Raw genomic sequence first — 56,224 nt, forward strand, 5'->3', positions numbered from 1 at the left:
AAAGTGGGCCGGAACGCCGCGCCTGGTTATCGGCGACGCCGCGAGCGAGTAAGAGGCCACCTTCGAAAGATAACCATGACTTCAGTAGTTGCTGTTGTCGTGGCGTACAACCGCCGCGACCTGCTTGCCCAGACTCTTGACGGGTTAGCGGCACAAGTTCGGCCCGTCGACGGCGTGGTGGTTATAGATAACGCCTCAACCGACGGCTCTGGCGATCTGGCGCGAGCGCACGACGTCGTGACTGAGGTCGTGGCGATGAATGAGAACCTCGGGGGAGCCGGCGGCTTTGCTGCCGGTATCGCGCGGGCCGTAGCTACGCATCAGGCAGATCTGGTGTGGGTGATGGACGATGACACCATCCCCACACCGGGAGCGCTCGAAGCACTCCTAGCAGCACGGAAGTCCTACCCCGGAACTCCGGCAATCCTCGCCTCTCGTGCCGTGTGGTCTGACGGGCGCGAACACCCCATGAACACGCCCCGCAGTCGGCCCGGCGCGAGCCGTGACCTCGTCGCGGCAGCGCAAGCGATCGGAACTCGCCAGATCCGGTCGGCATCCTTTGTCTCCATCCTGCTCGACGCGCGCGCCGTGTGGGAAGACGGGCTACCCGAAGCCGACTTCTTCTTGTGGAACGACGACTTTGAGTACACCGCCCGACTTTTGCGTCACCGAGTCGGACTGTTCGTTCCCGCATCTGAGGTCCTCCACCTCACACGCACGTTCGGAGCGTCGGAGACCGATCCGGGCGCTCGCTTCTATAACGAGGTCCGCAACAAGATCTGGCTGTTCACGCGATCCAGCGCCCTCGACCCTGTCGAAAAGGCACTCTATGGCGGCAGGTCCGTGCTGCGCTGGATTCAGACGCTTTACGCATCAGGCCAGAAGAGAACTCTCCTCAAGCACGCCTACCGAGGGCTGCACGACGCGACCGAAGCTCCCACACCGGTCGAGGTTGTCCTCGCCAACACTCCGGTAGCCGAAGACGTGAAGCAGGTCCAACGATCGGCTGGATTACTTGGGCGCGACGAGGCCGCCAATGGCTAATAATCCGCAGTTTTCCGTCCTCATGGCGGTCTACCGTGGAGACGATGCCGGCTTTCTGCGCCGCGCCCTGCAGTCCGTCACCGTCGACCAAGAACTCAAACCAGATCAGATTGTCATCGTTCGTGACGGGCCCGTTCCTCAGGACCTCGCTCGGATCTTGAGCCAGGCCGATGACATCACGGACGGGATACCGGTCGATGTCATCCCGCTGCGGAAAAACGGCGGGCTTGCGCGAGCTTTGCAGGAGGGCCTCAAACACTGCCGCCACGACATCGTCGCACGCGCAGATGCCGACGATATCTGCCTGCCTCATCGGTTCGCCATTCAGATCCCACTGATGAAGGATCTCGATCTGCTGGGGGCCGGGATCGCGGAGTTCCACACCGATGAAGCCGACGAGGGGCTTATTCGGCGACTTCCCACCACCGCGGCGGACATCCGTCATGTTCTTCCGCTGCGTGATCCCTTCAACCACCCGTCAGTCGTATTTCGAGCCTCGGCGGTTGAGGCAGCGGGGGGCTATGACGACCTGACAAGAATGGAAGATTACTGGCTGTTCGCGCGCATGGTTCACGGTGGTGCGCGTGTGGCGAATGTGCCTGACATTCTCGTGCGGTACCGGGTCGGTTCCGGCGCATATTCCCGTCGCGGGGGACTCGAGATGGTGCGTGCCGAATTGCAACTCCAAGGCGCGATGTTCAAGACCGGTATCACGACGCCAGTGCAATACGTCCGGAACCTCGCAATACGCGGGGGGTATCGGCTAGTTCCGGCTGGAGTGAAGAAGCTTCTATATCGCACCGCGATGAAGACAGGATGGAAGCGCTAGCAATGACGATCGTAACCAACTGGCTGGCGGCCATTCCCTCGATGTTGCTCGTGCTGTTCTGGCTTTTTTGTCCTGGCTTGCTAGCACTGTTGATCGGCCGTGTGCGCGGCTTAGCAGCCCTCGCCTTTGCCCCGCTAGTGTCCCTTGCGCCCATCGTATGGATTCCCGTCGTCTTCGCGATTGCCGGAATCCCCTTCACAAAACTGACCGTCGGTCTAGCTTTTGGTGTGGTTCTTACGACCCTCGGTGGCGCGGTTTGGTGGTTACGCGGTCGCTGGCCAACTATTCGTCCGCTCTCTGCGCCGATTTGGCCCGTGGCGCTTGGCACGGCGCTCGCCGCGCCGTTTGGGATATTGCCCGCAATGAAGGCGATCGTCGACCCGACGTTGCCGCCTCAAACGTGGGATGGGGTTTTCCATATCAACGCGGTCCGATACATTCTCGACACGCTCAATGGGTCGTCAACCGCGATTGGAGCGATTGCGAACGTTGACTTAAACCCGCAGTTCTATCCTGGGGGCTGGCACGATATCGTCGCACTGAGCTACACCTCCGACGTGGTCGTGGCAACAAACTCGGCGGCCGTGATATTCGGCAGTGTGGTGTTCCCCTTCAGCGTTGCAGTTTTGCTGTCCGTGTTGGCGCCTTCATCCCGCATCGCGCCAATTGTCGGTGCATTCGCTGCAATGAGCTTCTCCTCGCTTCCCGAGCGGCCTGCATCTTACGGTACGTTGTGGCCGATTATGGCAGCGTACGTTCTTTTACCGTTGGTTCTGGCAGCCCTCGTCCGATTCACTCAGCGAGGCGACAACGGCGGCCTCGCCGCCCTCATTGCTGCGATCGTTGGGCTTGCGGGATTGGGCCTCCTGCACCCGTCGTCAATCTTCGCTGCCACGGCAGCGGGATGGTGGGTACTTCTTCTCTTTCTCATCCGATCGCGCGGCACGGCAACCAGCGCACGGTGGCAACGTATCGTCGCGTGGCTGGGCCTCATTGGCACCCCGGCAATGCTCTTCGTGATCTGGAAGTCCCCGCTATTTGAGGTCGTCAAGTCTTGGGAGAGATTCCCTGTGGGTACCCTTGGACGAGAGATTCTTGGAGTTCTGACCGATTCTCAGCTCAGCGAACAGGGTTACGGCGATCCAGTACCCGAATGGGGACTTCTTATTGGCCTCATCCTTGGACTCATTGCCGCAGCCCGTGTCAAGGAAAACCGATGGCTACTGCCTGCCTATGCGACGGTGGCTTACCTCTTCGTACTCTCGGCAGTTGTGCATTTGCCCGGCTATCGGTTACTCGCGCCATGGTATTTCGACCCGGTACGCCTCGGTGCAATTGTGCCAGTAGTAGCGGCCCCACTCGTCGGTCTCGGTATCGCATGGGTTGTGGAGGCCCTCACCGTAACGCGTGCCGCATGGATGAGGATGGCAGTTCCCGTGGGTGCTATCGCTGCGCTGGGGCTCACGACCCACGCGTTCAACTACAACCAGGGTTACTGGATGTTGCGGCTCAACTACGAGTTCAAGAACGAAGATGGCTACAACGCGCTGATCTCGCCCGAAGAAGTCGCGATGCAGCATCGTTTGAAGGGCGAATTGCCCGCAAACGCTCGCGTCATCGGTGACCCTCGGACGGGCGCCGCCCTGCTATACGGCATAGCGGACATCAACGTGTTATACCACCATCTCGATGGCGCCTGGGGGCAGAAGGGCTTCGAAGTCGGCGCGTATTTCGATCAACTCAACATGTCCCACCACATCTGTACGACGCTGCAGTCGCTAGGGATCGACTACTTCTATACGGACGAACGCACCTACTGGCCCGAGAACGACGCGAAAAACAAATACGAGGGGCTGCGTATTGGTCGCAGACACATCGACCGATTTGAGCTCATCGATTCCGGTGGCGGGGCCGCGCTCTACCGCCTCGCGATCTGCGACCAGCACAAGAACTAGCGGCGGGCGCGGCGCGCGGCGCTAGATCCCGAGCACGGCCTTGGCGATGACGAAGTACATCACGAGTCCAGTGGCGTCACAGAACGTGGAGATAAACGGGTTGGAAAACACGGCAGGATCCGCGCCGACAGCTTTCGCGATGATCGGCATGACGCCACCGATCGAGGCAGCCATCGTGCACACGCTCAGCAGCGTCAATCCGATGACCGTCCCGATCGCAACGCCATAGACGAGGGTAGCGACACCGAATCCGAGAGCTCCTAGAACCGCCCCAAGCGTGAAGCCGATGCGTGCCTCGCGCCACAGCACAGCCAGGACGTCCTTGCTCCACACATCGCCAAGCGCGAGCGCTCGCGTCACCGTCGTCGCGGCTTGATTGCCGGTGTTTCCGCCCGTGCCGGTCAGCAGCGGAATGAACAGCGCAAGGACGACAACCTCGGCCAGGGTGGACTCGAAGATCTCAAGCACCTGAACCGTCAGCACGGCCGAGACTGCGAGGACGAGCAGCCACACGATCCGCGACTTGACGACGTTCAAGACCGGCGTTGAAAGGTAGGGGCGGCGCAGGGGCTCATGGCCGCCGTGACGAGCCACGTCTTCGGTATCGGCCGCTTCAACGATCTCGAGAGCGTCATCGACGGTGAGGACTCCGACAATCCGATTCTCCCCATCGACGATTGGCATAGCGATCTTGCCGATGGCAAGGAGCTGGCGGGCGGTGTCCTCGGCATCGTCGGTCGCCTGGGCGCTGATGGGGGAGGTCATGATGTCCGCGATGATCGCGTCCGGGGCAGCGGTGAACATGTCGCGCAGGGAAACCACACCCACGAGCCGACGGGTGTCGTCCATGACCGGGATCATGTAGAGCGTCTCGTACTCCTCGGAGCGGGTACGCAGCAGCTCGAGTGCATAACCGATGGTCCGAGTCTCGCGCACCGGCACCACCTCGGGCGACATCCGCCGGCCGATGCTGCCCTTCGGGTAACCGAGCAGGGCCGCGGTCATACCCCGCTCATGGCGGGAAAGACCCCGCAGAAGCTTATCCGCGACGGATGCCGGAACCTCATCGAGCAGCGCGGCGCGATCGTCGGGGTCGAGATCCGTGAAGATGGAAGCAATCTGCTCATCGCGCAGCGCATCGAGCAGGTCGGCTTGGTGGCCGGCATCGAGGGCTTCGAAGACCTCCAGCGCGCGGTCCTTGGCGAGAAGACGGAACATCACGGCGCCGCGTTTTGCGGGCACGTGTTCGACGACGCTGATGAGGTCAGGAATCGAGGCCTCGGCCGCGAGTGTGGACAGCTCTGCGATATCGCCCGAGGAGATATCGTCGATCAGCCGCTCTTCCAATTGGGTCAGCATGATTGCCCCCTTCCTCGCACGACGTGGTGCCTCGATCATTGAAACTAGAGCATAAAAAATGGCGCCCAACACATGTGGCAGGCCCCTCCAGGGAGTCTACCGCGAATGCCCGAAGTGGGCCGCTAGACTGATGGAACTGCCAAAGCGAAAGCGAGTCTGGAAGTGGATATTGATCTTCTGGTTGTGGGGTCCGGATTCTATGGGCTCACCATGGCCGAGAGATGTGCCGAGGAATTGGGCCTGAAGGTCGCGATCATCGAATCGCGCCACCATATCGGGGGCAATGCCTACTCCGAGATCGAACCCGAAACCGGGATCGAGGTCCACCGCTACGGCGCCCACCTGTTCCATACCTCCAACGAGCGGGTATGGGACTACGTCACCCGGTTCACCCAGTTCACGAGCTACATCCACCACGTGTTAACGACCGTGGGCGGTGAGGTTTACCAGATGCCGATCAACCTCGGCACGATCAACCAGTTCTTCCGCGCGGCCTATGGCCCCGAGGAAGCCAAGGCGCTCATCATTGAGCAGGCTCAGGAGCTGGGCGATAAGAGCCCGGAGAATCTGGAAGAAAAGGCGATCTCGCTGATCGGCCGGCCACTGTATGAGGCCTTCGTCAAGGGATACACCGCCAAGCAGTGGCAGACGGACCCCACCGAGCTTCCGGCCGGGATCATCTCGCGCCTGCCGGTGCGCTATACCTATAACGCCCGCTACTTCTCCGACACGTATGAGGGCCTGCCCGTCGACGGCTACACGCCATGGCTGGAAAAAATGGCTGACCACAAGAACATCGACGTCCACCTCAATACGGACTTCTTCGACACCTCGCAGCCTTTCAACAAGGATTCCGCCGTCGGTCAGATTCCGATCGTCTACACCGGGCCCGTCGACCGCTACTTCGATTACGCCGAGGGCGACCTGTCCTGGCGCACGCTCGACTTCGAAGAGGAAGTCTTGAACGTCGGGGACTTCCAGGGAACCTCCGTCATGAACTATGGCGACGAGGACGTCCCCTTCACCCGGATCCACGAGTTCCGGCACTTCCATCCCGAGCGTGATTACCCGAAGGATAAGACGGTCATCATGCGGGAGTTCTCGCGCTTTGCCGATCGCCATGACGAGCCTTACTACCCGGTGAATACCGCGAAGGACCGCGAACGGCTCGCGGCATACCGCGAGGCGATGGCCGGCGAGAAGAACGTCCTGTTCGGTGGCCGCCTGGGCACCTACCAGTACCTGGACATGCACATGGCTATTGCATCCGCACTGTCGGCATACGACAACCGCATCAGCCCGCACATCAAGACGGGTGAACCGATCGTCGCGAAGAACGCATGAGCACTGAGACCCAGCCAATCGACCTGCCCTGGCGAGAACCCGGGCGAGGCAAGGGGCTAGCGGAGGTTTTCTACCGCTTCTACCTGCTCAAACTCATCGTGCACAAGGATCTGCGGGTGCGCTACCGCGGCTCGATCCTTGGCATGCTGTGGAGCTATGTGAAGCCGGCCGTTCAGTTCATCGTCTTCTACTTCGCCGTCGGCGAGTTTCTGCGCATGAACGACCGGGTCGAAAACTACGCAATCTACCTGTTTTCCGGCATCGTCATCGTCAACTTCTTTACCGAATCCTTCGGTAACGCGACGCGCTCGATCGCGGGCAACTATGCGCTGGTCAAAAAGATCTACCTGCCGCGCGAGCTCTTCCCGGTCTCGGCGCTGTGGGTCGCGGCGATCCACTTCTTCCCGCAGCTCGTCGTACTCATCGTGGGCGCGCTGCTGTTTGGCTGGTCGCCGACGGTCCTGCAGTTGCTCGCAGCGATCGGAGCGCTCATCGTGCTCGCGATCTTCTGCCTTGGGCTCGGGCTGCTCTTTGGCGCGATCAACGTCCTGTTCCGTGACGCGGAAAACCTCGTCGACCTGCTTGTCATGGTCGCGACCTGGGCCTCGCCGGTGCTGTACACGTGGCAGCAGGTCTTTGCCGTGTCGGAGAAAAACGGCGGCTGGCTCTTTCCGATCTACATGCTGAATCCCATCACCCCCGTCGTTGAGGTCTTCCACTGGGCATTTTGGGAACCGACGCAAGGCGCAGGCGGGGGATCACTGCCGCCCAACATGGCGATGTGGATGGCGATTGCGACGGTCATCTCGCTGCTGACGCTGTGGCTCGGCGAATATGTCTTCCGCCGCCTCGACGGCCGGTTCGCGCAGGAGCTGTGATGAACGAAACCGACGTCATCCGCGTCAGCCACGCGGTCAAGAAATTCACGCTCAAGCACACGCATTCGCTCAAGGAATGGGTCGTGTGGAATGTCAAGGGGCGACGGGGTGAGCTTACCGAGTCCTTCACTGCGCTGCGAGATGTCTCCTTCAACCTGCGCCAGGGCGAGACGGTCGCGCTGCTGGGATTCAATGGCTCCGGCAAATCGACGATGCTCAAGCTCATCTCCGGCGTCATGCGCGCCGACGGCGGGGAGATCCGCGTGCGCGGCAAGATTGCGGGACTTATCGAGGTTGGCGCGGGCTTTCACCCGGACCTGACCGGCCGCGAGAATATCTACCTCAATGGCGCGATCCTCGGCATGAGCGAAGATGAAATCAATGCTGCCTTTGACGACATCGTGGCGTTTTCCGAAATCGAGCAGTTCATCGACACCGAGGTGAAGTTCTACTCCTCGGGCATGTTCTTGCGGCTCGCCTTTTCCGTCGCGGTCCATACCAATCCCGACATCTTCCTGATCGACGAGATCCTGGCCGTCGGGGACGAACCATTCCAGAAAAAATGCCTGAAGCGCATCGATGAGCTGAAGGCCGAAGGCAAATCGCTCGTCATCGTCTCCCACGACCTCGACCTCGTGGCGAGCATGTGTGAGCGCGGCATCCTGCTTCGCCAGGGCGAACTTGTCTTCGACGGCGACGTGCACGAGGCGGTCGCGATGATGCGAGAAAACCGAGAGGAAAACTAGTGGATATTGCTCGCGCATACGAGCTGTTGACCGCGGCATTTGCCGACCACGACGTCCGGATATCGCTGAGCGAGGAGGCTCGCGAGGTCCTGTCCCAACTGGATGAGCGCTGGCTGGTGAGCGCGATCTCGCCGCTGACGCTGACGTACCCGGACCGAACGATCATGCTGCGGGTGTTTCTGTGTGACACCCAGCCGCTGGAGGACCGCAACACGCTGCGCGATATCCGCCCGAGCGACGTGGCACTGCCCGTGGCGCACGGCGTCATTATCGTGACGCCGGCCGGGGGCGGGGTGGGCGAACCTCATCACCGTTACCTGCTGGTGCCCTCGGCGCGCGTGATGGCGGGCGAGGCCCGCTACATCTTCGTCAAACCCGATTCGCTCAAGGGCAAGGCGATGAGCCAGGTCTACCGCCGGCTGTATGGCAAGGCGCCGATCATGCTCGACCGCTACCGCCAGTCCCGCAATTCCGCCTACCAGCAGACCTGGCAGGCCACCGCTCCCGAGCTTGCGACCGCCGCCCCGCTCATTCGGCGCGAGGGCGATGCGCCGTGGATGTGGGTGGCGATGCACTGGTTGGAAAACGGCGGCGCCGAATCCTGGGCTTTCCGGCAGGCCGAGCTCGCCCGCGATGCCGGCTACAAGATCCTCATCACCGTCGACCGTGGAGCGCCGCAGCGGCTGCTTGGACGCGCCTACGAGATCGCCGACGAGGTGTTCTTGTGTGCGCAGACCTTCGGGGTGAAAGAGCGCGCGCCCTTCGTCGAAGCGCTGCTGCGCACCTACCGCCCCGTCGCGATCCACATCCACCACTCGGTGCTCGCCTACGAGCACCTGGGACTCGTGCGCACGCTGCTGCCCGATACGCGCGTGGAGGATTCGGTGCACATTGTCGAGCATCGCGGCGGCGGTTACGTCGCTGATTCCGTCCGCGCCTCGCACCTGATCGACCTGCACCACGTCATCAGCCCGCAGCTGCGCGAAATCTACCTGCGCGAGGCGGGCATCGCGCCGGAGAAGGTCGCCTACTATCCGCTGACGGGGCTCACGGCGCGCGCGAGCGCCGAGGCGAGCGGCGAGATTCCCGCGCGGCCCCGCGCCGCGCTGCGGGTCGGCTTCCTAGGCCGCATGAGTCTGCAAAAGCGCCCGTTCCTCTTCGTCGACGTGGCGCGACGGCTGCACGCGAGCGCTCCGCAGGACTTCGAGTTCGTCATGCAGGGCAGCGGCGAGCTCGAGCATTACACTCGCGACCACCTGGCCAAAGCGGGCCTCGCCGACGTTGTGACGACCCGCGCCTGGGGACCGGTCACCGATTTCCTAGCCGAGATCGATGTCCTGCTCATCCCGAGCGATAACGAGGGCCTGACGCTCACCTCGCTGGAGGCCACCAGCGCCGGCGTGCTCGTCGTGAGCGCGGACGTCGGCTCCCAGATCACCGTCGTCGCGCCTGGCGCGCTGCTGCCGCGAGAGCCCAACGCCTTCGTGGCGGGCGCCGTCGAGCTGTTGCGGCGCCTGGCTGCCGATGACGGGGAGCGTCGCAGCCTCATTGCCCGCCAGCGCGGCCTCGTTGCCGATCTGGCCTCGCGCACCAGCGCCGAAGAGTTCTATACCGATCATTACGCCACAACCGCCGTGGCGAAGACCAAGGAGTAAGCATGCGCGTTGCCGCCGTCGTCGTCACCTATAACCGAGCCGACCTGCTGGAAAAAACCCTCGCCGGGCTGGAGGCGCAGGACCGGCCCGTGGACCGCATCATCGTCGTCGACAATGCCTCCACCGACCGCACGCCGCAGATGCTCGCCGAGCGCGAAGCCGCCGTTCCCACGACGGTGACGCGGCTGAAGAAGAACACCGGGGGAGCGGGCGGCTTCGCCCACGGCATCCAGGCCGCCTTCGGGGCGGGCTATGACGCCTACTGGATCATGGACGACGACACGGTGCCGCGGCCCGGTGCGCTCGCGGAGCTGCTGACCGGCGTCGACTCCTTCGCCGAACGCCACGGACACGTCCCCTCCTTCGCCTGCTCGATGGTGCTGTGGACCGACGGGGAGCTGTGTGAGATGAATACGCCCGACACGACGTGGGACTGGCCGCGTGATATGGCGCACGGCAAGGGCTACCAGCTCGTGAAGTCCTGCTCGTTCGTCTCCTGCCTCATCACCGCCGACGCCGTGCGCGAATGCGGGCTGCCCTACCGCGAGTACTTCATCTGGTACGACGACGCCGAATACACGATGCGCCTGAGCAAGTTCCGCCCGGGCATCTTCGTCGCCGACTCCAAGGTCGATCACCTGCTCGGGGAAAACCGCGGCGTGAATTTCGGCGACGTCACCGACGCCAATGTCTGGAAGTTCGAATACGGTGTGCGCAACCAGATTTCGGCGGCGTTTTCGCTGCGCTCGCCGACGATCGCGGTCCAGCTTGCCGAAAACATGCTCAAGCAGCTGCACGGCTCCGGCGTGAGCCCTAAGCTCCGCCTCCGGCTCTTAAAGGCCGGCCTGAAGGGCCTCGTGTTCCACCCCAAGAAGCGCTTCGCGCGCACCGTCCGCTAGTCCGCACACTCCCGCACATCGCCATAATCAACCCGGCAGGCTCGCGCCGCGTGCGGGCCCGTTCGAGCCTGCCCAGGGCGTCCCAACTCGCTCTTGCCGATCGCTACGTTCAAGGTGAATCACCACCGAAAGGACAGCGATCATGCGAAAACCAACCACATTGCTAGCCGGGGTCCTCGCCCTCGCGCTACTCGCCGGGGCAGGGGGCTGCGCCGGCGCGAAACACGCTGGTGGCAACACCACCTGCAAGGACTACCTCACGCTGGACAAGGGCGATAAGCGCGATGCCATCAAGGCGTTTCTCTCCGATAGTGGCAAGTCAGATCCGTCCAACGCTGAAATCTCGCTGAGCGTCATGTCCGCGACGCTGTACTGCAAGACGGCCGGCTCGGATTCGGACCCCATCAGCAACATCGGCGGGAACTGACATGCCTCAATGGTTACTCGCAGTGCTCGTTTTCGGCACTATATTCGGCCTTCCCATCGGATGGGGCATGCTCCAAGACAAGTATCGGGATCGAGACGATGGCGTCGGCAAGTTCTTTCGCGGCACCGAGAAGGCCGGGGACGTGGCAGGCAACATCCTGCACTCGATCTTCCAGCGGATTGTGGGGCTCGTCGCCCTTGCCATAGGCGCTCTCATCCTCTGGCTGACACCGACCATGGGGTTCGGTTGGGAAACCCTCGTCGCCATTGCCCTGGTCGGATACGGCATTTACCTGCTGTGGCCAGGCCGGCGGAGCTTCTGGATCGTCTTCTAACGAGGCCCTACCGGCACGGATCACGCAGCGGCAGCGCCTGTTCCTGCGTCGCGACGGCGGCGCAGTCACCCGCAAAGTCGCGATCGATCGCGACGATGGAACCGCCGGCCAGCAGCTGGGAGGCGAGCTGGCGCACGAGCTCATGGTTCGTGGCGGGGCGGATCATCAGGCGCTGCGCGCTGCCACCGTCGAGCAGTTCATCGAGGTCCGCGTAACGCAAGTTCGGGCCGGCCAGCGCGATAGCCGTCGGGTCAAGCGGCGGCATCGCACCGAGCTGATCGGCCGCGCTCATCACCTCCGCGTTCGCATCGCTCACCATGGGCGGCAGCTCACCGTCGTAGCTCATGGCGAGCGCGGGCAGCGCGAGGGCGAGCACATCGCCCGACGTCTCAGCCCAGGCTTCGGGCCGATCGGTGAGGATCACATCCGGGTCATCGATTTCACGGAAGGTGACGGCACCGCCCGCGAGCCACGTGGCGTGCGCCCACACGAATGCGCGCCACGTCGGAGGCAAATCGACAAACAGCGTGTCACCCGGGGCGAAACCGGCGTCGAAAACCAGGAAATTTGCTGTCTTTGCGACCCAGCGGGCCAGGACCGCGCCGGAGAGTTCCGTGCGTTCGTCGGCGGAATACCACGTCACGGCGGGGGTGGATCGGGAAGCGAAAGCGGCCAGGAGATGGCCCGGATCATGGCGCAGGGGCATAGCTGCCATCATACGTCCGGACAGATATACCACCGATCCACTTGACGAAGGTGAGTGACACGCGTGTAATTTAGAGACAGACAGCTAATGCAACGAACGGAGTGCGACCGTGTGGAACATCCTGGGTGACGGCCCAATCTCCGCTCGCGGCGGCGGGAACGCCCCCGCGTCCGCCGACCCCTATGACGGCATCGAGTACGGGTCCCCCGCCTGGTATGAACTCGCGCTATGCGCACAGACCGATCCGGAGGCCTTCTTCCCCGAAAAGGGCGGCTCCACGCGCGAGGCCAAGCGCGTGTGTGCCTCGTGCCCCGTCGCCAAGAAGTGCCTGGAATACGCGCTAGAAAACGATGAGCGCTTCGGCATCTGGGGCGGTAAGTCCGAGCGCGAACGTCGACTCTTGAAGCGGCGCATCAGCTGATTTTTCCTCGATGACCTCACCTGTTCATCACGCTCAGGACGTCACCGCCGTCGTCGTGACGTGCGGCGATACTCCCTATCTCTCCCGGACGCTCAGCGGGCTTTCGGCGCAGCGGCGCCTGCCCGCCCGCCTGCTGGTGATCGATGTGGCGGCACCCGGCCGCGACGTCGGCTCGGGGCGGCCGTTGCTCGACGTCATCGCCGAGACGATCGATGAGGTACGGCTCCCTACCCGCATCGTCGGTGCGCCCGCCGCGCGCAATTTCGGCGACGCCGTGCGGCTCGGGCTCGCCGAACACGCCGAGCTCGTCGCAAAGGCCGAGCGGCGCCACGAGGCGCGCACCGGCGAAATCCCGGTCGTCACGCCCGGTGCCGTGGCGTGGCTGTGGCTGTTGCACGACGACAGCGCCCCCGATGCGGCGGCGCTCGCGGAACTGCTGAGAGAAGTTGAACTCGCCACCTCCCTTGGGCTCGCGGGCTGTAAACAGCGCGACTGGGCGCGGCCCGATCGGTTGATCTCCGCGGGTATCCATGCGACGCGCGCGACGCGGCGCTACCTGGAGACCGACGTCGACGAAATCGACCAGGGCCAGCTCGATCACCGCTCCGATGTCCTGGCGGTGTCCACTGCGGGGGCGCTGATTCGGCGCGATATCTGGGCGGCGCTCGACGGCACCGATCCTCACCTTGGCCCGTTCAACGACGGGCTCGAACTCTCGCGCCGGGTGCGACTTGCCGGCTATCGCGTCGCCGTCGTGCCCGAAGCCATCGTCTACCACGCGCAGGCCTCCTATCACGACCTGCGTGGCGACAATGAGGGCGCGGCGCCCGATGTTCGCCGTTCCTTTGGCGCGCGCCGGGCAGCGCAGCTGCACACCTGGATCTCCGGGGTGGCGCCCTGGCAGGTCCCGCTTGTCTACCTCGCTATCGCGCTGCTGACGCCCTTGCGGGCGCTGTGGCGGGCCGCGCGCAAAGACTTCGATCTGCTGGGCGCCGAGCTGAAGGCGGGCTGGCACGTTCTTTCCCACCCGAAGCATTGGCGACTCACGCGCACCCGCACGGAGGCCGTACGCACGGTGCCGCGCGCGACGCTCGACCGGATCTATACGCCACGCTCAGCCATCGGGGCGCGCAAGCGCGAACTGCGGCGCAGCGCGCGCGATGCCCGAGCGGCCGCCGAGGCACCGAGCGAGCTCGAGCTCGCGGAACTCTCGCGGCTGGCCAAGCGTCGCCGGGCCGCGCTAGGCGCCCTCATCCTCGCGCTCGTGGCGATCGGCATCTGGGTGGTGCGCCCGCCGATGTCCGCCGGAATCTACGAGGGCGGCGGGCTGCTGCGAGCCAGTGGGTCCTTCCTGGAGACGCTACGCGCCGCAAGTTCCGGGTGGGTCGACGTGGGCCTTGGTCATGAGGGTCCACCCGATACGCTGCTGTGGGCACTCCTGCCGGGGCTCCTCGTCACCGGCGATCTCGCCACGCTCATCCCGCTGGCATATTGGCTCGCCGTGCCGGTGGCGGGAATCGGCGCATGGTTCGCCGCCGGCGCCGGAACGCGGTCCGTCGCGATCCGCGCCTGGGCGGCGATTGCCTGGGCGCTCGCTCCCAGTTTTATTCCCGCGCTGCACACCGGGCAGCTCGGGCCCGCGTTGGCGCACGTCGCGCTGCCGTGGCTCGTGCTCGCGCTCGTGCGAGCCGTCGGTGCCGAACGCCGCGACCACGTCGATTCCGGCATGGTTGGCGCTAAGCGCGTGGACCGCGAAGCGCTGCACGCGAGCCGCGAGTCCGAATGCGTCAGTGAAAGCCACGATGGCAGTCCGTCGGGCGACGACGCGCTGCCACAGACGGACAACGTGCAGGCGCAGTCTTCCGACGACGTGCTGGCTCAGGCAGACAATGCTCCGGCGAACGTCGAGGCATCTGCGGCAGGGGAGACCCGCGAGGAACCATTGCCTGCCACCGTCACGACGCAGGAAGTGCCGGCCCCGGCCGCGCCCGTCGTGACAAAGACCAACGTCGCCGCCGCGGCGGGTGCCGCGATTGCCTTCGCGCTCGCCACCGCCGGAGCGCCCGTCCTGCTGCTGCCCGGCATCATCTTCCTGTGGCTCGCGCAGCTCACCATCGCCCACCATCGCCTCGCCTTCCTCCTCATCCCGCTGCCAGCCCTCGTCTTGCACACCCCGCGGCTGATCGCGATGGCCTCGGAGGGACTATGGCAGCTCGCCGTCTCAACGTCGGGGCTGCCGCAACCCGGCGCGAACGGGGACCCGCGTGCCGCACTCATCGGTTTTGCTACGGCACTGCCCACGGGCGAGCTGGGCGTGCTTCCCCTGGCGATCGCCGCCTGGGTTGGCGGCGGCATCGTGCTGGTCTTCGCGTTCGTGGCGCTCGCCCGCCGCGGCAGCACCTCACTCGCCGTGCGCCTAGGCTGGTTCGCCGTCGTCCTTGCCCTCGCGAGCATCCTTGCCGTGCGCAACATCGTCGTCGCCTACGTTGGTGGCGAGGCCATCACCGCCGCGACGGCGCCGCTCGTCTCCCTCCTGCTTGCGGGCCTCTTCGTCGCCGCTATCGCGGGCGCGAGCGGCCTCAACACGCAGCTCGCCGCCCACGACTTCGGTTGGCGGCACGGCCTCGCGGCGCTCGCGGGCATCCTCGCGCTGCTCGTGCCGCTGTCCTGGGCCTTGATCTTTGGCCCCTCTGCCGCCTCACGCATGCAGGTCGCCGTTGCAACTGAGCCGCTCACTCCGGCGCTCGCCCAGCAGCTCGCCTCCGGCGCGGGCCAGGAGCGGACCTTGCTGCTCGCGCCCGCCCCCGACGACTCACTCCGCGCTGACGTCGTGCGCACCGACGGTCGCACCATGCTCGCCTCCGCCTCGGTCATCGCGGTGCGCGCCCTGCACGAAGAAAGCGACCCGGCCGCCGATGCGTTGCGCGGCGCGGTCGCGGATCTCGCGGCCGGGGGATCAGAAGGTGCGGCACGCGATCTGGGGCGCGCGGGCATCGGCGTCATCGTCGTGCCACCCGCAGACAAACTCGACGCCAGCGTCAACCAATCCGCGCATGCCACGCTGCTCACGGCGCTGGATGCCACGCCCGGCATCTCGCGCGTGACCGTCAACCGATCGGGCACGGTCTACCGCATTGATACCGACGCTGTGACGGCGCGCGCCCGCATCCTCGACGACGGGCAGGAACGACCACTTGCCTCCAGCGGCACCGGCCTTGCCACGGACGTGCCCGCCGGCGGCGCGGGCCGCCAGCTCATCCTCGCCGAGCGCGCGGATGCCGGCTGGCAGGCACGCTACGACGGCGTGAGCCTTGGCGCGGCCGGCGACGATTGGCGCCAAGCCTTCGATCTGCCCGCCCACGCCGGCGAATTACACGTGCGCTACCGGCCTGACTATCAGCCCTACTGGGCCATCGGGGGGATCCTCACGGCCGCGCTTACCGCGCTGCTCGCGATCCCGCGGCCCCGCCGAGAGGTACGCCCATGAGAGTCCGGACGATCCTCGCAGCCCTCACCGCGATCGTGCTGGTGGGAGCCGTCACCGCGCTCACGCTCATCAATCCCGACGTGCGCCCGCCCAATCCCGCGGCCGCCCCGCACGTCACGAGCGTCGAGCTCGCCCCGCAAGACGTCACCCAGGTGTGCCTCACCGGAACCCACGTTGAAGGACAAGCTCAGGGCGACGAAGAGTTCGGCGATAAATCGGCCGCCACCCGTACCCTGACGTCGGCTAGCGTCATCGCACGCTCCGGCGAGGGCGCGCCGTCGGCAACCTACCAACGCACCGGCGATGCCCAGACCTTCGCCCTGTCAGGCCCCGCGGCCGCCGTGCTGTCGATCGACAACGAGCGCGCCCCCGGCATCATCACCGCACCCCCGGCCGGCGGCGCCCGCGCGGCCCTCGTCGGCGGCACCGTCACGCTTAATTCCGGCGGTGACGTGCGCGGCCTCGGCGCGGCCACCTGCCAACCACCGACGACGGACGCCTGGCTCCTCGGCGGTGCCACGACCCTCGGCGCCAGCGCGGAACTCGTCCTCGTCAACCCGACGAAGACCGTGGCAACGGTGACGACGTCGCTGTATTCCGAGCGCGGCCCCGTTGACGCCCGCACCGCCGCGACCACCTCCATCGCCCCCGGCGCCACGGAACGCGTCCTGCTCGAGTCGTCCGCGAGCGACATCGAACGCCTTGCCGTGCACGTCTCGGTCACGGGAGGCGCGATCGTGCCCGCGATCGTCTACGGCGGCCTCGACGGCATCACCCCGCTCGGCACCGGAATCATCTCGGCAGGCCAAGGCCCCGCCCGTAGCCAACTCATCGCCGGCGCCGCACTGGCCGGCGGCAAGGCCGACGCCCTGCGACTCGTCAACCCCGGTGAGGGCCCCGCGCGCGTCTCGGTGCGCCTCATTGGCGCCGACGGGAGCGCCGAGCTCCCGGGCGCCACGGACTTGACGATCGACCCGGGCGCGGTCCAAGACGTCGTCCTCGACGCCGTAGCCGAGGGCGATTACGCCATTGCCGTTACCGCCAGCGAGCCCGTCCTTGCCTCCGCCCGCACGACGATCGATAGCGAGGGCGGGGCCCGCTCCACGACGTGGGTACCCTCGGCGCAAACCTCCACTGAGCTCCTCGTACCCGTCATCACCGCCGACGGCCTAGCCGCGCGCGTTTCCCTCGCCGCCGGGGAAGCCGCCGCCACCGTCACCTACCGGCCGGTCCTTGCCGACGGCTCGCTCGGAGAGGAAGCAAACCTGGAGGTCCCCGCGACGACGGAGCGCACCCTCTCTCTGCCCGAGGGCACGCGAGCCGTGCGCCTGACCGCCAGCTCACCAATCAGCGCCGCGACGATCTTGGCGATGAGCGACGCTGGCCTCGGCGCCGTCCTACCCGCGATCGAGGACTCCGACGTTCGACGCACCGTCGCGGTGCGCCTCGGCGATTTCGACTAGCGCATCCCAGCGCGAATCAGCGCCGCCAGCCAACGACAAACCCCCTGCCACCAAATTCGGTGGCAGGGGGCTCGTCGTTGCTGCGCGGGTGTGCGTTAGAAGGGTGGTGGTCCGTTGAGGGCTTCGTCGAAGCGCCAGTCGTTGGCCAGGGTGAAGCCGCGCGGCTGCGCTGCCGCTGGTGCCATGACCGAATCGGCCGCCGTGGTGGTGGGGGGTTCATCTCCAGGCCCGGGTGGCGCGCCTGGTTTGGGGATGGCAACCACGGGCGGCGTCAGGCGGGGGTGGTAGATCGGTTGTTGGTCGGGATCGATCCTTCTGGGTGGCCTGGCTGCGGGGATCCCGTTTTGGTCGATGATGATGGTCCAGCTGTTGGGGTCGCCGGGTGGTTTCTCGACTCGGGGATGATGCCGTGAACACACGAGTGCCAGGTTGGTGAGGTCGGTGGGTCCGCCGCTTTCCCAGGAGATGAACCGTCCTGGGTTTCGTTCCTAGATGGTTGTCAAAGACGGTTCACGGTGGGTGAGGGATTCAGCGTATCGGGCTTCGACTTCTGCTGGTGTCTGATAGCCCAGCACTTCGTGTAACCGGGTCGTGTTCCACCAGTGGACCCAATTCATCGTCGCGAACTCCACGTCGGTCAGGCTGCTGCATGCCGGCTGGGAATAGATCAGCTCTGCCTTGTACAAGCCATTGACGGTCTCAGCAAGTGCGTTGTCGTAGCTGTCGCCGACAGTCCCGACTGATGGGCTGATTCCTGCAGCTGCAAGGCGTTCGGTGTAGGCAATGGCAACGTATTGCGAGCCCCGATCGCAGTGATGGACCAGGTCAGCAATACCTGTCGTCGCGGTGTTGAGCGCATGCTCCAGCGCTTCGAGTGACAGCGCGTGAGTCGTCATTGATGATCTGGTGGCCCAACCGGTGATGCGGCGGGAGTACGCATCGATGACGAACGCGGTGTATACGAAGCCATACGAGGTGCGCACATACGTGATGTCTGCGACCCACAGCCGATTCGGGGCTGGTGCTTTGAAGTCGCGCATCACCAGATCCGGGCGTCCATCCGGTGCGCGCCCAGGTACCGTGGTGCGCGGTTTACGGCCGCGGACCACACCGCTGATTCCGGCCTGACGCATCAGCCGTGCGACCTGGTCACGGCCGATCCTCCAGCCGCTACGGCGCATCGCATGCCACATTTTGCGAACGCCGTAGACCCCGTAATTGCGGGCATGCAGATCCTTCATCACCGCAATCAGTTCCCGATCCCGGATCTGGCGTTCGCAGTCCGGTCTGGCTTTCGCGGCTCGATAACCGCGTGAGGTGATGAACCTGCCCTCGCGTGCGGCAAGCGTGCGGCAGATGAGCTCGACTCCGAACTGATCGCGGTACATATCGATGTAGGTGATCATTTCGGCGAGGGGCGGTCGAGCTCCGCTGCAAAAAACGCTGAAGCAGTCTTGAGGATCTCGTTTGCCCGCCGCAGCTCACGATTCTCCCGCCGTAGCCGTTTCAGCTCTTCAAGCTCAACTGTAGTCGCGCCCGGCTCAGTACCGGCATCACGTCGGGCCTGTTTCAGCCATCCCCGCATCGTATGCGGTGAGACTCCAAGCTTCGTACCAACCGACTGGGCAGCCGACCACTGCGAGCACTGCGTGTCCTGAAGATGATCCTCCATCAAACGCAACGCCCGCTGCTTGAACTCCTGGGTATACACAATTGGCATGATCCAATTCTCCTTCAATCAGTAGAACGGAACGAAACCCAGGACGGTTCAAACCCTGGTCCCACGAAACCCGGGATGCGAGAGGCGTCGGGAGGCGGAGTGTGGAAGACGACGGCCAGGCGAACAAGCCCACACCACCGAGCCATGAGGTCAACAGGCCGCAACAATTGCGTCCTCGCGCGCGTACGCGCAGGCGCGCGCAAGTGGGTACGCGCGCAGGTGCGGGCGGGGATGCTCCAGCGAGGAATGCTCGTGCGGAGGTGCGCGACCGGCCGGGAGGCTCGGGCGAGGAATGCTCGGCGGGGATCGTTGGACCTGGAGGCGCGGCTAGCGGGTTGCGGCGATCGCCTGCTTGAGCGCGCCGAGCACGAGCGCCACCGAGCGCGGCTGCGCGTTGTGGCCCATCAGCCCGATTCGCCACACCGAGTCCGCGAACTCGCCGATGCCCGCCCCGATTTCGATCGAGAACGTCTGAAGCAGGTAGGCGCGCACCTTGGCCGAGTCGACCCCATCGGGCACCCGCACCGTCGTCAGCTGCGGCAACCGGTAGCCTTCGGCGGCAAAGAGCTCGAGACCCATCTCCTGCAGGCCCTCCTGCAGCGCCGCTCCGGCCGCCTCGTGGCGCGCGGTCACGGCGTCGAGGCCCTCGCTGAGGATCCGCGTGAGCGCGGCGTGCAAGGAGACGACCATCGCCGTCGGCGCGGTGTGGTGGTAGGTGCGTTTGCCGCCGGCGTCGCCGCCAACATAGCCGCCGAGCAGGCCGAGGTCGAAGTACCACGAGGTGGGGCGCTCGACGCGGCGCTCGAAGGCGCGGTCGTTGATCGTAAAGGGCGCGAGGCCGGGCGCGACCGAGAGGCACTTTTGGGTGCCCGCGTAGGCGACGTCGATTCCCCAGTCGTCGACGGCCAGTGGCATGCCGCCGATCGAGGTGACGTGGTCGGTCAGCAGCAGCGCATCGCCCTTGCCGGCGCCGAGCGCGGCCACATCGTTGCGGACGCCCGTGGATGTTTCAGCGTGCACGGCGCAGATGATCGCGGGGCTGGGGTGGGCGCGCAGCACGTCGTCGGGATCAAGGGGGCGGCCCCACTCGGATTCGACGGGCACGACGCGGGCGCCGAGCCGGGAGGCGAGCTCGGCCATGCGCTGGCCGAAGAGCCCGTTGATCGCGACGACCACGACGTCGCCGCGGTGCACGGTGTTGACGAATGCGGCTTCCATGCCGCCCGAACCCGTCGCGGATAGCGGCAGGGTGCGCGCATTCGTCGTGCCCCACAGCGTGCGCAGCATCTCGCAGGTCTCGTCCATGAGCTGGATGAAGACCGGATCGAGGTGGCCAAGCAGCGGCCGCACGAGGGCAGCGTCGGCCTCCGGGTAGGTGTTCGTCGGGCCGGGGCCGAACAGCGAGCGATCAATGAGGGGCGCGTCAGGTGTCATATCACCGACGGTAGCACCGGGCGCGCGTTACAGCGGGAAATCGGGATCCAGGTCCGTCACCGCGACGCCCAGGATCTCGGCGCACTGCTCGATCAGGACGTAGTGGGTGAGCTCGTCGATCTCGGCGACGGAAGCGCAGCGCGTGGCGATGGGCAGCCGGTAGAGCACGACGCGGTATTTCAGGCCGTGGCTGCGGTCGGCGGCGAAGGTGCGGGCAAGGGTGATCCCGCGCGCCTCAAAACGCGAGGGGTTGGACGGTGGCACTTCCTCGACGGCGAATTCGACGGCGGCAAGGCGCGGATGCTCGGTGATGAGGGCGCGCACGTGGTCGGTGACGATATCGTCGAAGATTTCGCGCTTGGTGCGCCAGCCCGGTAGCGCCGGGGGCAGCAGGGGGCCGCGAATGCCGCGGCCGTGGCGATCGCGTCGCCGACCGGCGCGGCGCGGGGGAACCATCGGCAGGAAGGGCACGGTCTTAGCCTAGGCCAGATCCAGGTACCATCGAAGGGTGAAACCCGTCCGCCCGTGCGTTCGACCCGGCTGCACCCGCTCCGCCGTCGCGACGTTGACCTACGTCTACGGCGATGCCCAGATGATCGTCGGGCCGCTGTCCGTCAAGGCCGAGCCGCACGCCTACGATCTGTGCGAGGAGCACGCCCGCACGCTGACCGCGCCGCGGGGTTGGGATGTCATCCGGCTGCAGGTCGACTATCAGGCCGCCGCGCCCTCCACCGATGACCTGACGGCGCTGGCCGATGCGGTGCGCGAGGCCTCCAAGCGCCCCAAACCCTATGTGCCGCCCACCCGCCGCGTCGCCGCGCGCGATATCACCGAGCCGAGCGCCGGTGCGGCGCGGCCCAACCTTCGCATCGTGCACAGCCAAGGAGATGACGATGACTGATCTGCCCGCGTGGGTGAGCGCTGCGCTGCGCTGCCCCGTCACCGGAGCCGAGCTGCGCTACAGCGATGAGGAGGGCGGCTGCTTTCGCACCGTCGGCGTGAGCCCGACGCGCTCCTATCCCGTGCGCGAGGGGATCCCGCTGCTGCTCGCCGAGCGCGCCATCGTCGGCGACTAAAGCCCGTTGCGCTCCTCTGCGCGCACATAGGAGAGGTACTCCTCATTGCGGCGCCGCACGAGAACGGCCGCGAGAAAGCGCTCCGGGTGGGTGCCGGCGGGCGCCGCGGGGGAGACGTAGGCCTCCACCTCGCTTGCTAGCGCTTCGGCGTGCGTGCGGCGTGCCTCGGGGTTCAGCGTCGCGGCGCGCGTGAGGAAGATGCGGGCGCGCGTCGTCAGGGCCGAGGGGATCGGTCCGATGTCGACGGTGCGCACCCAGTCGCTGAGTTCGGGCGGCATGAGCAGCGGATAGGCGGTGGCCTCCACGTCGCGCAGCCGCACGACGTAGGTGCCCGCGAGCATGTCGCCGAGGCGCCGGCCGCGCGCGTTGGACAGCGAGACCACCGTCGCGAGTGCGCCGAACGTCAGCCAGTTCTCCACGACGCCGACGAGCGAGCGGACAAAGACGTGCCGCACGCGCACCGGGCCGCCGTCCTCGCGCAGCACACGAATTCCGACGACGGTCTTGCCAAGCGAGCGCCCGCCCGTCGCCCACTCCAGGACGAACGGGATGCCGAAGGTCAAGATGGCGATGCCGACGACGACAAGCGTCTGGCCCTGGGCGGCGTTGTCCGGCGGCAGGTAGCGCAGAATCATGGTGATCGAAAACAGCGCGGTGGCGCCCCACAGGGCGGCATCGATCGCGCCGGCGAGGGCCCGCAGCGGCACCGAGGCTGGCCGGACCTCCAGCTCGATCGCCTCGCCGGTGATGATGGATTCTTTTCCGCCCGGCGACGTGACTGACATTGCGGTGCTCATATATGGCACATTACAGGTGTGGATACCGATGCATATAGCGCCTACCGCGGGGCGAAGTGGAATCGGCTCGATGAGCTGGCCGGGCGGCGCTCGCTCACGGGCGAGGAGATCGATGAGCTTGCGCAGCTGTATCACGCGACCTCGCGCGACCTCTCGCTCATTCGCACCGCGGCGCCGGATCCGAGCGTCATCTCGCGACTGTCGATCTCGGTGGCGCGGGCGCGCGCCCGGCTGACGGGCTCGGAGAATTTCTCGCTGGCGGGCATCGCCAAGTTTTTTATCGTGACGCTGCCGCTCGCGTTTTACCGGGTGCGCTATCAAACGCTCGCGGCGGGGCTACTGTTCGTGCTCGTCGCGGTAGCCTACGGGTACGCGTTCTATCATTCGCCCGCGATGCAGGCCCAGGTGGGCACGCCCTCGCAGCTGCGGCAGTACGCCGAGGAGGCCTTCGTCGCGTACTACACGAACTATCCCGCGCCAGATTTCGCCGCCCAGGTGTGGACGAATAATGCGTGGATCGCGGCGCTCGTCGTCGGATCGGGCATTACCGGGGCGCTGCCGGCCTACGTCATGTACGCCAACGCGACGGGGGTGGGGCAGGCGGGCGCCGTCATGGCGATGCACGATCACCTCGACGTGTTTTTCTATTCCATCCTGCCGCACGGGCTGCTGGAGCTGACGGCGATTTTCATTGCGGCCGGGGCGGCGTTCAAACTGTTTTGGGCGTGGGTCTCGCCCGGTAATCGCACGCGCGCGACGGCGCTGGCCGAGGACGGCAGGACGCTCGCGATCGTCGCGGCGGGCCTCGTCATCGTCCTCGGTGTCTCCGGCCTCGTCGAGGGGTTTGTCACGGGTTCGGAGCTGCCGACGCCGGTGAAGATCGCCATCGGCGCGCTCGCGCTCGCGGCGTATTGGGCCTACACGCTCTACTTTGGTGCGCGTGCCCGTCGGCTGGGCTTCGATGGCGACCTCGCCGACGATGACGCCGGCTACCGCCAGCTGGAGGGCGCGCTGCGCTAGAGCTTGCCGGTGGCCTTGAGCTGCAGGTACATATCGGCCAGGTCCGGCGGGAGGGCGTCGGCCGAGGATTGCACGACGAAGGCACCGGTGCGGGCGAGGGCCGCTACCGCGTCGCGCGCGGAGAGCAGGGAGTGCTCGGCGGCCGCGGCGGTGTAGATCTCGGCGAGGTCCTCGCGGCGCTGGGTCAGGTCATTGAGCTCGGTGTCGTAGGCGCCGGCGACGACGACGGTGTGCTGGGCGGCGAGCGCCGCGACGGCGGTGCGCATGGAGCCGGAGATGACGCTGGAATCGAGCGCCGTCGCGATGACGACGAGGCTGCGCTGGGAGACGGTGCGGCGCACGAGGGAGGCCGCGAGGTGCCAGTCCGTCTCCCCGAGGTTGGGTTCGACGTCGGCGAGGCCCACCGCGAGCTCATGCATGAGCGTCGTCACCGAACTGGAGCGCACGTGGGCGCGCACGGCGGTATCGACGGCTAGGACATCGATGCGGTCCCCGGCGTGGCCGGCGAGGGCCGCGAGCAGCAGCGTCGCCTCAATGGAGGCATCGAGCCGGATTTCGTTGCCGAGGCGCACGGCGGACAGGCGCCCGGTGTCGATGATGACGACGACGCGGCGGTCGCGCTCGGGGCGCCAGGTGCGGACCATGACGTCCTGGGCGCGGGCGGTGGCGCGCCAGTCGATCGCGCGCACATCATCGCCGATGACGTATTCGCGCAGCGAGTCGAATTCCGTGCCTTGGCCGCGGATGTTGACCGAGGATTGGCCGTCCATTTCGCGCAGCCGCGCCAGGCGCGAGGGCAGGTGCTGGCGGGCGTGAAACGGCGGCAGGACAAGCAGCGAGCCCTCGACGGTGCGCGTGCCGGTGCGGTAGGCCAGCCCCAGCGGGCCGGCGACGCGGATCGCGACCTGCTGGCTGCGGCGTTTGCCGCGCCGAACCGGCATGAGCTCGGCTGTGAAGCGTCGCCGCTCCTGCGGCGGGATCGTCAGGCGCCCGGACTCGGGCTGGATACGGGCGGTGGGCTGCCACACGTCGCGCAGCTGGATGCGGGCCGTGCGGCTGCCGCCGTTATAGACGGCGAGCGAGGTTACGGCGCTCGCACCCAGGCGCACCGTCGTCGGGTTGGTGGAGCGCACGAAGGAGAGCGTCGCGGGTTTGGGCGCGAGCAGAACGTCGAGCGCGATCAGGATCGCGAGGATCACCGCCCACAGCGCCACCGTCGAGGCGACGGGGCGCACCGCCACGAGGATGATCCCCAGGGCGGCAAGGATGACGGAGCGGTGGGTGAGCGCCATGGCTAGCGCGGCACCGGGACGTTGGAGAGCACGGATCCGATGACCTGCTGCGTGCTGATGCCCTCGAGTTCGGCTTCGGGGCGCAGCGAGACGCGGTGGCGCAGGGTGGGCAGGGCGAGGGCCTTGACGTCATCGGGCGTGACGAAAGTGCGGCCGCAGAGCCAGGCCCAGGCGCGCGAGGCGGCCAGCAGCGCCGTGGCGCCACGCGGCGAAACACCGAGCTTGAGCGAGGGCGAGACGCGGGTCGCGCGCACGATGTCGACGGCATAGGCGAGCACGGCCTCATCGACGTCTACCTCGGCGACCTCGGCGCGTGCCGCCGCGAGGTCCGCGGGCGAGGCGACCGGGCGCAGGCCAGCGCCGTGCAGGTCACGCGGGTTGAACCGGTGGGCGTGGCGGCGCATGATCTCGATCTCGTCCTCGCGCGGGGGCACGGGCAGGACGAGCTTGAGCAGGAAGCGGTCGAGCTGGGCCTCGGGCAGCGGGTAGGTGCCCTCGTACTCGACGGGGTTTTGCGTCGCGACGACCATGAATGGATCGGGCAGCGCACGCGGTGTGCCGTCGACGGAGACCTGGCGTTCTTCCATCGCCTCCAGCAGCGAGGCCTGGGTTTTGGGCGGCGTGCGGTTGATCTCGTCGGCGAGCAGGAGGTTCGTAAAGACGGGGCCTTCGCGGAACTCGAACGCGGAGGTCGCGGCGTCGTAGATCATCGAGCCCGTGACGTCGCCCGGCATGAGGTCGGGCGTGAACTGCACGCGCGTCGTCTTGACGTCCAGGGTTGCCGCGAGCGAGCGCACGAGCAGCGTCTTGGCGACGCCCGGCACGCCCTCGAGCAGGACGTGGCCCTGCGCGAGCAGTGCGATGACGAGCCCGGTGATGGCGCTGTCCTGACCGACGACGGCCTTGCCGATCTCGCTGCGCAGCGCGGCAAGGCGCGAGCGCGCCGGCGATTCGCTCGGCGGGGCAGGGCGGGCCGGCTCAGCCGGGGCTGTCGAGGCGGGCGCTTCGAACTCCGGCGCCGCCGGGGAGTCCTGGTGAGATTGCGCCTCGGGCGTTCGCCCGTCGTCGGCGGGGTGCTGGGCGAATCGGGACTGGTCACTCATGACAAGTGGACCTCACTTTCCAAGCGGGTGAGTTCGGATGCGAGTTCTTGCAGGTCCGCGCCGCGCTGCGGGGCCGGGCCGTACAGCAGGTGGCGCAGGTTGGCGGCCGGCCGGGAGGATGCGGCCGCGATGGCGGTGATCGTGGCGTCGGCGCCGGCTTCCCGGCTCAAGCCGAGCTGACGTTGCAGGCGCGCGATCGTGCCGGAGCGCAGGGCGCCCGCAGCATGCTCGGTGGCGCGCCGCGAGGCGTAGAGCCTGCCAACGCCGCGCACGATCTCGCCGCCGCGCACGACGACGGGCAGCGATTCGGTGGCGACGGGCCCGAAGCGCGGCGCCCAGTAGGCGATTGCGACGACGGTGAGCAGGAGCGCGAACCACATGAAGGAGCGGAACCAGGCCGGGGCGTAGACGAAGAACTGCGAGGAGTCTTCGTAGACGGGCAGGTACCACACGAGGGTCGGGTTCTGACCGAGTGAACGCATCGCGAGCGCGGCATTGCCGTCGTCGGCGAGACGCTCGTTTGACAGCAGCGTGCCGTCGGCAATCGCACGCCAGGACGCGCCGTTGTGCTCCCAGACGGCGTAGGCGCCGCTGCCCTCGAAGGTGAAGCACAGCTCCACGCCGTCGCGCAGCGCGGTCATGGATCCGCGCGGCGGCGAAATCCGTGAGGCGGCGACGGCATCGGGCTGTGAGCACTGGGCCGTGACGGCCACACTCGAGCCTTCGGCGGCCGTGTCGACGGCATCGGTGAGCGCACCGAAGGGCAGGTAGGGCGTGCCAACCAGGACGACGTCGGAGGGAAGGTCCGCGAGCTGCTCGCGTTGGAAGTCAGAGAGCAGGTCGGTGGCGGCGATGAAGACCGTCACGCCCTCGCGCGCCTGCGCGCGCACGTCCGCGAGGGAGGTGGCTGTCACGATGTCGACGCCCTCACGCTTGAGGAGTTCGGCGAGCGCCCGGCCGCCGCTCGGGCGCGTAGAGTCCGGGCTGAGGTTGCCGGAGGTGCCCGATTGCCGCATCGCGGAAAAAATGATGAGGATCAGTGCGCCAATAATGCACAGCGCGATGATCGGCCAGCTCCACTTGGAGGTGGCGCGCCGGGATTTCATGTTCAGCCCGAGCGCCTCGGGGCTATACAGATCGCTCATCGCTGCCCCCGTGCGCCCTCATCGGATACCTCGACCTGCGGCGCGAGCGTGGCAAGGCGCGGTTTGATGAGATCGATGAGGCGGATGAGCGCCTGATAGGCCTGTTCGCCGAGCAGCACATCGCCGTAACTTGCGGCGTCAAACAGGTCAGCCTGCGCGTGCAAGGAGCGGCCGTATTCGGAGTCGAGCGCGCCGAGGTCGCGGGCCGCTTCCTGCGCGGTCATGCCGGGACGGTCGGCGATCAGGGCGCGCTCATCGGCGTAGCGAATGAGGGCACGGAATTGCTCGCGGAAGGCCTCGGTGTAGTTGCCGCTGGCCGCATAGTTGCGGGCCCTGCTCACGAGGGTCGAGCTATCGGCGTCGTCCTCAAAGAGTCGGGCCGAGCCGCGCCGATCCGAGCGCGCCGCGGCCTGGCCGCGAATGCGCCGGAAAAAGACGATGGACAGCACAAGCGCGACGAGCACGATCGCGAGGATCGCGACGGAGAACATCGGCGAGGAGGACGTGGGCGAGACGTCGAAGACTTGGCCGAGTTTTTCGCTTATCCAGCGCAGAGCACGCATGAACAGGCCAGGCTCGTGGTGGTAGATCGCCTTGTCGAGCTCTTCGCGCGCAGCACGACGCGCCTCTTCGGCATCCGGCGTCACCGGGATCTCTAACCACCTCACGAACAACGACCTAGGTAGCCGGATTCTCCGCCGCGGCGCGCTGCAGGAGCAGGTCGAGACCTTCCTTGCGCATCCGCGTATCGGTGTAGACCAGCGTGACGACGGCCGCGAGGAATGGCGTGAAGACCAGCTGAACGAGGGAGCCAATAATGGAGGAGGCGATCGTGCTCATCGAGGTCAGGGACATGAGGTCGGTAGCGGCCCCGGAGCCCCCGATGACCGCGGTGATCAGCGTCGTGATAAGCCCGGTGACGATCGCGGACATCGCCGCGAGCAGGAAGACCGTCAAGAACAGCACGCCCGCGATCCGCCAGAAGAGGCCCTTGGTGAGGCTAAAGGAGCGCTTGACCGATTGGAAGACGCCGACCCGCTCGGCCATGAGTGCTGGCGTGGCGAGGGAGGTCTTGACGAGAAACGCGAGCCACCCGACGGCAAGGGCGGTGACCAGCAGGAAGCCCACAATGACGAACGCGAATGCCGAGGACGTCTCGGTGCTCAAGGAGGAAAAGACGAAGAAGGAGGCGAGGGCCAGGAGGGCGAAAACCGCGATGAAATAGATGACGCCCGCGAGCGTGATGAGGATCGTGAGCCCAATCAGCGGCAGGATCCGGCCCTTGGCCTGCTCCCACACCTGCGCGAGGGTCACGCGCTTGCCGAGGATCGATTGAGTGACGCACTGGATGAGCAGGCCGGTCAGCACCGTCGAGGCAATGAACGAGAGCACTGCGGGGCCGGCAGTAGAGGCCAGGAGCGTGACGACGTCGCGGTCGGTCACGACGAAACCGTCGGGATTTGCCGGATTGAAGGCCTCGATCCGGGTGAGAACCGGATTGACGACGAGGAGCTCCAGGATGAGCGAGCCAAAAATGACAATGGCCGCGACACCGAGCATGACCCCGGGGTTGAACCGGATAGCTCGAAAACCGCCGTCGAAAAACTCGCCAAGCTTCAGCGGGCGCAGCGGGATGATGCCGGGCTGGGCCTCCAGGTAGGTGGGGCGCAACTGGATTGGTTCGTAGCCGGTCGGCGATGCACCCTCCCCGAATCGCTTGTGCCCGTAGGGGCCCTGTTCTCCTGCGGGAGGCTCGGCCGCCGGGGGGCCAGCGACCGGAGGGGGGCCAGAGACCTGGGGAACGTTGTCCCAAGACCATTGAGTCTCGTCGTTGGGATGCCGATTATCGTGCGGCGGTTGTGTCACGGCCCCTCCTTAGTCGTTCACTATCGTGCCACAGCGCCGCGCCCAGGCGCATCACTCGGGCGCCCGCGCGCCAAATTTGCGACAATAACACCATGACGTGGCGAATTTTGGTCGTAGACGACGATACGGCGCTTGCCGAGATGATTGGCATTGTGCTCTCGGCCGAGGGCTTCGAACCGGTCTTTTGCGCCGACGGCGCCAAGGCGGTGGAGATGTTCCGCAGCTCCGAGCCTGATCTCGTCTTGCTCGACCTCATGCTGCCTGGGATGGGCGGCATCGAGATCTGCCGCATTATTCGGGAAGAATCGGGCGTTCCGATCGTCATGCTCACCGCGAAGTCGGACACGACGGACGTCGTCGCGGGCCTGGAGGCGGGCGCCGATGACTATATCCCCAAGCCCTTTAAACCCAAGGAGCTCGTCGCGCGCGTGCGGGCGCGGCTGCGGCGCAAGGACGATGATGCCTCCGAGCGCCTCATGATCGGGGACCTCGCGATCGATGTCTCCGCGCACGAGGTGCGCCGCAACGGCGAGCTCATCAGCCTCACCCCGCTCGAGTTCGACCTGCTTGTGGCGCTCGCCCGTAAACCCTGGCAGGTCTTCTCCCGCGAAGCCCTGCTGCAAGACGTCTGGGGCTACCGCCACCAGGCCGATACCCGACTTGTCAACGTCCACGTCCAGCGGCTGCGCTCCAAGGTCGAACGCGATCCGGAAAACCCCGAGATCATCATTACTGTGCGCGGCGTGGGCTACCGGGCAGGCAACCCGGCACAGTGATGGCGGCGCCCTCCAGCTGGCGCGGCCGGGTGCGGCGCCGCATTTCGGGCCTCGGGCGGCGCTGGCGCTCCTCGCTCGCGGTTCGCGTCGCCACGATGATCGTCATGGCGGGGGCGCTCGCGCTCGCGATCGTCGGCGCGTTCGTCTCCACCTCGATCCGCGACGGCGTATTCGAGGATCGGCTCGATCAGGTGCTGTCCGACGCGCTGTGGCGAGCGAATCACGCCCAGGCCTCGGTCGATAACGCGAGCATCCAATCGACCGCGCAACTGCAGCGGGTCATCTACGACGTCATTTACGAACAGCGCCTGTCCTCCTCCGGCACCGTCGGCGTCATGCTGCTGCCGCAGGCCGGGCAGAACCCGACGGCCGGCTACTACGTGACCGACCGCGCGCTCGTGGACCTCGTCAGTAGCGAGCTGCGCGAGAAGATCGATGCGAGCGATGCCCAGCTGTGGCAGTCGGTGCGGGTGCCAACGCCCGCGGGCAGTGCGCCCGGCGTCGTCGTCGGGCAAAAACTCAACCTGCCGCTGGCCGGGCCGTACGAGTTTTATGCCGTCTATTCCCTCGCCGTCGAGCAGCAGTCGGTCAACCTCGTGATGAACATTTTGTACGTCGGGGCGTTTTCCCTCATCCTCGTTCTTGCGGTGCTGACCTGGGGCGTGACCTTCCAGATCCTGAAGCCCGTGCGCCAGGCGGCGCTGTCGGCCGAACGCATCGCGGCGGGCGTGCTCGATGAGCGAATGGATGTCAAGGGCAGCGACGAGCTCGCCACCCTGGGTGCGTCGTTCAACATGATGGCGACCTCGCTGCAGGAGCAGATCGTCGCGCTGGAGGAGCTCTCGCGCGTGCAGCGCCGCTTCGTCTCCGACGTCTCCCACGAGCTGCGCACGCCGCTCACCACCATCCGGATGGCCGCCGAGGTGCTGCACGATGCGCGCGCGAACTTCGATCCGGTCACCTCCCGCAGCGCCGAGCTGCTGTACGCCCAGCTCGATCGCTTCGAATCGATGCTCGCCGATCTGCTGGAGATCTCGCGCTTCGATGCGGGCGCCGCCGTCCTGGACGTCGAGGACACGGACCTGCGTCAGGTCATCACGAACGTCACCGAGATGGCGAGCCCGCTGGCCGCCACCCGCGGGGTCCAGCTGCGCCTCGCCTTGCCGGAGCGGCCCGTCGCGGCCGATATCGATCCGCGGCGCATTGAGCGCATCATCCGCAATCTCGTCATCAACGCCGTCGAGCACTCCGAAAACGCCGATGTTGATATCACGCTCGCGGCCGATGAAACGACCGCCGCGATCCGCGTGCTCGACCGCGGCATCGGGATGGACAGCGAAACCGCCGCCCACGTCTTTGACCGCTTCTGGCGGGCCGATACCTCCCGGGCGCGCGTCATCGGCGGCTCCGGGCTGGGCCTTGCGATCTCGCTGGAAGACGCCCGGCTGCACGGCGGCGATCTCGCCGCCTGGGGCGAACTCGGGGTAGGGGCCGCCTTCCTCCTGACACTGCCGCGCCGCGTCGGAACGCCGATGGGTCCGAGCCCGCTGGCGCTGAACCCCGCCGTGGAGGTCGCCTCGTGAAACTCCTCATCCGCCTGATCGCCCTGCTTGCTGCCCTCGCCTTGGCGGCGTGCACCGCGCTGCCCGATTCCGGCCCGGTCAACTCCTCCCAGCCACGGCTGCCCGATCGCAGCGAGGTCGACGTCCTTTATTCCGGCCCGACGGCAAACGCTCCCGCCGTCGACATCGTCGAGGGTTTCCTCGCCGCCTCCGCCGCCGGTTACTCCGATGATTTCGCCGCGGCGCGCCTGTACCTGACGGAGTCGGCCGCGCAGTCCTGGAACCCGCACGCCAGCGTCGACATTATTGCCTCCGATGAGCCGCAACCGCCGGAGGAGATCGAATCCGGGGCCGTGCGCGTCACGCACATGAGCCTGGCCGAACTCGACTCGCGCGGGCGCTATACCGCCAAACGCCAGCCCGTCGAATCCGTGCGCACGTTCTCGCTGATGAAAAACGCCGACGGCCAGTGGCGCATTGCCGCCCTGCCCGACGGGCTCGCCATCCCGGATGTGCGCTTCGACCAGATTTTTGACCGCGTCCCGATCTACTTCTATTCGCCCGACGCCGAGGTCCTCGTGCCCGAACCGCGCTGGTTCGCCCGCCCCCAGATGGTCTCCGGGGCACTCGCGGCGCTGCTGTCCGGCCCGAGCTCCTGGCTGCAGCCCGCCGTGCGCACCGCTGTGCCCGACGGCACGCGCATCCAGGGCGGCGTCACCGTTACCGATGACACGGTCAGCGTCGACCTCGACGTGCCCGAACGGCCCGATCCGGAAGATCTGCAGCGCCTGTACGTCCAGGTCCAACGCACCCTCGCGGGCGCGGCGGGCATTCAGTCCGTCACGCTGCGGCTGGACGGCAGCCAGGTCATTCCGGCCGCCACCACCCCGCTGATTGATGCGCCCGGAGCGCCCGCGCAACCCGTCGCGATCTCCGAGGGGAGCCTCGTGCGCTTTAACGGGCGCGACCTCGTGCCCGTGCCCGGCGCGGACCAGCTGCCGGGGCCGTTGCGCGCGCCGTCGGCGCCCTACGAGGGCAGCTCCGGCTCGATCGTCGTCCTCGACGGCGCCGGCGAGGTGCGTACCGTCGCCTCCGGCCAATCGCCCTCCGAGGTCCTCCTTACCGGCTCGAACCTCATCCCGCCGAGCATCGACCGCCTCGGCTGGGTCCTGACCGGCGAGCAGCACAACACCGGCAGCCTCATCGCGGTGCAGCACGCGGGCGAACAGATCACCGTTGCCGCGCCCTGGCTCGCGGGCCAGCGCGTGACGCGGGTGCGGATTTCGGCCGACGGCTCCCGCGCGATCGTCCTCGTCAGCGTCGGCGACGCACTTATCTTGCGGGTCGCGGCCGTCACGCGCGATGATGCGGGCCGTCCGATCGAACTCGCCTCGCCCGTCGACGTCGTGCTGTCCGCCGGGCAGGTGCTCGACGCCGACTGGGTCGGCGCCTCCGACCTGGCCGTCCTTGTGCGCAATCAGCTCGAGGACCAACCCGATGTTGTCCTCTCCTCGCTCGGCGGTCCGCGCGTCTCCCTGTCGACGGTCGCCGGGGGAGTGCAGATCGCCGCGGGCACCTCGGACCGCTCCATCATCGTGACGACGAGCGAGGGCGAGCTCTTCGTGCGCGCCGGCGGTGGCTGGCGCGCCGCAGCGAGCGGCGTGAGCGACCCGAACTACGCCGGCTAGCTGGCCGTGCCCGTCCCCATCGCGCAGATCGCCCCAGCTACCACCCGAGCGCGGGGCGCGCTCCCGCGCGACCGGCGGCCGCCGCGCCACGATAGCGCCATGTCCTTTCCCCTTGCGCGCCTCGGGCGCGACCTCGCCGATCTCATCACGCCCGTCGCGTGCGCGGGCTGCGGCCGCAGCGATATCGCGCTGTGCGACAGCTGCGCGGCCGAGCTGTTTTCGCCGCTGCGCCGCGTGGATGCCGACGCCCGCTATCTCGCCGGCCTGCTGCCGACGTGGGCCGCCTGTTCCTACCCGCGCGTGCGCTCGATCGTCCTCGCCTACAAGAACCACACCCGCCGCGATATCGCCACGACGATCCGAGCCGCCGCCCGCAGCGCGGGCGACCAGTTCATGGGCGCCGCGAGCGCCGAATCCCACGTCGCCTACCACCTGGCGGACCACCTGCACCGCGGCGGCGCCCTCGTTCTCGTCCCCGCGCCCTCGGGCCGGGCGAGGCGCTGGCGCCGCCGCCTCGTCGCCGCCGAACTCGCCGACGCCCTCGCCCACGGCATCGCCGAGGCCGCAGCCATCCGCATCGGGCGCCCTGCACGCATTGCGACGGCCGACATCCTGCGAAAGCCGCTTGCCGCCGAGGTCTCCGGCCACCTCGCCGGGCTCAACTCCATGGATCGGGCGGCCGCGCGCCGCCACGCCGTCACGGTGGTGGCCCCGCTGCGCCCCGACGATGTCGTCCTGCTCGTCGACGATGTTGTCACGACGGGCGCGACTCTCGCCGCAAGTTATCGCGCCCTGAAGGCAGCCCGGATCCGCGTCGCTGGCGCGATCGCGCTGGCCGCAACCCCGGCCTCTTCCAATGGCCTCGCGGGTGAGCGGTCATCGAAGCGCAAAGCCGACTACACTTGAAGTACGCAACGCAGCGGAGGTGAGAGACCACAGCCCGTCGGTCGCCAGATGCGAAGTGCATCACCGGCGGTGATCGAATGTCGCGGAGGGCGCTGATGCTCTCCCATTCACCCATGGAGGTTCACAATGGAAATCGTCGTCGTCGGACGTAACACCGAGATTTCCGACAGGTTCCGGGACCACGTCGAAGAAAAGCTGGAAAAAGTCGAGCAACTTGCACCGCTCGCACAGCGACTCGATGTGGAACTCAACCACGAGAAAAATCCCCGCCTGGCCGATCGCGCCGAGCGGATCGAACTGACGCTACGGGGCAAGGGTCCCGTCGTCCGCGCCGAGGCCTCCGCCTCCGATCGCTACGGCGCCCTCGATCTCGCCTATGCCAAACTGATGGAGCGCTTACGTCGCGCCCGCGATCGCCGCAAGAACCATCACCGCTATCCGGTACCCAACCCCGAGGATTTCCCGGTCGGCCTCGACGAGACGCCGCTGACGCCGAGCGAACCCGAGCAGGACAAGGTCGAAGCGCCCACCGAACCTGGTGTGGCCGTCGAATCCCAGCTCGGTGACAGCCCGGTCATCGTGCGCCAAAAGCTGCACGAAGCCACCCCGATGACAATCGATCAGGCCCTGTACGAGATGGAGCTCGTCGGCCACCCGTTCTTCTTGTTCATCGACGAGGAGACCAAGCAGCCTTGCGTGGTCTACCACCGCCACGGCTGGACCTATGGCGTGCTGCGTTTGGATACGACCGTCACGAGCTAAGCCCGTGTGTACCTAGGGGCGGCCAGGACATCCTGGCCGCCCCTAGGGCGTGTTGCTAAAGGATTGGGGGACGGTGAATGCGCGAGTCTGGAGTCATGTCGCGCGATGCCATCAGACCCGTGGACATGGTGGACGCGGTGCTAGTCACGGCGGCTAACCTACCCGGCCCCCTTCCCACCCACCTTCGGGAGTGCATGGCCATAGACCCGACCGAATCCTCCCCTGGGGTGCGCCAGGCACCCGGCCCACGCCCGGGCGCGACTGAGGCAGAGTCGGTTGTTTCTGGAAGGCCGAAGCCGCACCACAACCCTCGCCGGCGAGCCGGGACGTGCCTCCACCCATACCCCCCTGGACACCCACGTCGAGGCCCCCATGGGATGATAAATTCGGTCACACGCCGACGGAGGGGATCCGATGACAACGCACACCACCACGGCCGGCCGCCAGCCGTCCGAGACTCCCACGGCAGTCCGCGGGATTAGCGCGCTGCGCCACCCCGTGGTCTCCGGCGGGCTCATCGGAGTCATCGGCGGGACAGCCTTCCTCTTCGCCGGCCTCTCTGGGGTGTCCTCACCGACACAGGGCCCACTGCGCGGGCTGGCTGCCGCCTTGGCCACCTTCACCCTTGCAGTGATCCTGTTCCGCCGCAGGGTCCTCCCCGAGCTGCGCCCGCCTGCACCGGGGGCGGCACGTGTTTACGGGGTCGCCGTCGTCGTAATGCTCCTGCTGATGCCGGTCACGCGCCTGGTCGCTCAGGCCTTACATGCCCCGACGGCGCAGAGCGCTTTGGTGGCCGCCGTCGTCGGCGCGCACTTCCTCCCCTTCGCTCGGGTCTTCCATGCCCCGGTGTTCTGGTGGATCGGCGGGTCCATGGTCGCCCTCGGCCTCTGCGGGGCACTCCTGGCGGTCCTGGGCATGCACGTGGCCGGGCCGGCCGGCGCCGCGGCGGCCGGTGCGGCGATGCTCGTGAGCGTGGCAGCGCAGGCGTTCCGACAACACGCCCCGGGCACCACAGCAGCCACTGAACAGTCTGCCGCGTGGCCCAATCCGGGCTCACGCCCTTAGGGCGTGTTGCTAAAAGGTTTCAAGGGGTGGATGCGTCAGTCTTGAGGGGTGTCGCGTGATGTCATCTCGGACGAGGTCTGGGCCGTGATCGGCCCGCTGTTCCCCGAAGCCAAGACCACCGGGCGTCCGCCCGTGGATCGGCGCATCGTGGTCGGGGCCACCGCGTGGCGCTTCCGCACCGGCGCGCCGTGGCGGGATCTGCCCGAGCGGTTCGGGAACTGGAACACGATCTACAAGAACTTCAACCGGTGGGCCGCTCAGGGCGTGTGGGAGCGGGTGCTGGAGAAGACCCAGTCCTTGGCGCAGCAGGGTGGCGAGCTGGACTGGGTGGCCTCGATCGATTCCACGATCGTGCGCGTCCACCAGCACGGGGCGACCCTGCCCCGCCCCACAGGGGGCCGTGATGAACTACAAGAAATCCGGGACGGAGCCGGCTGATCATGCCATCGGACGCTCCCGCGGCGGTCTGACGACGAAGTCGCATCTGGTCTGTGATGGCAAGGGCAGGGTGCTGGCGTTCGTGGTGACCGGCGGGCAGGTGGCCGACACCTCGATGTTGGCCACCACGCTGGAGCAGATCAGCGTGGCCGGCGCCCGTGGGCGGCCCCGGACACGGCCTGACCGCCTGATTGCGGACAAGGGCTACCCCTCGAAGGCGAACCGTGCCTGGCTGCGCCGGCATGGCATCGCGGCCACGATCCCGGAGCGAGCGGATCAGATCGCGCACCGGCGCCGCCGCCCAGGAAGACCGATCGACTTCGGTGAAGACCAGCGCCAGCGCTACCGGGGACGCAATGTCGTGGAGCGGTGCTTCAACCGGCGCAAGCAGTGGCGAGGAATCGCGATGCGCTCGGACAAGTACGCCCGGAACTATCACGCCGGGCTCTGCCTCGCCGCGACACTGCATTGGCTGACTACTACCCTTTAGCAACACGCCCTAGTCTTATCCCATGACACCAACACGCCGCCTCAGCCGCAGGGCGGCCCGCCGCGCCGCCCTGTGCGGGCCCAGGGCCTTGACCGGCCCCTCGAAGCGGAGCGGCACCGGACCCTAAATCGCGCCGATATCGCTCGCACCGTCGCGCGCATGGGCGTGCTGCAGATCGACTCCGTCAACGTGCTGGCACGCGCCCACTATGTGCCCCTGTTTTCCCGCCTCGGCAGCTACGACACCGGCTTGCTGCACGCGGCGACGGCCGCGCCGCCGCGCCTCCTGCTCGAGCAGTGGGGTCACGAGGCGTGCTTCGTTCCGCCAGCAACCCACCGCCTACTGGCCGGTTTTACTCGCCGCTGGTCCTCCGGGCATCGGATCGACGCGCATCCCGGCGCAGCTAGGCTCCGCGAGCGAATCCTGAGCGAACTTCACTCCCGCGGTCCTGCCACTGCCCTCGAGATGGCTAGCCGTCTTACCGCCCATGACCTCAGCGCACCCGAACAGGAACTCGCCGAGGCAACGACGGGTCACGATTGGAACCGCGGAGCGATCAAAGTCCTGCTCGAAAACCTCTTCGATGAGGATCTCGTGACCACCGCTGGGCGAACCGAGTACTTCCACCGGATCTACGCGCTCAGCCGGGCCGCCCTGCCGCCGAGTGTGCGCGATGTTCCACCGGCCCCGCGCAGCGAAGCGATCGCGCGCCTGACTGAGCTGTCCATCGCCGCGATCGGGATTGGCGACCTCGCCGCGATCGCGGATGTGTTCCGATTGCCGCCGCGCGAGGTCGCGCCTGAACTCGACCGCTTGCGCACCAGTGGCGAGGTCGAGGCCGTGCACATCGAGGGAATCGAGCGTCCCTACTACCTGGACGCAGCGCTCACGGTCCCGCGCGCTGTCGCCGGTGCCCGCTTCCTCTCGCCGTTCGACCCGCTCATCTTCTTCCGTCCGCGGGCGCTGCAGTTCTTTAGCCTGGACTACCGCATCGGCATTTACACGCCCGCAGCCAAGCGCACTCGCGGCTATTACAGCCTGCCGCTGCTCGTCGACGGCGAGATCGTGGCCCGCGCGGACCTCGCCCTCGATCGGAAAACCGCGACCCTGCAGGTGCGCGGAGCCTGGGACGAGGACGAGGTCAGCATCGATGAGGTGCGCCGCGATGAGGCCGCTCGCGCCGAGCTCGAGCGCCTCGCGACCTGGCTCGGCGCCACGAGCATTCGGGTTCCGAGCGATGCCCCGGGCGCCGCCGCCGCGCGCTGGCGGCGCTGGTGAGTCTTCCGCCGAGATCGAACGGAGCGCAGGGGAGTAGGGCCGATCCGCGCAAAGTCGCTACCATGTAACAGGTACCAACGGAAACGGAGAAATCGTGGCTTCCATTCTTGACAGAATCCTTCGATTCGGCGAAGGACGAGTCCTGCGCAACCTGGCGTCCATCGCCGCGCAGGTCAACAAACTCGAACCGACGGTCGAGGATCTGTCCGACGAGGAGCTGCGCGCCGAAACCGATGAGTTCCGCAAGCGCCTGTCCGAGGGCGAGACCCTCGATGACATCCTGCCCGAGGCCTTCGCCGTCGTGCGTGAGGCTGCCAAGCGCACCCTGGGCCAGCGCCCGTATGACGTCCAGATCCAGGGCGGCGCCGCCCTGCACATGGGCAACATCGCCGAGATGCAGACCGGTGAAGGTAAGACGCTCGTCGCCACGATGCCCGCCTACCTCAACGCCCTGGAGGGCAAGGGCGTGCACGTCGTCACCGTCAACGACTACCTCGCCTCCTACCAGTCCGAACTCATGGGACGCGTCTTCCGCTTCCTGGGCCTGACCACCGGCTGCATTATCGACGGCCAAACCCCGGCCGAGCGCCGCGTCGAGTACGCCGCGGACATCACCTACGGCACGAACAACCAGTTCGGTTTTGACTACCTGCGCGACAACATGGCGTGGAGCCCGGAGGAAATGGTCCAGCGCGGCCACAATTTCGCGATCGTCGACGAAGTTGACTCGATCCTCATCGACGAAGCCCGCACCCCGCTCATCATTTCCGGGCCCGCATCCGGCGACGTCAACTCCTGGTACACCGAGTTCGCTACGATCGTCGCCCGTCTGAAGCCCGGCACCGACTACGAGGTCGATGAAAAAAAGCGCACGATCGGTATCCTCGAGCCCGGCATCGCCAAGGTCGAAGACCACCTCGGCATCGATAACCTCTACGAGTCCTCCAACACCCCGCTCATCGGCTTTTTGAACAACGCCATCAAAGCCAAGGAACTGTTCAAGCGGGACAAGGACTACATCGTCGCCGGCGGCGAGGTTCTCATCGTCGACGAACACACCGGCCGTACGCTGCACGGTCGGCGCTACAACGAAGGCATGCACCAGGCCATCGAAGCCAAGGAAGGCGTCGAGATTAAGGCCGAGAACCAGACGCTTGCCACGATCACGCTGCAGAACTACTTCCGCCTGTACGACAAACTCGCGGGCATGACCGGTACCGCCGAGACCGAAGCGGCCGAGTTCATGAACACCTACGAGATCGGCGTCATCCCGATCGCGACGAACAAGCCCAACCAGCGCACCGACCAGGCCGATCTCGTCTACAAGAACCAGGCCGGCAAGTGGAACGCCGTCGTGGAAGACATCGTCGAGCGCCACGCGACGGGCCAGCCGGTCCTCGTCGGCACAACGAACGTCGAGAAGTCCGAAATGCTGTCGAAGATGCTGAAGAAGCGTCGCGTCCCGCACACCGTGCTGAACGCCAAGCAGCATGAGCGCGAAGGCCACGTCATCGCCATGGCGGGCCGCAAGGGCGCCGTCACCGTCGCCACCAACATGGCCGGCCGCGGTACGGACATCATGCTCGGCGGCAATGCGGAGCACATCGCGATCGAGAACCTCAAGGCCGCGGGCCTGGACCCGACGGAGACGCCGGAGGAATACGAGGCCGCGTGGCCCAAGGCGCTGGAAGATGCCAAGGACGCGGTGGCGGCCGAACACGATGAGGTCACCGAGCTCGGCGGCCTGTACGTGCTTGGCACCGAACGCCACGACGCACGCCGCATCGATAACCAGCTGCGCGGCCGCTCCGGCCGTCAGGGCGACCCGGGCGAATCCCGGTTCTACCTCGCCATGGACGATGACATCATGCGCCGCTTCGCCTCCGGCGCCGCCCAGCGCATCATGTCCTCCGACGCCTACCCCGAGGACATGCCGCTGGAGTCCAAGATCGTCACGCGCGCGATCGCCTCGGCACAGCGCCAGGTCGAATCGCAAAACGCGGAGACCCGCAAGAACGTCCTGAAGTACGACGACATCATGAACCAGCAGCGCACGATCGTTTACGACCGGCGCCACAAGCTCATCATGGGCGAAGACGTCTCCGAGCTCGTCGATCAGTTCCGCCACGACGTCATTTCCGGCATCGTGCGCGCCTACACGCTGCACGGCACGGGCGAGAGCTGGGACCTCGACGAGATGTTCGAAACGCTCAACCGCGTCTACCACGTGACGATCACCAAGGATGATCTGATCGAGGATGCGGGCGATGTCAACCGCCTGACGCAAGAGGGCCTCATCCGGGAGCTGACTTCCGATATCGACGTGGCCTACGCCGAACGCGAAGAGGAGATCGGCGAGGAGATGATGCGCGACCTGGAGCGCCGCGTCGTCATGACGGTGCTGGACCAGAAGTGGCGCGAGCACCTCTACGAGATGGACTACCTCAAGGAGGGCATCGGCCTGCGGGCGATGGCCCAGCGCGATCCGCTCGTGGAATACCGCAAGGAAGGCTACGACCTCTTCCAGTCGATGGAGGAAGCCATCAAGGAAGACGTCGTGCGCTACCTGTTCTTCCTGCAGGTCCAGCAGCCGGGCGAGGCGGAGGCTGCCGGGCAGCAGAGCCCCGAACCGCAGCCCGCCCCCGAAGCCGCGCCGGCCAAGGCGAAGAAGGCTTCCCCGCTTGCGCTCAAGACGCCCGAGCGGCCGTCAGCGCTGACGTATTCGGCCTCGGCGAGGGATGGCTCCGGCCAGAGCGAGGCATCGGCGCCTTCCGGCCAGGGTGCCGCCTTCGGGCTGGACGAGGGAACGGCCGCGCCGCAGGGCGGTAACCGCGCCGAGCGCCGCGCCGCGAAGAAGGCCCGCCGAAAGCGCGGCCGCTAGAACGTTCAGCCGATCTGGATGGCGGTCACCATCCAGCGTGCCCGGCGCACGACCATCTCGAAGGCGACGGCGCGCACCCGCTCGCCGTCGAGGATGGTGGCGATGACATCGACGCGCCCCTTGGCAACCGAGGAGACGCGCACATTGCGCACGACGGGGCGTTGCCGATCGCTCGGCGGCGCTACCCGCAGCGCAAGGGACGCGCGGCGCGCCAGGGAAGCGTAAACCTCGGGGGAGACCCACCGGTTGACGTGCGTGATCGGCCGAAATCCCGTGAGGACTTCGAGCGTCGCGCGTAAAATCGTGTGCGACCAGACCGAGGGATGGGGCAGGGTCTGGGAGGCGCCGCGCACGGCCCGGCGGGCCAGGCGCGCGTCCACCGATTCGATCAAGAATTCGTGGGGCGTCGAAAACGAAATCGCGAGGGGATCAAAGGCGAGCTCCTCATCGCTTCCGAAGGCTTCCTCAACGCTGAGCGCCGACGTCGTCATGGCTGGTCCTTTCCTAGGGACAGTTCTTGCCCGGGATAGATGAGATTGGGGTCGGTGATGGCGGGGTTCAGTGCAGCGATTTCTGCCACGAGCCGCGCCGTTTCGGCATCCGAGGGGGAATCCAGCTCGGCCTCGATGATGCGCCACAGGCAGTCACCCGGTTGGACCTCGTAGGTGGTGGCGACGCTCGGGGCGGGCGGGGGCGCCGGGGCCGGATCCAGGGGCGGGAGCACCTCGGAATGCGCCACTGAGGCGGCCGGTGTGGGCGAATCGCCGGTGGCGGGGGCGGCCATCGCGGCCGAAAGCGGCAGGCCCGCTCCGAGAGCGACGCCGAGCGATGCGACGGAGGCGCCGCGCACCAGGCGTGAGGTCAGCGGCGCGAGATAACCAGCGACGGCGCTGGCTCGCGCCCGGCCGGCCAGGACGAGGAGCGCAAGGATGCCGGAGGCGGCGTACCAGGCGCTGAGTGCGGCGGCCAGGACGAGCAGTACGGCCGCGACGCCCGATTCGTAGTTGCGGGCCTGCCACACCGGGGAGACGAGCACCTCGCCGATCGTCGTTGTGGCGAGGCGGGTGAAGGCGATGGCACCCGCGGCACCGAGAGAGCTCAGGAGCAGGGAGGCTAGGACTCGTTGTTTCATCTCTCGGAACCTCGGTTCATATCGTTTGATATTGTTTGTTGTTCTTATGTCTAGTCGAGGTTCCGTTCGTTGTAAAGCCCTGTGGAGAACTTGGGGGTCGAGCAGCTACGGTGAAAACCACCTAGGCATGAAGGAGGCAGCGATGAGTGATGGGCTCGATCCCGCGATTTCTCGGCTGCTCATGGACCTGTCCGATCGGCTCGCGACGATTGAGAGTGCGCAGCTGGAAGCCGAGTTAGTGGAGGCCGAACGTTCTTCGGTGGGGATCACCGAACGGCTTACCTCGTCCCTTGGCGCGAAAATGCACGTCGTGATGCAGGGTGGGCACAGCGCTGATGGGGTATTGCAAGACGTGTCGGCAACGTGGGCGCGGCTCGAGCGCGCCCAGGCTCACCACGTCTTTGTAGCGATCGCGAAGATCGCTGTGATCAAGGGGCTTGGGCGTGCTTCCCACACCCATCGCGAGGTCGATATTCGGCGGAGTTGGGGTCACGTGCTGCGGCGCTGCGGCGCGCAAGGGGTGCGGGTAAGAATTTGTAGCGCGCAGCGCGAGATCACCGGGCGAGTGCTCGGTGTGGGAAAGGACGTCGTTGACCTGGAGCTCGACGATGGCTCGCGGGCGGCCGTCGTCTTAGATCAGATAGAAACCCTCGATACGTGGGGGCTGGCGAGCTAGGCGTTTTCCTGGCTCAGCTGCTCCACGCGGGCCGCGTTCTCGCGGTATTTCTGCTGGATGTAATCTTCCAGCACGCTGGCTTCGATACGCCACTGGCCGCGACCGCCCACCTGGATGGCAGGGATTTCCCCGGAGCGCACGAGTGCGCGCGCCTGGATCATGGAAACGGCCAGCTGTTCGGCCAGGTCCGAGAGGGTGAGGAAGCGTGCGGTCATGATCCAAGTATGGCAGAGCGGGCCAAAGTGCAACAAAGTTATCCACAATCAGCACAACGCACTTGCGGCCAGCACGTGACCTTCGGCATAGTCTGGTCCATGACCTCTCGTCAAAAACGCGCCTCTCGCATTGTTGCCATGCGTCCCTCGCTGCGCGATCCTCGTCTCGCCGTGGGCATTATCCTCGTCGCGGCGGCCGTGGCGCTCGGGATCTATCTTGTCAACGCCGTCGATCATCGCGTCGGAGTATGGGCTGCTACATCGACGCTGACGCCGGGCAGCGAGTTGCGCGGAAACGTCGAGCGGGCCGAGGTTCACGCCGATGTGGCGAGCCACTATCTCAGTGCGGAGGACGAGCCGCGCGGCAGCGTGACACGCACGGTCGGCAAGGGAGAGCTCATTGCGCGCTCGGCGACGAGCACGGACGAAGGCCAGGAAAAGACGCGCTCCGTCGTGATTCCGCTCGGAACACAATTGCCGCAGCAAGCGAGCCGGGGCAGCGTCGTCGATGTCTGGTTCATTCCGCGGGCGACTCCCGGATCGGAGGGCTCCGAACCCGAGATCATTGCGGCGGACGCGATCATCGAGCAGGTCCATACCGCCGGTGGGCTGGGGGTCAATAACCATGGCTCAATCGAAGTCTCGGTTCGCGAGGACAATGTGGCGGCGGTGCTGAAGGCGCTTGCTGGCAACGGCGTCATGTCAGTCGTGCCCCAGGGCGGGACGCTATGAGTGTTGGCGTCCTGATTGCCGTCACGGGCAAGCTCGAGCCATTGCTCGTGCGGGCGCTGACCAATCACCGCGGCGAGGTGTCGGTGGTGCGGCGCTGCGGGGACGTCGGCGAGCTGCTCGCGGCGGCCGCGGCCGGTATCGGCGGCATTGGCGTGCTGGACGCCTCCGGCGGGGACGTGAGCGCGCAGGTTGTCGCCGATCTTGCCCGCCACGGGGTGCGCGCACTGCTGCTCGCACATCCCGACGACGTGGAACGCACGGCGGCGCTCGGGGCGGCGGCGACGCTGCCGCTGGATACGCCGCCCGCCGAGATCGCCGAGCGTATTGCCGAGCTCGCGTACCGCGGCGAGGAGCCAGAGCCGGAGGCGGAGGCGGCGGCGATGCCGCCCCCGCCGCCCTCGCCGACGCGGCGCCAGCTGCGCGCCGAGGCGAAGGTCGGACGCGAGGCGCGGATCATCGCCGTGTGGGGCCCGCCCGGCTCGCATGGGCGCTCGAGTCTGGCAGCGGCGCTCGCCCACGCCCTCGTGCGTTACGGCCGAGTGCTGCTCATCGACGCGGACCTGGCGGCGCCCTCGCTCACGCCGCGGCTGGGGATCCTCGATGATGTGTCCGGGCTCGCGACGCTCTCGCGCCGCGCCAACCAGGGCCGGCTAGACGAGGAGGTGCTGGCCGGCGCCGTCATCGCCTCGCACGGCTTCGACCTCGTGACGGGTATCGGCCGGGCGGATCGCTGGCGCGATATCAGCACGGCGACGATCGAGCCGATCTTGGCGCTCGCGCGCGAGCACTACGACGCCATCGTCATCGACGTGGAGTCGGTGCCGTGGCCGGCGGCCGATGGCTATGACCAGTTCGGCGCGCAACCCGGCGCCGTGCGCGAGGAGATCCTGGCCGCGGCCGATGATGTGCTGGTGGTGGCGCAGGCCGATACTGTCTCGATTGCGCGGCTGATCACGCACGTGCAGTCGCACCCGGTGACCGAGCGTGAGCACGTCGTCGTGACCGCGGTGCGAAACGCGGCCGCGGGCTCGGACGCCGCGCGCTCGGTCCTCGAAGTGCTCTCGCGGTTTACTTCGGTTGAGCGAGCAACGCTCATTTCAGATGAGCGCAAGGCCCTCGATGCGGCTCTGTTGGCCGGGGCTCCGATCACACAGAGCGCGCCGCATTGCGCGATGTCGCTCGTGGTCGGCGAGCTGGCGTCCGAGCTCATGGGCACGGCCGCGCCGGCGCGGCCTTCGGTGCTGAAGCGGCTCGCCGCAACGTTTTCTCGCTCAGCTGCTACCTGACCTGGCACGATAGAGCTATGCGCTGTTTCTTGCCGCTCACCCGCGCCGATCTGATGAACCCCGCCCCGAACGCTTTTAATGCCGGTGCCCGTGCGTGCGCGGATACCCGCGCATTGCAGCGTGAGGTGCCGGAGGCCGATGAGGAAGAGCGCGAGCTGATCGCGACGCTCGCGGCCGGGGACTATTCGGCACTTGCATACCAAGAGGGGCCCGCGCGGCGCATCGTCGTCGCCGTTGATGCCCGGGTGCAGGAGCTGACGAACCCGGAGCTTGCCTGCGATGTCGAGCTAGCCGAGGCAATCACCTGGGGCGATGCCGTCGCGCTGCTCGTGGACGAGGCCGCGGCCGAGGAATGCGTCGCTGCGGCCGGAAGTGATCAAGCAGCCCTTGAGGGCCTGGAGGATTTCGACCTGCTGTGGTTTGACATCACCGAACGCGATGATGTCATTGCGCAGCTGGAAGGTTAACCGGCGTAGACCCGCAGCGTGGAGGTGGCGTCCTCGCGTTTCGTGACCTCGATGCGGTCGGCAATCTGCTGCTTCATCTCCTCGACGTGGCTCACCACACCGACGGCCCGGCCGCTTGCGTGGAGCTGGTGGAGCACACTCATCACCTGATCGAGGGTGCCGCTATCGAGCGAGCCGAAGCCTTCGTCGATAAACAGCGTGTTCATTTCGATGCCGCCGTGGGTGGCGCGCACGGTATCGGCGAGGCCGAGGGCGAGGGAGAGGGCGGTATAGAAGGTTTCGCCGCCGGAGAGAGAAGATAGGGACCGCGTCCTGCCGCGCGCCGCGTCGAAAACCGTGAGGGAAAGCCCGAGCTTTCGGTTGCGTCCCGACTCGCGTTCGTTACTGCGCTGCAGGTGATAGCGCCCATCGGAGATCTCGGCCAGGCGCTCGTTGGTGACGTGCAAGACGGAGTCGAACATGTCGAGTACGACGAACGTGGAGAGCGTCAGGGAGCGGCCGTTGCGGCCGTCCGCGAGGTGGCCGAGGGCAATCTCATCGACGACGCCGGCGGCCTGGCGGTCGTATTCGGCTCGCGCGCGCTGCGCCGTGGTGCGGGCGGTCAGGACGGCGTCGCGCCACGATGTGGCGACGGCGGCAAGAGCGCTGGTGCGCTCGTTGCGGGAATCGGCGGCACGTCGCAATTCCTCCACCTCGGTGAGGTCAACCTGGCCGTGCGCGAGAGCCGCGTGATTGGCCGGATCACCAAGGACGGATGCCACCGTCACGGTGGCCTCGCGGTGCGCCGAAATGCTCGCGGCCAGTTCCGTGCGGCGCTCATCCGTCAGGGCCGCACGCTGGGCGGCGTCGAAGCTGGCAAACTCCGATTCTTCTAGGTGGCGCTTCAGGTTGGTGCCAGCGCGGGTGATGCCGGCAAACATCTGGATGGCGCTCTGGATGATCGTGCGCGCACGGTCGTTGTCCGTTCGCTTGGCCTGCAGTTCGGTGGCGAGTTCCTCAATGGAGGCGGCTCCGGCGAGCTTGTCGCCCAGCGTTTCTTGTTCTTGTGCACGCTCCGCGCGAAGAGCCGTGAGGCGGTCCGCGCTGGCTGCGCGCCGCTCTGCCAGGTTGCGGCATTCGGCGTCGAGCTCGACCCGGCGGTGCTGCAGCGCGGCGATGGCATCCTTGCGTGCGGTTGCGCCGAGCTGGGCCTGTTCGGCGGCGGCGAGCGCATCAGCGGCCTGCCGATACGCACTCTCAGCCTCGGCAAGCTCGCTCCCTCCGGCAGCGCTGTGTGCTTCGGCGTGTTGCTCGCTTGCTTCGCTCAGGCGCACCCGCTGTGCGGCAAGGGCCTCGGCCGACTGCTGCGCCTCGGCGATGGCGGCGCGCACGTCGGCAGCGGTGACGTCGGTGTCATGGGGCGAAGCCGGATTGGGGTGTTCCAGGGCGCCACACACGGGACAGGGCGAACCGGGGCTGAGCTCAGCGGCAAGATCGCCTGCGGTGTGGCGGACGTGTGCGTCTTGCCGGGCTCGAGCGCGCTCGTTCGCTTGGTGGGCGGCGGCCTCACATTGCGCCACGGCCTCTTGCAGGCTCGCGATTTTCTTAAGGAGCGTCGCGGCTTTGTGCGCCGCCTGCACGATGGCCTGCTGGCGGCTCGCGTGTTCGCGCAGATCTTCTACATTGGCTGCGGACGTAGTGAGTTCCGCGAGGTCACGTTCCTGTTCGGTGAGAGCTGCCGTGGTGGCTTCGAGTTCGCTCGTCGCGGCCAGGTGACGTTCGCCATCGGCCTCATCGACCTTGGTGAGCTCGGCGAGCTCGTCGCCGAGAGCCTCGATGCGCCGAGCATGTCCTTGGAGGGCGGCGAGCTCGCCTTCCGCGCGCTCGATGGAGCGTGCGCTCAGCTCGAACGCGTTCTTGGCACTCAACAGTTCGGCTTCGAAGGGGGAACGGTCCACGTCGATGATCTCGTCGACCGACGAGGGGAGACGCGATGGCACGTCTGATGTGGCCAGCTCATCCAGCGTCGCGTTGAACTCGGCGATATCGGTCGTAAGCTCCGTGCTAGCGGCAATGATCGGGCGCGCGCGCATATCGGCCGCGACGGCCGCCTCCGCCTGGAGAATATCTGCCTCGGCGTCGTCAAGCTCGCGCCGGCGCAGCCTGGCAGTCTCGCAATCGTGCTGGCGGCGTGCGATGTCGCTTAGCCGGGACGCTTCGGCCAGCGTTTCGTCGTAGATGCTGCGGGTTTCGATGGCATCTAACCGGGCCGCCTCCGCGATCGATACGACAACCTCGATTCGTTCGTCGAGGACCGCATCCAGCTCGGTATTGCTCAAGAGTTCAGGATCGGGGATGCTCGCGTCCACGTCGGTGACAGGCTGCGGGGGAGTGAACCGGGAGCGGGTGATGGCCTCGGGGACTTCTTCCAGGGTGTTCGTGACGGCGAGCAGTTCGACGGCGGCGTTTCGGGCGGCGCGCTCGACGAGTTTTTCCGCTTTACTTGCCCGCTCCTTCAGTGCATTTTGGAGGTCCTGGTAGAGCTTGGCGCCGAGAATATCGCGCAGGATCTCGGTGCGGACTTCGGGCTTTGCGGTAAGGAAGCGCGAGAATTGGCCCTGGGGAAGGACCATCGTTTGGGTGAACTGCTCGCGCGTGAGACCGATGATTTCCCCGAGCTTAGTGCCGGCATCTGCGACCTGGTGGGCGATAACCTCACCCGCGTCGGGGTTGCCAATATCGTCAGGCCCGCTCAGTCGCAGCAGGAGGCAGGTCCCGTTACGGGTCGTCGTGCCGGTGCCGCGGAGTTTAGGTGCCGTGTGCTCCGGAGTGCGCCGGACGCGATAGATCCCGTAGTCGTTAGAAAAGGTGAGCTCGACCCATGGCGTCGTGCTCGGAGCCGCGAGGCTGTGGAGGCGTTCCTTTGTGGCATTGTCGGCGCCGCTGCCAGACGCGCCGTACAGACCGAAGACGATCGCGTCAATGAGGGTCGATTTTCCGGACCCCGTCGGACCCGAGAGTAAGAAGAGCCCGGAGGTGGCAAGCTCATCGAAATCGATGGCGTGGTGATCAGAGAACGGCCCGATGGCTTCGAACTCGAGGCGGTGCAGTCTCATCGTGTGCGCTCCCTTGCCAGGAGGCCTTCATAGGTGTCTTGGAGGACTGAGCGTTGAGGTGCGGTCATGTCCTCGCCCGTGACATGGGAAACGAAGGTCTCGACGACGGTGAGGGGATCGGCGAGTTGGCGCGCCGTGACTGTGACGGATTCGCGGATCACCTCGGTAGGTTCGTGTGTGAGCGCGAGCAGGTGAGGGAAATGGTCCTTGAGTTGTGTAAAGGCCTCGCGCGGCCGGACGGTATCGGTGAGGATCGCCTTGACGCGGGTCTTGTCGGACACATCGGTTCGGCCCAGCAGCTCGGCCAGGGTGCCACGCACGACGGCAAGGGGATGGCGCACGGGCGCCGGAATCTCTTCCAGGGAGACTCCTGCGGAGGTGATGTCCACGAGCGAGGATGACTTCACGTCGTTAGCTTCGGAGAACGAAAATGCGAGGGGTGAGCCCGAGTAGCGGGTGCGGCTGGCGGCCGAAATATTTTGTGGGCGGTGCAGGTGGCCGAGCGCGACGTAGTCGGCACTGAGCGGTGCAAAAACGCCGACGGGAATGCGGTCGACGCCACCGACTTGAATGTCTCGTTCAGACTCGCTTGGCTCACCGCCAGCAACGAAGGCATGCGCCGCCACGACGAGGTGAGCACCTGCCTCGCGCGCGGCGGCGGCGACCGGGTCGAGTTCACGAACCACAGCGTTCATCACGGCTTCGTGGCTACGGGCGGGCAGCTGGCCATCTGGTAATGCGAACGCGCGGCGCGCGGCGTCGACGTCGAGGTAGGGGATCGCAAGGAAGCAGGCCGGGCCCGATGCGCTCGGGATCGTCACGGGTTGCAGCGCTGAGCGCGGCGAGGTGCGCAGGTGGAGGTGCTCGTTGGTTAGGCCCTCGAGGAAACCGAGCCGCTGCGCAGAATCGTGGTTCCCGGCCGTCAGGATCACGTGGGTGAGTTCGGTCAGTCGGCGCAGCGTAGCGTGCAGCAGCTTGACCGAGTCGACCGGCGGGAAGGCGCGGTCATACACATCGCCCGAGACGAGCACCGCGTCCACGCTTTCGCTGCGCACTAGATCGATGAGGTGATCGAGATAGGCGGCGTGATCCTCGCTCAAATCACTCTGGTGCAAGGTGCGACCCAAATGCCAGTCAGCGGTGTGTAAGAGCCTCATGCCTCAAGGGTAGGAGATGCTGCCGACACGCTAGGAGGCGTGTGGGTCGGAGGCGTTGGCGAGCAGGGAACGGACCTCTTCGTGCAGGCGCCCGTTGGTCGCGACGGCGTTACCACCGAAGGGCCCCGGTTCGCCGTCGAGGGAGGTAAACGTTCCGCCGGCCTCGGTCACGATCGGGACGAGCGCCGCCATGTCGTACAGGGCGAGTTCGGGTTCGCATGCGATGTCGACGGCACCCTCAGCGACGAGCATGTAGGACCAGAAGTCGCCGTATGCGCGGGTCCTCCAACACGATTCGCTCAGCGTCAAAAACGAACGCAGCCTGCCCTGTTCCGCCCAACCGTGCAGCGAGGAGTAGGACAGCGAAGCATCGGAAAGCGCGCCAACGTCGGAGACATGGATTTGGCGAGCTTGGCTCATTGAGCGTCCCGTGAACGCGCCGTGCCCCTTCGCTGCCCACCAGCGGCGCTGCAGTTCGGGGGCCGAGACAACCCCGACGACCATTTCCCCTTCGATCGCTAGCCCAATGAGGGTGGCCCACACGGGAACGCCACGCACGAAGTTATTCGTGCCATCAATCGGGTCGATGATCCACTGGCGGGCTGACGTCCCCGTCGTGCCAAACTCCTCGCCCACGATCGAATCGCCCGGGCGAACCCGACGCAGCTGCTCGCGAATGATCTTCTCGGCCGTGCGATCCGCCTCGGTGACGAGCGTGAAGTCCGGCTTGGTCTCGACGGAAAAATCGTGCGCCTTGAACTGCGCGGACGTGTAGTTGTCCACCTGCGCGGCAAGATAGTGGGCGAGGCGGAGATCATCAACGTAGCTGGTGGCCATGGTCCTTAGGCTACCGGCCACGACGCCGAGCCGGGCCGGGGCACACCTAGCGTTCGTAATCCGGCAGTGCGGCTTCGCGAGCAGCAAGCAGCCGCCGATAGGACTCGACGCGAGCGGCAGCCCGGGGTGATGTCTGCGCGTAATCGCTCAGGGCACACTCCAGCGAATCGGCGCGGTGCTCACAGCCTCGCGGACACTCGGCGGCGACGCGAGACAGGTCGTCAAAACCACGCAGCAGGTCATCAGGCTCGACATGCGCCAAACCGAAGGAGCGCACGCCCGGTGTGTCGATAATCCACGTGCCGTCCTCGCTCACGAACGCGATAGCCGAGGTCGAGGTGTGACGGCCGCGGCCGGTGACGACGTTTACGTCGCCCGTCTTTCGCGCGGCATCGGGCACAAGCTCGTTGACGAGCGTCGATTTGCCGACGCCCGAGTGGCCGATCAGGACCGTGCGACTGCCGCCGAGCAGCTCCCGCAATTCGGCCATCCCCGTCGCGTTGCCGCTCGTGTCGATAGAGGTCGTGACGATCTCGAGATCCAGCGGCTCGTACAGGCGCCGCATCTCAGCATCGGAGGTCAGGTCGGACTTTGTCAGACACAGGATGGGCCTCAGTCCGCCGTCATATGCGGCGACGAGGCAGCGGTCGATCATGCCAGGGCGCGGCGGCGGATCGGCAAGCGCGGTCACGATAAGGAGCTGATCAGCGTTAGCCACAATGACGCGCTGCTGCCCGCTTGATTCGCCGTCTTCGGCGCTGCGAGCCAATTCGGTTTCGCGCGGATCGACCTCCACAATTCGCGCGAGAGTGTCCTTCTTACCGGAGAGGTCAGAGGTCAACGCCACCCGGTCGCCGATGACGACCGAGGGGATTTCTCGCGCTTTGACCGCGACGAGCGCCACGCCGTCATCACTGAGGACGCCGTAGCGGCCGCGATCGACCGAGGTGACGGAACCGCGGGGCGCCCCCGAGTAGTCGGGCCGGCGCTTAGTGCGCGGACGAGACCCACGGCCGGGACGAACCCGGACCCGTGGGTCATCGGTACCTATATCGCGTCGGCGGGCCACTTACGACCTAGTCGTCGTCGCGGTAGCGCGCCTTCAGCTTCTGCTTGGTGTCCTTCAGGTCGGCGCGGTGCTCCAGGTAGTTGTCCCAGCGCCAGCCCAGCGACGGCTTTCCGGCGCGGTCATTGGCGGCGTAGAGCAGGCCGCCCGCAAGGGCCCCGCCCTTCAGCAGGTTCGCGGTGAACTCCTTGCGCTGGCCAGCGGACTTCGCCTGCCACAGCGGGTTGGAGGTGACGACGAGCGGCAGGTTGATGGCCGCGAGTGTGAGTGCAGCGGTGCGCGGCTTACGGCCGGTGGCCAGGCACAGGCCGGCAACAGCCGAGACACCACCAAGGACACGGGCGAGCATTTCCGTGTCGGAGGACAGCGCCGGCGGCAGACCGAGCTGGGTCAGGGGCTTTTCGAGCGTCGCGAAGCGCTCAGCGTGTTTCTTCGGGTTGCGCACGGCATCGATGCCTTCAGCGATGAAGGGGGCCGCGAGCAGCGGGCGGGCGAGCAGCTTGATGATCATGCCTTCTAGTCTGCCACGCCCACTTAGCCAATGCGATAACTCCCGTGGAATATTCGCACTAGTATCGGGCGTTAACCCTTCTATGACCCTCACCTCCAAGCCTGCACGCGCCGCGATCGAGCTCGCGGTTGCCTGGCTACGGCTAGGCTTGATGGTGATGACTACTTATTCCGACGACGAAGATTTCGACGTCGACTCCGATGGCGCGCCCGTGCGCGTCGATGCCGGCGAAACCCCGGAAGAGCGGCTCGCACGTTTTGAATCCGATGCCATCCCGCACCTCGACCGCCTCTATGGCGCTGCCTTGCGGATGACGCGCAATCCGGCCGACGCGGAAGATCTCGTCCAAGACACCTTCGCGCGCGCCTATGACAAGTTCGACCAGTACAAACCCGGCACGAACCTGAAGGCCTGGCTGTACCGGATCATGACGAACCTGTACATCAACTCCTATCGCAAAGCCCAGCGGCAGCCGATCCAGGCAGACTCCGACGGTGTTGAGGACTGGCAGCTACACCGAGCCTCGTTGCACGATCCGGTGGGTCTGCGCTCGGCCGAGGCCGAAGCTCTGGATCGCATTCCCGACAAGAGCGTGCAAGCAGCGCTGATGGCGCTGCCCGAGGACCGCCGTCTCGCGGTCTACCTGGCCGACGTCGAAGGATTTGCGTACAAAGAAATCGCCGAGATCATGGGTACGCCCGTTGGCACAGTCATGTCCCGGCTGCATCGCGGCCGCGCCCAGCTGCGGGAGTCGCTGGCTGATCGCGCCCGGGAATATGGAATTGAGGTGGACTAGGCATGAGTGATGATGATTGCCGCTGTGAAGAAGTGCGGCGCAGGTTCTATGAGCTCCTCGATGCAGAACTCGATGATGACCTGTGTGCGCGCCTGCAACGTCACGTTGAAGAGTGCCCCGAATGCCACGAAATTGCCGATGTCGAGGCACACATCCGGCGGGCTCTGAAACGGGCATGCACGGAGCGCGCTCCGGAACAGCTACGAGCACGCGTTATGAGGATCACCGTGCAACGCACCACGTATTACAGCTGAGTGCAGAAGTTGTGGGAGAATAGGCCAGTTGCCAATATCCAGGAGGAACCATGAGCAAGCGTGGCCGCAAGCGCAAGGATCGTCGTAAGAACAAGGCGAACCACGGCAAGCGCCCCAACAGCTAAGTGCGGGCTAGCCAACGAAAAGGACCCACATGGGTCCTTTTTTGTTGCCGATTCGAGAGCGACAGCCGGGTGGGGGTCGAACTCGAGACGTGATCCGGTCGCGGTATTGCGTACTCCATAGCTACGACGAAGGGGCCGGGATTGCTCCCGGCCCCTTATCGCTCAATCGCTAAGAGATTGGCGTTGCGTCAAGCTTCCAGACATCGCGTGAGTAGTCGGCGATGGTCCGGTCGGAGGAGAAGCGTCCGGAGTTGGTGATGTTGATCCAGCACATCCGCGCCCAGGCGAGCTGGTCGCGGTAATCCTCGGCCATCTGGTCGCGTGCCGTGCGGTAGGCATCGAAGTCGCCCAGGACGTAGTACAGATCTGCCGGTTCGTAACCGGGCGATTCCAACAGGGAACGAATCAGGTCATGGAACATTCCGGTATTGCCATCATCGAGCGTCCCATCGGTGAGAGCGTCAAGCGTCCGCTTGAGGCCGGGGACGGTCTCGTAGAGATAGCGCGGGTCGTAGTTCTCCCGAAGTGCAGGTAGCTCTTCGACCTTTGCCCCGAAGATGTAGGCATTGTCGTGCCCGACCGCTTCGACGATCTCGACGTTCGCACCATCGAGCGTGCCAAGGGTCAGGGCACCGTTCATCATGAACTTCATGTTGCCCGTACCGGAAGCCTCCTTGCCAGCCGTGGAGATCTGCTCGGAGATGTCGGCGGCGGGGATGATGTGCTCGGCGGGGGAGACATTGTAGTTCTCCACGAAGACGACCTTGAGCTTGTCGCCCACTTCGTCATCGTTGTTGACCAGGCGCGCGATCTCATTAATGAGCTTGATGATCGCCTTGGCCCGAACGTAGCCCGGAGCGGCCTTCGCACCAAAGATCGCGACCCGCGGAGTCAGATCCCAATTCGGGTTGTCCTTGATCCGGAAGTACAGGTCGAGCAGGTACAGGGCATTCATGAGCTGCCGCTTGTACTCGTGCAGCCGCTTGATCTGAACGTCGAAGATCGCATCCGGCGAGATGTCGATGCCCTCGCGGTCCTTGATCCACGCGGCGAAATCGATCTTGTTCGCGTGCTTGATCTCGAGCAGCTCTTGCATGACCGAGTCGTCGCTGACATAGGACTCGATGGTCTTAAGCTGGTCAAGGTCCGTTACCCAGGCATCCGATCCCACGAGGCGCGTGAGGAGTTTGGCCAGGCGCGGGTTGCACTGCTGCAGCCAGCGGCGAGGGGTCACGCCATTGGTTTTGTTGTTGAACTTCTCGGGCCAGATCTCGTACCAGTCATGCAGCGTGTCATGCTTGATGATCTCGGTGTGCAGTGCCGCGACACCGTTGATGGAGTAGGCGGCGTAGCAGGCGGTCCAGGCCATGTGGATTCGTCCCGACTGGATCGGCGCCATGTAGTCGATCTTGCCCTGGTCGAAGCCTTCCTCCGCGAGTTCGAGGCGGAAGCGGCGATCGATTTCCTTAATGATTTCCAGGACGCGGGAGAAGATCTTGTCAAAGATCGAGTACTCCCAGGTCTCAAGGGCCTCAGCAAGGACGGTGTGGTTGGTGTAGGCGAACGTGTTGGTCACGACGTTCCAGGCATCTTCCCAGCTCAGGTCATGCTCATCGAGCAGGATCCGCATGAGCTCGGGGATGGCAAGGACCGGGTGGGTGTCGTTGAGCTGGATCGAGTTGTAGGCGGCAAACTCGGTGAGGTCCTCACCATGGTGGGCGATGAAGTTATCGACCATCGACTGCAGCGAGGCCGAGACGAAGAAGTACTGCTGGCGCACCCGCAGCACCTTGCCCTCATAGGTGGTGTCGTTGGGGTACAAGACGCGGCACAGATCGTTGACGCGCTCACGTTCGACGATCGCATCGGTGAAGCGCTGGGAGTTGAAGGCGTCGTAGTCGAACTCTTCCATCGGTTCGGACTTCCACAGCCGCAGCGTGCCGACATTGTCAGTGCCGTAGCCAGTAATCGGCATGTCGTAGGGGATCGCGCGCACGGTCAGATCATCAAACTGCACGATGCGCTGTTGTTCTTCGCGGCGAATGACGAAGGGATAGCCCTCTTCCATCCACGGGTCGGGGTGCTCGCACTGGAAGCCGTTGGAAAACGACTGCTTGAACAGGCCGTAGCGATAGAGAATTCCGTAGCCGGTTACGGGCAGGTCCTGGGTGGCGCAGGAGTCGAGGAAGCAGGCTGCGAGACGGCCGAGGCCGCCGTTTCCGAGGGCAGCGTCGTGCTCAGATTCGAGAACGTCGGTGAGGTTCTTGCCGAAGGCGGATACGGCCTTCTTGGCCTCGTCGACCATGCCGAGGTTGGTGAGGTTATTCAGCATGGCGCGGCCCATGAGGAACTCAGCGGAGAAGTAGTGCTGCTGGCGGCCGGCGGCGTAGGCCTGGGTGGTCTTTTCCCAGCGGTCGGCGATCTGCTCGATCAGGGCGGCGGATAGGCCCGTCCAAAACTCGTAGTCGGTGGAGTTTTCGGGCGTGCGCCCGGCGACGGTGCGCACCTGGGCGCCGAGTCGTTCGGTCAGGTTTGTCATCGGATGGCTCCTTTAATGGATACACACGTTCGGGCCAGCACCGGCCGGCCCGACTGATGCCAGCCTATCGGGTTAGGGACGTACCTCGCGGATAACCGCCGACGAAGGTGAGGGCCTTCACCTCGGCTCGGAGGTGAGGTCTGCCAGGAGAGCGGCGGTGAGGGTAAAAACGCCCTGGTAGAACATCGACGCGCTGCGCAAGGCGAGTTGCTCGCAGGCGGTAATCGCCCAGGTCCCGAGGTAGGCGTGCGCCCACGCGCGTGCGTGGTCTTCCTTGTCGGCGCGCGCGGCCGCTGCGATCGCGGCCAGAATGACGCCGAGGTGATCGGCCGGCAGGTCGCTCTCGACGAGCACGCCATGGGAGGCAAAGGCCTCTAACACGTCATGCGGATTCACATCACGGTGCTGACGTGCGATCGGTTGGGCGTTGAGTTTTACGTCGGGGGCAAGCTGGCGGCGGTAGTCCGCGCAGATCTTGGCACCGGACTCA

At 66.2% G+C, this 56,224-nt stretch carries 55 protein-coding genes and 1 other annotated feature (2 of these 56 running past the window's edge); of the genes, 34 read left to right on the top strand and 21 right to left on the bottom strand.

Going from position 1 to position 56,224, the window contains the following annotated elements; all coding sequences use genetic code 11:
- The 4 genes in view from BLU67_RS00555 to BLU67_RS00570 are tightly spaced (at most 23 nt apart) and all read left to right on the top strand, a layout consistent with a single transcriptional unit that may run on beyond the window.
- Nucleotides 1–52: the 3' portion of a nucleotide sugar dehydrogenase gene (locus BLU67_RS00555; RefSeq protein ID WP_092560929.1), read on the top strand. 1,250 nt of this gene lie to the left of the window's left edge; the window shows 52 of its 1,302 coding nt (coding positions 1,251–1,302); its start codon lies beyond the left edge, outside the window; its stop codon occupies nt 50–52.
- A 23-nt stretch (nt 53–75) separates the two neighbouring features.
- Complete coding sequence (locus tag BLU67_RS12480; RefSeq protein ID WP_176780638.1) at nt 76–1,044, top strand: glycosyltransferase; 969 nt, start codon at nt 76–78, stop codon at nt 1,042–1,044.
- A 22-nt stretch (nt 1,045–1,066) separates the two neighbouring features.
- Nucleotides 1,067–1,873 carry a glycosyltransferase gene (locus BLU67_RS12485; RefSeq protein ID WP_261976981.1) on the top strand — a complete coding sequence of 269 codons (807 nt, stop codon included), beginning with the start codon at nt 1,067–1,069 and terminating at the stop codon, nt 1,871–1,873.
- Nucleotides 1,874–1,875: 2 nt separating this feature from the next.
- Nucleotides 1,876–3,828: a DUF6541 family protein gene (locus tag BLU67_RS00570; RefSeq protein ID WP_092560933.1), complete on the top strand. Its 1,953-nt coding sequence runs from the start codon at nt 1,876–1,878 to the stop codon at nt 3,826–3,828.
- 21 nt (nt 3,829–3,849) lie between these two features.
- Here the strand turns inward: BLU67_RS00570 and mgtE are convergent, their stop codons facing one another.
- The gene (gene mgtE / locus BLU67_RS00575; protein ID WP_092560935.1) at nt 3,850–5,187 is read right to left on the bottom strand and encodes a magnesium transporter; all 1,338 of its coding nucleotides are present in this window, start codon (nt 5,185–5,187) and stop codon (nt 3,850–3,852) included.
- Between the two features lie 162 nt (nt 5,188–5,349).
- Here mgtE and glf point away from each other — a divergent pair, with 162 nt between their 5' ends.
- The 7 genes from glf (at nt 5,350) to BLU67_RS00610 (ending at nt 11,470) form a co-directional block, all read left to right on the top strand.
- The gene (gene glf, locus BLU67_RS00580) at nt 5,350–6,531 is read left to right on the top strand and encodes a UDP-galactopyranose mutase (RefSeq protein ID WP_092560937.1); all 1,182 of its coding nucleotides are present in this window, start codon (nt 5,350–5,352) and stop codon (nt 6,529–6,531) included.
- Nucleotides 6,528–7,409, top strand: coding sequence for an ABC transporter permease (locus BLU67_RS00585; protein ID WP_092560939.1), 882 nt, complete (start codon nt 6,528–6,530; stop codon nt 7,407–7,409). Before glf ends, BLU67_RS00585 begins: the two co-directional genes overlap by 4 nt.
- Complete coding sequence (locus BLU67_RS00590; protein WP_092560941.1) at nt 7,409–8,155, top strand: ABC transporter ATP-binding protein; 747 nt, start codon at nt 7,409–7,411, stop codon at nt 8,153–8,155. Before BLU67_RS00585 ends, BLU67_RS00590 begins: the two co-directional genes overlap by 1 nt.
- Nucleotides 8,155–9,810 (top strand): glycosyltransferase, encoded by a 1,656-nt coding sequence (locus BLU67_RS00595; protein ID WP_092560943.1) that lies wholly within the window; start codon nt 8,155–8,157, stop codon nt 9,808–9,810. The genes BLU67_RS00590 and BLU67_RS00595 overlap by 1 nt, the downstream gene beginning before the upstream one ends.
- Before the next feature lie 2 nt (nt 9,811–9,812).
- Nucleotides 9,813–10,709 (top strand): glycosyltransferase family 2 protein, encoded by an 897-nt coding sequence (locus tag BLU67_RS00600; RefSeq protein ID WP_092560945.1) that lies wholly within the window; start codon nt 9,813–9,815, stop codon nt 10,707–10,709.
- Nucleotides 10,710–10,851: 142 nt separating this feature from the next.
- On the top strand, nt 10,852–11,136 hold the full coding sequence (locus BLU67_RS00605) for a hypothetical protein (RefSeq protein ID WP_092560947.1): 285 nt from the start codon (nt 10,852–10,854) through the stop codon (nt 11,134–11,136).
- A gap of 67 nt (nt 11,137–11,203) precedes the next feature.
- Nucleotides 11,204–11,470 (top strand): hypothetical protein, encoded by a 267-nt coding sequence (locus BLU67_RS00610; RefSeq protein WP_143027286.1) that lies wholly within the window; start codon nt 11,204–11,206, stop codon nt 11,468–11,470.
- Nucleotides 11,471–11,477: 7 nt separating this feature from the next.
- On the opposite strand, the gene BLU67_RS00615 is transcribed toward BLU67_RS00610, so the two are convergent.
- Nucleotides 11,478–12,176 carry a TIGR03089 family protein gene (locus tag BLU67_RS00615; RefSeq protein WP_092560951.1) on the bottom strand — a complete coding sequence of 233 codons (699 nt, stop codon included), beginning with the start codon at nt 12,174–12,176 and terminating at the stop codon, nt 11,478–11,480.
- A 190-nt stretch (nt 12,177–12,366) separates the two neighbouring features.
- Between BLU67_RS00615 and BLU67_RS00620 the strand changes: the two genes are divergently transcribed.
- From BLU67_RS00620 to BLU67_RS00630, 3 genes are read left to right on the top strand one after another with little or no spacing between them, the layout of a single operon-like run.
- Nucleotides 12,367–12,597, top strand: coding sequence for a WhiB family transcriptional regulator (locus BLU67_RS00620; protein WP_250505211.1), 231 nt, complete (start codon nt 12,367–12,369; stop codon nt 12,595–12,597).
- Between the two features lie 10 nt (nt 12,598–12,607).
- Nucleotides 12,608–16,084, top strand: a complete 3,477-nt coding sequence (locus tag BLU67_RS00625) for a glycosyltransferase (RefSeq protein WP_092560955.1) — start codon at nt 12,608–12,610, stop codon at nt 16,082–16,084.
- Nucleotides 16,081–17,547, top strand: a complete 1,467-nt coding sequence (locus tag BLU67_RS00630; protein ID WP_092560957.1) for a DUF5719 family protein — start codon at nt 16,081–16,083, stop codon at nt 17,545–17,547. The genes BLU67_RS00625 and BLU67_RS00630 overlap by 4 nt, the downstream gene beginning before the upstream one ends.
- A 488-nt stretch (nt 17,548–18,035) precedes the next feature.
- Here BLU67_RS00630 and BLU67_RS00635 read toward each other — a convergent pair.
- From BLU67_RS00635 to BLU67_RS00645, 3 genes are all read right to left on the bottom strand, one after another.
- A protein-coding gene (locus BLU67_RS00635; RefSeq protein WP_092560959.1) for an IS3 family transposase occupies nt 18,036–19,267 on the bottom strand; the annotation gives its coding sequence in 2 pieces (ribosomal slippage) (nt 18,036–18,982 and nt 18,982–19,267; 1,233 coding nt in all).
- Nucleotides 18,898–18,992: a sequence feature (AL1L pseudoknot), on the bottom strand. It overlaps the preceding gene by 95 nt.
- Before the next feature lie 327 nt (nt 19,268–19,594).
- Nucleotides 19,595–20,701 carry a pyridoxal-phosphate-dependent aminotransferase family protein gene (locus tag BLU67_RS00640; RefSeq protein WP_092560961.1) on the bottom strand — a complete coding sequence of 369 codons (1,107 nt, stop codon included), beginning with the start codon at nt 20,699–20,701 and terminating at the stop codon, nt 19,595–19,597.
- Nucleotides 20,702–20,728: 27 nt separating this feature from the next.
- Nucleotides 20,729–21,172: a metallopeptidase family protein gene (locus tag BLU67_RS00645; protein WP_143027288.1), complete on the bottom strand. Its 444-nt coding sequence runs from the start codon at nt 21,170–21,172 to the stop codon at nt 20,729–20,731.
- A 37-nt stretch (nt 21,173–21,209) separates the two neighbouring features.
- On the opposite strand from BLU67_RS00645, the gene BLU67_RS00650 reads away from it, so the two are divergent.
- Nucleotides 21,210–21,602 (top strand): DUF3499 domain-containing protein, encoded by a 393-nt coding sequence (locus BLU67_RS00650; RefSeq protein ID WP_092560965.1) that lies wholly within the window; start codon nt 21,210–21,212, stop codon nt 21,600–21,602.
- Nucleotides 21,595–21,777, top strand: a complete 183-nt coding sequence (locus tag BLU67_RS00655; protein ID WP_222842307.1) for a Trm112 family protein — start codon at nt 21,595–21,597, stop codon at nt 21,775–21,777. Before BLU67_RS00650 ends, BLU67_RS00655 begins: the two co-directional genes overlap by 8 nt.
- Here the strand turns inward: BLU67_RS00655 and BLU67_RS00660 are convergent.
- Complete coding sequence (locus BLU67_RS00660; RefSeq protein WP_176780639.1) at nt 21,774–22,562, bottom strand: RDD family protein; 789 nt, start codon at nt 22,560–22,562, stop codon at nt 21,774–21,776. The two genes, BLU67_RS00655 and BLU67_RS00660, sit on opposite strands and share 4 nt — an antisense overlap.
- 30 nt (nt 22,563–22,592) lie before the next feature.
- On the opposite strand from BLU67_RS00660, the gene BLU67_RS00665 reads away from it, so the two are divergent.
- Nucleotides 22,593–23,594 carry a stage II sporulation protein M gene (locus BLU67_RS00665; protein WP_092560971.1) on the top strand — a complete coding sequence of 334 codons (1,002 nt, stop codon included), beginning with the start codon at nt 22,593–22,595 and terminating at the stop codon, nt 23,592–23,594.
- On the opposite strand, the gene BLU67_RS00670 is transcribed toward BLU67_RS00665, so the two are convergent.
- From BLU67_RS00670 to BLU67_RS00690, 5 genes are read right to left on the bottom strand one after another with little or no spacing between them, the layout of a single operon-like run.
- A complete protein-coding gene (locus BLU67_RS00670) occupies nt 23,591–24,886 on the bottom strand; it encodes a DUF58 domain-containing protein (protein ID WP_092560973.1) in 1,296 nt (431 codons plus the stop codon). The two genes, BLU67_RS00665 and BLU67_RS00670, sit on opposite strands and share 4 nt — an antisense overlap.
- Nucleotides 24,887–24,888: 2 nt before the next feature.
- Complete coding sequence (locus tag BLU67_RS00675) at nt 24,889–25,989, bottom strand: AAA family ATPase (protein WP_092560975.1); 1,101 nt, start codon at nt 25,987–25,989, stop codon at nt 24,889–24,891.
- Nucleotides 25,986–27,134, bottom strand: a complete 1,149-nt coding sequence (locus BLU67_RS00680) for a DUF4350 domain-containing protein (protein WP_092560977.1) — start codon at nt 27,132–27,134, stop codon at nt 25,986–25,988. Before BLU67_RS00680 ends, BLU67_RS00675 begins: the two co-directional genes overlap by 4 nt.
- Nucleotides 27,131–27,802: a DUF4129 domain-containing protein gene (locus BLU67_RS00685; protein WP_143027289.1), complete on the bottom strand. Its 672-nt coding sequence runs from the start codon at nt 27,800–27,802 to the stop codon at nt 27,131–27,133. The genes BLU67_RS00680 and BLU67_RS00685 overlap by 4 nt, the downstream gene beginning before the upstream one ends.
- A gap of 10 nt (nt 27,803–27,812) precedes the next feature.
- Nucleotides 27,813–29,000, bottom strand: a complete 1,188-nt coding sequence (locus tag BLU67_RS00690; protein ID WP_143027290.1) for a DUF7847 domain-containing protein — start codon at nt 28,998–29,000, stop codon at nt 27,813–27,815.
- A gap of 92 nt (nt 29,001–29,092) precedes the next feature.
- Between BLU67_RS00690 and mtrA the strand changes: the two genes are divergently transcribed.
- The 10 genes from mtrA to secA all read left to right on the top strand — a co-directional run bounded on the left by mtrA (nt 29,093) and on the right by secA (nt 40,846).
- Nucleotides 29,093–29,776 (top strand): MtrAB system response regulator MtrA, encoded by a 684-nt coding sequence (mtrA, locus tag BLU67_RS00695; protein WP_092560983.1) that lies wholly within the window; start codon nt 29,093–29,095, stop codon nt 29,774–29,776.
- Nucleotides 29,776–31,359: an MtrAB system histidine kinase MtrB gene (gene mtrB, locus BLU67_RS00700; protein WP_092560985.1), complete on the top strand. Its 1,584-nt coding sequence runs from the start codon at nt 29,776–29,778 to the stop codon at nt 31,357–31,359. Before mtrA ends, mtrB begins: the two co-directional genes overlap by 1 nt.
- Entirely contained in the window at nt 31,356–33,026 is a 1,671-nt protein-coding gene (locus BLU67_RS00705; RefSeq protein WP_092560987.1) for an LpqB family beta-propeller domain-containing protein, read from the top strand. The genes mtrB and BLU67_RS00705 overlap by 4 nt, the downstream gene beginning before the upstream one ends.
- 99 nt (nt 33,027–33,125) lie before the next feature.
- Nucleotides 33,126–33,932: a ComF family protein gene (locus tag BLU67_RS00710; protein WP_092560989.1), complete on the top strand. Its 807-nt coding sequence runs from the start codon at nt 33,126–33,128 to the stop codon at nt 33,930–33,932.
- 126 nt (nt 33,933–34,058) lie between these two features.
- Nucleotides 34,059–34,694, top strand: coding sequence for a ribosome hibernation-promoting factor, HPF/YfiA family (gene hpf / locus BLU67_RS00715; RefSeq protein ID WP_092560991.1), 636 nt, complete (start codon nt 34,059–34,061; stop codon nt 34,692–34,694).
- Nucleotides 34,695–35,108: 414 nt separating this feature from the next.
- Nucleotides 35,109–35,759 (top strand): hypothetical protein, encoded by a 651-nt coding sequence (locus BLU67_RS00720; RefSeq protein ID WP_092560993.1) that lies wholly within the window; start codon nt 35,109–35,111, stop codon nt 35,757–35,759.
- A 48-nt stretch (nt 35,760–35,807) separates the two neighbouring features.
- Nucleotides 35,808–36,197 (top strand): IS5 family transposase, encoded by a 390-nt coding sequence (locus BLU67_RS12660; RefSeq protein ID WP_410002409.1) that lies wholly within the window; start codon nt 35,808–35,810, stop codon nt 36,195–36,197.
- Nucleotides 36,163–36,687: an IS5 family transposase gene (locus BLU67_RS12665; protein ID WP_410002410.1), complete on the top strand. Its 525-nt coding sequence runs from the start codon at nt 36,163–36,165 to the stop codon at nt 36,685–36,687. The genes BLU67_RS12660 and BLU67_RS12665 overlap by 35 nt, the downstream gene beginning before the upstream one ends.
- A gap of 159 nt (nt 36,688–36,846) precedes the next feature.
- Nucleotides 36,847–37,965 (top strand): winged helix-turn-helix domain-containing protein, encoded by a 1,119-nt coding sequence (locus BLU67_RS00730; protein WP_143027292.1) that lies wholly within the window; start codon nt 36,847–36,849, stop codon nt 37,963–37,965.
- Between the two features lie 94 nt (nt 37,966–38,059).
- On the top strand, nt 38,060–40,846 hold the full coding sequence (gene secA / locus BLU67_RS00735) for a preprotein translocase subunit SecA (RefSeq protein ID WP_092560997.1): 2,787 nt from the start codon (nt 38,060–38,062) through the stop codon (nt 40,844–40,846).
- A 5-nt stretch (nt 40,847–40,851) separates the two neighbouring features.
- Here secA and BLU67_RS00740 read toward each other — a convergent pair whose 3' ends face one another.
- The gene (locus BLU67_RS00740; RefSeq protein WP_092560999.1) at nt 40,852–41,337 is read right to left on the bottom strand and encodes an Rv3235 family protein; all 486 of its coding nucleotides are present in this window, start codon (nt 41,335–41,337) and stop codon (nt 40,852–40,854) included.
- Entirely contained in the window at nt 41,334–41,978 is a 645-nt protein-coding gene (locus tag BLU67_RS00745) for a LysM peptidoglycan-binding domain-containing protein (RefSeq protein WP_092561001.1), read from the bottom strand. Before BLU67_RS00745 ends, BLU67_RS00740 begins: the two co-directional genes overlap by 4 nt.
- Nucleotides 41,979–42,120: 142 nt before the next feature.
- Here BLU67_RS00745 and BLU67_RS00750 point away from each other — a divergent pair, with 142 nt between their 5' ends.
- Complete coding sequence (locus BLU67_RS00750; protein ID WP_092561003.1) at nt 42,121–42,654, top strand: hypothetical protein; 534 nt, start codon at nt 42,121–42,123, stop codon at nt 42,652–42,654.
- Here BLU67_RS00750 and BLU67_RS00755 read toward each other — a convergent pair.
- A complete protein-coding gene (locus BLU67_RS00755) occupies nt 42,651–42,869 on the bottom strand; it encodes a helix-turn-helix domain-containing protein (RefSeq protein WP_176780640.1) in 219 nt (72 codons plus the stop codon). The two genes, BLU67_RS00750 and BLU67_RS00755, sit on opposite strands and share 4 nt — an antisense overlap.
- Nucleotides 42,870–42,968: 99 nt before the next feature.
- On the opposite strand from BLU67_RS00755, the gene BLU67_RS00760 reads away from it, so the two are divergent.
- From BLU67_RS00760 to BLU67_RS00770, 3 genes are read left to right on the top strand one after another with little or no spacing between them, the layout of a single operon-like run.
- A complete protein-coding gene (locus tag BLU67_RS00760; RefSeq protein ID WP_143027293.1) occupies nt 42,969–43,601 on the top strand; it encodes a hypothetical protein in 633 nt (210 codons plus the stop codon).
- Complete coding sequence (locus tag BLU67_RS00765; RefSeq protein ID WP_092561007.1) at nt 43,598–44,887, top strand: CpaE/TadZ family protein; 1,290 nt, start codon at nt 43,598–43,600, stop codon at nt 44,885–44,887. The genes BLU67_RS00760 and BLU67_RS00765 overlap by 4 nt, the downstream gene beginning before the upstream one ends.
- Before the next feature lie 17 nt (nt 44,888–44,904).
- Nucleotides 44,905–45,354 (top strand): DUF6912 family protein, encoded by a 450-nt coding sequence (locus tag BLU67_RS00770; protein ID WP_092561009.1) that lies wholly within the window; start codon nt 44,905–44,907, stop codon nt 45,352–45,354.
- Here BLU67_RS00770 and BLU67_RS00775 read toward each other — a convergent pair.
- From BLU67_RS00775 to BLU67_RS00795, 5 genes are read right to left on the bottom strand one after another with little or no spacing between them, the layout of a single operon-like run.
- Nucleotides 45,351–48,449, bottom strand: coding sequence for an AAA family ATPase (locus BLU67_RS00775; RefSeq protein ID WP_092561011.1), 3,099 nt, complete (start codon nt 48,447–48,449; stop codon nt 45,351–45,353). The genes BLU67_RS00770 and BLU67_RS00775 overlap by 4 nt on opposite strands.
- Nucleotides 48,446–49,606: a metallophosphoesterase family protein gene (locus tag BLU67_RS00780; protein ID WP_092561013.1), complete on the bottom strand. Its 1,161-nt coding sequence runs from the start codon at nt 49,604–49,606 to the stop codon at nt 48,446–48,448. Before BLU67_RS00780 ends, BLU67_RS00775 begins: the two co-directional genes overlap by 4 nt.
- 30 nt (nt 49,607–49,636) lie before the next feature.
- Entirely contained in the window at nt 49,637–50,443 is an 807-nt protein-coding gene (hisN, locus tag BLU67_RS00785) for a histidinol-phosphatase (RefSeq protein ID WP_092561015.1), read from the bottom strand.
- 46 nt (nt 50,444–50,489) lie between these two features.
- Nucleotides 50,490–51,512, bottom strand: coding sequence for a ribosome small subunit-dependent GTPase A (gene rsgA / locus BLU67_RS00790; protein ID WP_092561017.1), 1,023 nt, complete (start codon nt 51,510–51,512; stop codon nt 50,490–50,492).
- Nucleotides 51,513–51,519: 7 nt separating this feature from the next.
- Nucleotides 51,520–52,020, bottom strand: coding sequence for a DoxX family protein (locus BLU67_RS00795; protein ID WP_092561019.1), 501 nt, complete (start codon nt 52,018–52,020; stop codon nt 51,520–51,522).
- Between the two features lie 157 nt (nt 52,021–52,177).
- Between BLU67_RS00795 and BLU67_RS00800 the strand changes: the two genes are divergently transcribed.
- Genes BLU67_RS00800 through BLU67_RS12670 form a run of 3 tightly spaced genes read left to right on the top strand, consistent with a single transcriptional unit; the run spans nt 52,178 to nt 53,195 of the window.
- Nucleotides 52,178–52,816 (top strand): sigma-70 family RNA polymerase sigma factor, encoded by a 639-nt coding sequence (locus BLU67_RS00800; protein WP_222842308.1) that lies wholly within the window; start codon nt 52,178–52,180, stop codon nt 52,814–52,816.
- A gap of 2 nt (nt 52,817–52,818) precedes the next feature.
- The gene (rsrA, locus tag BLU67_RS00805; RefSeq protein WP_092561023.1) at nt 52,819–53,070 is read left to right on the top strand and encodes a mycothiol system anti-sigma-R factor; all 252 of its coding nucleotides are present in this window, start codon (nt 52,819–52,821) and stop codon (nt 53,068–53,070) included.
- 50 nt (nt 53,071–53,120) lie between these two features.
- Complete coding sequence (locus BLU67_RS12670; protein WP_014300525.1) at nt 53,121–53,195, top strand: 50S ribosomal protein bL37; 75 nt, start codon at nt 53,121–53,123, stop codon at nt 53,193–53,195.
- 169 nt (nt 53,196–53,364) lie between these two features.
- Here BLU67_RS12670 and BLU67_RS00810 read toward each other — a convergent pair whose 3' ends face one another.
- Both BLU67_RS00810 and BLU67_RS00815 read right to left on the bottom strand, forming a co-directional pair.
- The gene (locus BLU67_RS00810; RefSeq protein ID WP_092561025.1) at nt 53,365–55,734 is read right to left on the bottom strand and encodes a glycogen/starch/alpha-glucan phosphorylase; all 2,370 of its coding nucleotides are present in this window, start codon (nt 55,732–55,734) and stop codon (nt 53,365–53,367) included.
- Nucleotides 55,735–55,851: 117 nt separating this feature from the next.
- Nucleotides 55,852–56,224, bottom strand: the 3' portion of a protein-coding gene (locus tag BLU67_RS00815) for a molecular chaperone TorD family protein (protein WP_092561027.1). It continues 197 nt past the right edge of the window; only the last 373 of its 570 coding nucleotides appear in the window; the start codon falls outside the window, past its right edge; it ends in the stop codon at nt 55,852–55,854.

This window comes from Bowdeniella nasicola (assembly GCF_900107735.1).
GTDB lineage: Bacteria > Actinomycetota > Actinomycetes > Actinomycetales > Actinomycetaceae > Bowdeniella > Bowdeniella massiliensis.

Excerpts from the sequence above, each read along its gene's own strand:
- BLU67_RS00740 (WP_092560999.1), bottom strand. The coding sequence starts at position 41,337 with ATGACGACGTCGGCGCTCAGCGTTGAGGAAGCCTTCGGAAGCGATGAG.
- mgtE (WP_092560935.1), bottom strand. The coding sequence starts at position 5,187 with ATGCTGACCCAATTGGAAGAGCGGCTGATCGACGATATCTCCTCGGGC.
- BLU67_RS00755 (WP_176780640.1), bottom strand. The coding sequence starts at position 42,869 with ATGACCGCACGCTTCCTCACCCTCTCGGACCTGGCCGAACAGCTGGCC.
- BLU67_RS00625 (WP_092560955.1), top strand. The coding sequence starts at position 12,608 with ATGACCTCACCTGTTCATCACGCTCAGGACGTCACCGCCGTCGTCGTG.
- BLU67_RS00800 (WP_222842308.1), top strand. The coding sequence starts at position 52,178 with ATGACTACTTATTCCGACGACGAAGATTTCGACGTCGACTCCGATGGC.
- BLU67_RS00630 (WP_092560957.1), top strand. The coding sequence starts at position 16,081 with ATGAGAGTCCGGACGATCCTCGCAGCCCTCACCGCGATCGTGCTGGTG.
- BLU67_RS00765 (WP_092561007.1), top strand. The coding sequence starts at position 43,598 with ATGAGTGTTGGCGTCCTGATTGCCGTCACGGGCAAGCTCGAGCCATTG.
- BLU67_RS00610 (WP_143027286.1), top strand. The coding sequence starts at position 11,204 with ATGCTCCAAGACAAGTATCGGGATCGAGACGATGGCGTCGGCAAGTTC.
- BLU67_RS00605 (WP_092560947.1), top strand. The coding sequence starts at position 10,852 with ATGCGAAAACCAACCACATTGCTAGCCGGGGTCCTCGCCCTCGCGCTA.
- BLU67_RS00730 (WP_143027292.1), top strand. The coding sequence starts at position 36,847 with ATGGGCGTGCTGCAGATCGACTCCGTCAACGTGCTGGCACGCGCCCAC.
- BLU67_RS00585 (WP_092560939.1), top strand. The coding sequence starts at position 6,528 with ATGAGCACTGAGACCCAGCCAATCGACCTGCCCTGGCGAGAACCCGGG.
- hisN (WP_092561015.1), bottom strand. The coding sequence starts at position 50,443 with ATGGCCACCAGCTACGTTGATGATCTCCGCCTCGCCCACTATCTTGCC.
- BLU67_RS00640 (WP_092560961.1), bottom strand. The coding sequence starts at position 20,701 with ATGACACCTGACGCGCCCCTCATTGATCGCTCGCTGTTCGGCCCCGGC.
- BLU67_RS00590 (WP_092560941.1), top strand. The coding sequence starts at position 7,409 with ATGAACGAAACCGACGTCATCCGCGTCAGCCACGCGGTCAAGAAATTC.
- BLU67_RS00795 (WP_092561019.1), bottom strand. The coding sequence starts at position 52,020 with ATGATCATCAAGCTGCTCGCCCGCCCGCTGCTCGCGGCCCCCTTCATC.
- BLU67_RS00675 (WP_092560975.1), bottom strand. The coding sequence starts at position 25,989 with ATGAGTGACCAGTCCCGATTCGCCCAGCACCCCGCCGACGACGGGCGA.
- BLU67_RS00750 (WP_092561003.1), top strand. The coding sequence starts at position 42,121 with ATGAGTGATGGGCTCGATCCCGCGATTTCTCGGCTGCTCATGGACCTG.
- mtrB (WP_092560985.1), top strand. The coding sequence starts at position 29,776 with ATGGCGGCGCCCTCCAGCTGGCGCGGCCGGGTGCGGCGCCGCATTTCG.
- BLU67_RS12665 (WP_410002410.1), top strand. The coding sequence starts at position 36,163 with ATGAACTACAAGAAATCCGGGACGGAGCCGGCTGATCATGCCATCGGA.
- BLU67_RS00760 (WP_143027293.1), top strand. The coding sequence starts at position 42,969 with ATGACCTCTCGTCAAAAACGCGCCTCTCGCATTGTTGCCATGCGTCCC.
- mtrA (WP_092560983.1), top strand. The coding sequence starts at position 29,093 with ATGACGTGGCGAATTTTGGTCGTAGACGACGATACGGCGCTTGCCGAG.
- BLU67_RS12485 (WP_261976981.1), top strand. The coding sequence starts at position 1,067 with ATGGCGGTCTACCGTGGAGACGATGCCGGCTTTCTGCGCCGCGCCCTG.
- BLU67_RS12480 (WP_176780638.1), top strand. The coding sequence starts at position 76 with ATGACTTCAGTAGTTGCTGTTGTCGTGGCGTACAACCGCCGCGACCTG.
- BLU67_RS00780 (WP_092561013.1), bottom strand. The coding sequence starts at position 49,606 with ATGAGGCTCTTACACACCGCTGACTGGCATTTGGGTCGCACCTTGCAC.
- BLU67_RS00745 (WP_092561001.1), bottom strand. The coding sequence starts at position 41,978 with ATGAAACAACGAGTCCTAGCCTCCCTGCTCCTGAGCTCTCTCGGTGCC.
- BLU67_RS00710 (WP_092560989.1), top strand. The coding sequence starts at position 33,126 with ATGTCCTTTCCCCTTGCGCGCCTCGGGCGCGACCTCGCCGATCTCATC.
- BLU67_RS00680 (WP_092560977.1), bottom strand. The coding sequence starts at position 27,134 with ATGAGCGATCTGTATAGCCCCGAGGCGCTCGGGCTGAACATGAAATCC.
- BLU67_RS00670 (WP_092560973.1), bottom strand. The coding sequence starts at position 24,886 with ATGGCGCTCACCCACCGCTCCGTCATCCTTGCCGCCCTGGGGATCATC.
- BLU67_RS00775 (WP_092561011.1), bottom strand. The coding sequence starts at position 48,449 with ATGAGACTGCACCGCCTCGAGTTCGAAGCCATCGGGCCGTTCTCTGAT.
- BLU67_RS00810 (WP_092561025.1), bottom strand. The coding sequence starts at position 55,734 with ATGACAAACCTGACCGAACGACTCGGCGCCCAGGTGCGCACCGTCGCC.
- rsrA (WP_092561023.1), top strand. The coding sequence starts at position 52,819 with ATGAGTGATGATGATTGCCGCTGTGAAGAAGTGCGGCGCAGGTTCTAT.
- BLU67_RS00720 (WP_092560993.1), top strand. The coding sequence starts at position 35,109 with ATGACAACGCACACCACCACGGCCGGCCGCCAGCCGTCCGAGACTCCC.
- BLU67_RS00570 (WP_092560933.1), top strand. The coding sequence starts at position 1,876 with ATGACGATCGTAACCAACTGGCTGGCGGCCATTCCCTCGATGTTGCTC.
- BLU67_RS00600 (WP_092560945.1), top strand. The coding sequence starts at position 9,813 with ATGCGCGTTGCCGCCGTCGTCGTCACCTATAACCGAGCCGACCTGCTG.
- BLU67_RS00655 (WP_222842307.1), top strand. The coding sequence starts at position 21,595 with ATGACTGATCTGCCCGCGTGGGTGAGCGCTGCGCTGCGCTGCCCCGTC.
- BLU67_RS00615 (WP_092560951.1), bottom strand. The coding sequence starts at position 12,176 with ATGCCCCTGCGCCATGATCCGGGCCATCTCCTGGCCGCTTTCGCTTCC.
- BLU67_RS00660 (WP_176780639.1), bottom strand. The coding sequence starts at position 22,562 with ATGTCAGTCACGTCGCCGGGCGGAAAAGAATCCATCATCACCGGCGAG.
- BLU67_RS00770 (WP_092561009.1), top strand. The coding sequence starts at position 44,905 with ATGCGCTGTTTCTTGCCGCTCACCCGCGCCGATCTGATGAACCCCGCC.
- hpf (WP_092560991.1), top strand. The coding sequence starts at position 34,059 with ATGGAAATCGTCGTCGTCGGACGTAACACCGAGATTTCCGACAGGTTC.